The 57,076-nt window shown below is 67.7% G+C and carries 51 protein-coding genes, 1 other RNA gene and 1 pseudogene (1 of these 53 cut by a window edge); 16 read left to right on the plus strand and 37 right to left on the minus strand.

What is annotated here, in order from left to right:
* Positions 1-497 precede the first annotated feature (497 nt).
* The 9 genes from ACLQ2O_RS41100 to ACLQ2O_RS41140 all read right to left on the minus strand — a co-directional run bounded on the left by ACLQ2O_RS41100 (position 498) and on the right by ACLQ2O_RS41140 (position 14,461).
* On the minus strand, positions 498-920 hold the full coding sequence (locus ACLQ2O_RS41100) for a hypothetical protein (protein ID WP_425843173.1): 423 nt from the start codon (positions 918-920) through the stop codon (positions 498-500).
* 10 nt (positions 921-930) lie between these two features.
* Entirely contained in the window at positions 931-7,599 is a 6,669-nt protein-coding gene (locus ACLQ2O_RS41105; protein ID WP_425843175.1) for a polymorphic toxin-type HINT domain-containing protein, read from the minus strand.
* 56 nt (positions 7,600-7,655) lie between these two features.
* Positions 7,656-10,442, minus strand: a complete 2,787-nt coding sequence (locus ACLQ2O_RS41110) for a hypothetical protein (RefSeq protein ID WP_425843177.1) — start codon at positions 10,440-10,442, stop codon at positions 7,656-7,658.
* A 165-nt stretch (positions 10,443-10,607) separates the two neighbouring features.
* A complete protein-coding gene (locus ACLQ2O_RS41115; protein ID WP_425843179.1) occupies positions 10,608-11,108 on the minus strand; it encodes a barstar family protein in 501 nt (166 codons plus the stop codon).
* A 27-nt stretch (positions 11,109-11,135) separates the two neighbouring features.
* On the minus strand, positions 11,136-11,405 hold the full coding sequence (locus ACLQ2O_RS41120; RefSeq protein WP_425843181.1) for a hypothetical protein: 270 nt from the start codon (positions 11,403-11,405) through the stop codon (positions 11,136-11,138).
* A 185-nt stretch (positions 11,406-11,590) separates the two neighbouring features.
* The gene (locus tag ACLQ2O_RS41125) at positions 11,591-12,034 is read right to left on the minus strand and encodes a hypothetical protein (protein ID WP_425843183.1); all 444 of its coding nucleotides are present in this window, start codon (positions 12,032-12,034) and stop codon (positions 11,591-11,593) included.
* Positions 12,035-12,103: 69 nt separating this feature from the next.
* Positions 12,104-13,591 carry a multicopper oxidase family protein gene (locus ACLQ2O_RS41130; RefSeq protein WP_425843185.1) on the minus strand — a complete coding sequence of 496 codons (1,488 nt, stop codon included), beginning with the start codon at positions 13,589-13,591 and terminating at the stop codon, positions 12,104-12,106.
* Entirely contained in the window at positions 13,584-13,991 is a 408-nt protein-coding gene (locus ACLQ2O_RS41135; RefSeq protein ID WP_425843187.1) for a hypothetical protein, read from the minus strand. The genes ACLQ2O_RS41130 and ACLQ2O_RS41135 overlap by 8 nt, the downstream gene beginning before the upstream one ends.
* Positions 13,988-14,461 carry a DUF1707 SHOCT-like domain-containing protein gene (locus ACLQ2O_RS41140; RefSeq protein ID WP_425843189.1) on the minus strand — a complete coding sequence of 158 codons (474 nt, stop codon included), beginning with the start codon at positions 14,459-14,461 and terminating at the stop codon, positions 13,988-13,990. The genes ACLQ2O_RS41135 and ACLQ2O_RS41140 overlap by 4 nt, the downstream gene beginning before the upstream one ends.
* A 321-nt stretch (positions 14,462-14,782) precedes the next feature.
* Here ACLQ2O_RS41140 and ACLQ2O_RS41145 point away from each other — a divergent pair, with 321 nt between their 5' ends.
* Genes ACLQ2O_RS41145 through ACLQ2O_RS41155 form a run of 3 tightly spaced genes read left to right on the plus strand, consistent with a single transcriptional unit; the run spans position 14,783 to position 17,144 of the window.
* Positions 14,783-15,589: an ABC transporter ATP-binding protein gene (locus ACLQ2O_RS41145; protein ID WP_425843191.1), complete on the plus strand. Its 807-nt coding sequence runs from the start codon at positions 14,783-14,785 to the stop codon at positions 15,587-15,589.
* Entirely contained in the window at positions 15,586-16,377 is a 792-nt protein-coding gene (locus tag ACLQ2O_RS41150; protein WP_425843193.1) for an ABC transporter permease, read from the plus strand. Before ACLQ2O_RS41145 ends, ACLQ2O_RS41150 begins: the two co-directional genes overlap by 4 nt.
* Positions 16,374-17,144 (plus strand): ABC transporter permease, encoded by a 771-nt coding sequence (locus tag ACLQ2O_RS41155; protein ID WP_425843195.1) that lies wholly within the window; start codon positions 16,374-16,376, stop codon positions 17,142-17,144. The genes ACLQ2O_RS41150 and ACLQ2O_RS41155 overlap by 4 nt, the downstream gene beginning before the upstream one ends.
* Before the next feature lie 29 nt (positions 17,145-17,173).
* On the opposite strand, the gene ACLQ2O_RS41160 is transcribed toward ACLQ2O_RS41155, so the two are convergent.
* From ACLQ2O_RS41160 to ACLQ2O_RS41180, 5 genes are all read right to left on the minus strand, one after another.
* A complete protein-coding gene (locus ACLQ2O_RS41160; protein ID WP_425843197.1) occupies positions 17,174-18,529 on the minus strand; it encodes an ABC transporter substrate-binding protein in 1,356 nt (451 codons plus the stop codon).
* Between the two features lie 7 nt (positions 18,530-18,536).
* Positions 18,537-19,418 carry a carbohydrate ABC transporter permease gene (locus tag ACLQ2O_RS41165; protein ID WP_425843199.1) on the minus strand — a complete coding sequence of 294 codons (882 nt, stop codon included), beginning with the start codon at positions 19,416-19,418 and terminating at the stop codon, positions 18,537-18,539.
* Complete coding sequence (locus tag ACLQ2O_RS41170; RefSeq protein WP_425843201.1) at positions 19,415-20,323, minus strand: carbohydrate ABC transporter permease; 909 nt, start codon at positions 20,321-20,323, stop codon at positions 19,415-19,417. The genes ACLQ2O_RS41165 and ACLQ2O_RS41170 overlap by 4 nt, the downstream gene beginning before the upstream one ends.
* A 14-nt stretch (positions 20,324-20,337) precedes the next feature.
* Complete coding sequence (locus ACLQ2O_RS41175; protein ID WP_425843203.1) at positions 20,338-22,458, minus strand: alpha-galactosidase; 2,121 nt, start codon at positions 22,456-22,458, stop codon at positions 20,338-20,340.
* A gap of 177 nt (positions 22,459-22,635) precedes the next feature.
* A complete protein-coding gene (locus ACLQ2O_RS41180) occupies positions 22,636-23,553 on the minus strand; it encodes a nucleotidyltransferase domain-containing protein (RefSeq protein WP_425843205.1) in 918 nt (305 codons plus the stop codon).
* A 29-nt stretch (positions 23,554-23,582) separates the two neighbouring features.
* Here ACLQ2O_RS41180 and ACLQ2O_RS41185 point away from each other — a divergent pair, with 29 nt between their 5' ends.
* The 4 genes from ACLQ2O_RS41185 to ACLQ2O_RS41200 all read left to right on the plus strand — a co-directional run bounded on the left by ACLQ2O_RS41185 (position 23,583) and on the right by ACLQ2O_RS41200 (position 25,915).
* Positions 23,583-23,840: a hypothetical protein gene (locus ACLQ2O_RS41185; RefSeq protein ID WP_425843207.1), complete on the plus strand. Its 258-nt coding sequence runs from the start codon at positions 23,583-23,585 to the stop codon at positions 23,838-23,840.
* Positions 23,837-24,304: a hypothetical protein gene (locus tag ACLQ2O_RS41190; protein ID WP_425843209.1), complete on the plus strand. Its 468-nt coding sequence runs from the start codon at positions 23,837-23,839 to the stop codon at positions 24,302-24,304. Before ACLQ2O_RS41185 ends, ACLQ2O_RS41190 begins: the two co-directional genes overlap by 4 nt.
* Before the next feature lie 77 nt (positions 24,305-24,381).
* Positions 24,382-25,575 (plus strand): hypothetical protein, encoded by a 1,194-nt coding sequence (locus ACLQ2O_RS41195; RefSeq protein ID WP_425843211.1) that lies wholly within the window; start codon positions 24,382-24,384, stop codon positions 25,573-25,575.
* 58 nt (positions 25,576-25,633) lie between these two features.
* A complete protein-coding gene (locus tag ACLQ2O_RS41200) occupies positions 25,634-25,915 on the plus strand; it encodes a hypothetical protein (protein ID WP_425843213.1) in 282 nt (93 codons plus the stop codon).
* Between the two features lie 48 nt (positions 25,916-25,963).
* Here the strand turns inward: ACLQ2O_RS41200 and ACLQ2O_RS41205 are convergent, their stop codons facing one another.
* The 10 genes from ACLQ2O_RS41205 to ACLQ2O_RS41250 all read right to left on the minus strand — a co-directional run bounded on the left by ACLQ2O_RS41205 (position 25,964) and on the right by ACLQ2O_RS41250 (position 35,205).
* On the minus strand, positions 25,964-26,779 hold the full coding sequence (locus ACLQ2O_RS41205) for an LLM class flavin-dependent oxidoreductase (RefSeq protein WP_425843215.1): 816 nt from the start codon (positions 26,777-26,779) through the stop codon (positions 25,964-25,966).
* Positions 26,780-26,829: 50 nt separating this feature from the next.
* Positions 26,830-29,355, minus strand: a complete 2,526-nt coding sequence (locus ACLQ2O_RS41210) for an AAA domain-containing protein (RefSeq protein ID WP_425843217.1) — start codon at positions 29,353-29,355, stop codon at positions 26,830-26,832.
* Between the two features lie 424 nt (positions 29,356-29,779).
* Positions 29,780-30,156, minus strand: a transfer-messenger RNA (tmRNA) gene (gene ssrA, locus ACLQ2O_RS41215).
* Between the two features lie 92 nt (positions 30,157-30,248).
* Positions 30,249-30,809: a DUF1707 and DUF4870 domain-containing protein gene (locus ACLQ2O_RS41220; RefSeq protein WP_425843219.1), complete on the minus strand. Its 561-nt coding sequence runs from the start codon at positions 30,807-30,809 to the stop codon at positions 30,249-30,251.
* 99 nt (positions 30,810-30,908) lie between these two features.
* Positions 30,909-31,379 carry an SsrA-binding protein SmpB gene (smpB, locus tag ACLQ2O_RS41225; RefSeq protein ID WP_425843221.1) on the minus strand — a complete coding sequence of 157 codons (471 nt, stop codon included), beginning with the start codon at positions 31,377-31,379 and terminating at the stop codon, positions 30,909-30,911.
* 21 nt (positions 31,380-31,400) lie between these two features.
* Positions 31,401-32,678: a peptidoglycan DD-metalloendopeptidase family protein gene (locus ACLQ2O_RS41230; protein ID WP_425843223.1), complete on the minus strand. Its 1,278-nt coding sequence runs from the start codon at positions 32,676-32,678 to the stop codon at positions 31,401-31,403.
* A 210-nt stretch (positions 32,679-32,888) separates the two neighbouring features.
* Entirely contained in the window at positions 32,889-33,800 is a 912-nt protein-coding gene (ftsX, locus tag ACLQ2O_RS41235; protein ID WP_425843225.1) for a permease-like cell division protein FtsX, read from the minus strand.
* Positions 33,801-33,832: 32 nt separating this feature from the next.
* The gene (gene ftsE, locus ACLQ2O_RS41240; protein ID WP_425843227.1) at positions 33,833-34,522 is read right to left on the minus strand and encodes a cell division ATP-binding protein FtsE; all 690 of its coding nucleotides are present in this window, start codon (positions 34,520-34,522) and stop codon (positions 33,833-33,835) included.
* Positions 34,523-34,663: 141 nt separating this feature from the next.
* A complete protein-coding gene (locus tag ACLQ2O_RS41245) occupies positions 34,664-34,828 on the minus strand; it encodes a hypothetical protein (RefSeq protein WP_344174524.1) in 165 nt (54 codons plus the stop codon).
* Entirely contained in the window at positions 34,807-35,205 is a 399-nt protein-coding gene (locus tag ACLQ2O_RS41250; protein ID WP_184804346.1) for a hypothetical protein, read from the minus strand. The genes ACLQ2O_RS41245 and ACLQ2O_RS41250 overlap by 22 nt, the downstream gene beginning before the upstream one ends.
* Positions 35,206-35,309: 104 nt before the next feature.
* Here ACLQ2O_RS41250 and ACLQ2O_RS41255 point away from each other — a divergent pair, with 104 nt between their 5' ends.
* Positions 35,310-36,356 (plus strand): carbohydrate kinase family protein, encoded by a 1,047-nt coding sequence (locus ACLQ2O_RS41255; protein WP_425843230.1) that lies wholly within the window; start codon positions 35,310-35,312, stop codon positions 36,354-36,356.
* A gap of 24 nt (positions 36,357-36,380) precedes the next feature.
* Here the strand turns inward: ACLQ2O_RS41255 and ACLQ2O_RS41260 are convergent, their stop codons facing one another.
* Positions 36,381-37,550, minus strand: a complete 1,170-nt coding sequence (locus tag ACLQ2O_RS41260) for an MFS transporter (RefSeq protein ID WP_425843232.1) — start codon at positions 37,548-37,550, stop codon at positions 36,381-36,383.
* A gap of 238 nt (positions 37,551-37,788) precedes the next feature.
* Between ACLQ2O_RS41260 and ACLQ2O_RS41265 the strand changes: the two genes are divergently transcribed.
* From ACLQ2O_RS41265 to ACLQ2O_RS41280, 4 genes are read left to right on the plus strand one after another with little or no spacing between them, the layout of a single operon-like run.
* Complete coding sequence (locus ACLQ2O_RS41265) at positions 37,789-39,075, plus strand: ABC transporter substrate-binding protein (protein WP_425843234.1); 1,287 nt, start codon at positions 37,789-37,791, stop codon at positions 39,073-39,075.
* Positions 39,075-39,995, plus strand: coding sequence for a carbohydrate ABC transporter permease (locus ACLQ2O_RS41270; protein ID WP_425843236.1), 921 nt, complete (start codon positions 39,075-39,077; stop codon positions 39,993-39,995). The genes ACLQ2O_RS41265 and ACLQ2O_RS41270 overlap by 1 nt, the downstream gene beginning before the upstream one ends.
* A 1-nt stretch (position 39,996) precedes the next feature.
* The gene (locus tag ACLQ2O_RS41275; protein WP_425843238.1) at positions 39,997-40,845 is read left to right on the plus strand and encodes a carbohydrate ABC transporter permease; all 849 of its coding nucleotides are present in this window, start codon (positions 39,997-39,999) and stop codon (positions 40,843-40,845) included.
* A 27-nt stretch (positions 40,846-40,872) separates the two neighbouring features.
* Positions 40,873-42,234 carry an FAD-binding oxidoreductase gene (locus ACLQ2O_RS41280; RefSeq protein WP_425843240.1) on the plus strand — a complete coding sequence of 454 codons (1,362 nt, stop codon included), beginning with the start codon at positions 40,873-40,875 and terminating at the stop codon, positions 42,232-42,234.
* Here the strand turns inward: ACLQ2O_RS41280 and ACLQ2O_RS41285 are convergent.
* The 10 genes from ACLQ2O_RS41285 to ACLQ2O_RS41330 all read right to left on the minus strand — a co-directional run bounded on the left by ACLQ2O_RS41285 (position 42,218) and on the right by ACLQ2O_RS41330 (position 53,300).
* Complete coding sequence (locus tag ACLQ2O_RS41285) at positions 42,218-43,210, minus strand: TIGR03842 family LLM class F420-dependent oxidoreductase (RefSeq protein WP_425843242.1); 993 nt, start codon at positions 43,208-43,210, stop codon at positions 42,218-42,220. The two genes, ACLQ2O_RS41280 and ACLQ2O_RS41285, sit on opposite strands and share 17 nt — an antisense overlap.
* Before the next feature lie 12 nt (positions 43,211-43,222).
* Positions 43,223-44,629 (minus strand): dihydropyrimidinase, encoded by a 1,407-nt coding sequence (gene hydA / locus ACLQ2O_RS41290; protein ID WP_425843244.1) that lies wholly within the window; start codon positions 44,627-44,629, stop codon positions 43,223-43,225.
* A gap of 16 nt (positions 44,630-44,645) precedes the next feature.
* Complete coding sequence (locus ACLQ2O_RS41295; protein ID WP_425843245.1) at positions 44,646-45,485, minus strand: nitrilase-related carbon-nitrogen hydrolase; 840 nt, start codon at positions 45,483-45,485, stop codon at positions 44,646-44,648.
* Between the two features lie 140 nt (positions 45,486-45,625).
* Positions 45,626-48,001, minus strand: coding sequence for a TIM-barrel domain-containing protein (locus tag ACLQ2O_RS41300; RefSeq protein WP_425843247.1), 2,376 nt, complete (start codon positions 47,999-48,001; stop codon positions 45,626-45,628).
* Between the two features lie 8 nt (positions 48,002-48,009).
* Positions 48,010-48,897, minus strand: coding sequence for a carbohydrate ABC transporter permease (locus tag ACLQ2O_RS41305; RefSeq protein WP_425843249.1), 888 nt, complete (start codon positions 48,895-48,897; stop codon positions 48,010-48,012).
* Positions 48,894-49,796 (minus strand): carbohydrate ABC transporter permease, encoded by a 903-nt coding sequence (locus ACLQ2O_RS41310; protein ID WP_425843251.1) that lies wholly within the window; start codon positions 49,794-49,796, stop codon positions 48,894-48,896. Before ACLQ2O_RS41310 ends, ACLQ2O_RS41305 begins: the two co-directional genes overlap by 4 nt.
* Before the next feature lie 35 nt (positions 49,797-49,831).
* On the minus strand, positions 49,832-51,055 hold the full coding sequence (locus tag ACLQ2O_RS41315; protein ID WP_425843253.1) for an ABC transporter substrate-binding protein: 1,224 nt from the start codon (positions 51,053-51,055) through the stop codon (positions 49,832-49,834).
* 914 nt (positions 51,056-51,969) lie between these two features.
* Complete coding sequence (locus ACLQ2O_RS41320; RefSeq protein ID WP_425843255.1) at positions 51,970-52,305, minus strand: S16 family serine protease; 336 nt, start codon at positions 52,303-52,305, stop codon at positions 51,970-51,972.
* Positions 52,306-52,372: 67 nt separating this feature from the next.
* Positions 52,373-53,050 carry a PhzF family phenazine biosynthesis protein gene (locus ACLQ2O_RS41325; protein WP_425843257.1) on the minus strand — a complete coding sequence of 226 codons (678 nt, stop codon included), beginning with the start codon at positions 53,048-53,050 and terminating at the stop codon, positions 52,373-52,375.
* Positions 53,051-53,102: 52 nt separating this feature from the next.
* Positions 53,103-53,300 (minus strand): hypothetical protein, encoded by a 198-nt coding sequence (locus ACLQ2O_RS41330; protein WP_425843259.1) that lies wholly within the window; start codon positions 53,298-53,300, stop codon positions 53,103-53,105.
* A 136-nt stretch (positions 53,301-53,436) separates the two neighbouring features.
* On the opposite strand from ACLQ2O_RS41330, the gene ACLQ2O_RS41335 reads away from it, so the two are divergent.
* Positions 53,437-53,853, plus strand: coding sequence for an SRPBCC family protein (locus tag ACLQ2O_RS41335; protein ID WP_425843261.1), 417 nt, complete (start codon positions 53,437-53,439; stop codon positions 53,851-53,853).
* 127 nt (positions 53,854-53,980) lie between these two features.
* Complete coding sequence (locus tag ACLQ2O_RS41340) at positions 53,981-54,517, plus strand: TetR/AcrR family transcriptional regulator (RefSeq protein ID WP_425843262.1); 537 nt, start codon at positions 53,981-53,983, stop codon at positions 54,515-54,517.
* A 383-nt stretch (positions 54,518-54,900) separates the two neighbouring features.
* On the opposite strand, the gene ACLQ2O_RS41345 is transcribed toward ACLQ2O_RS41340, so the two are convergent.
* Complete coding sequence (locus ACLQ2O_RS41345) at positions 54,901-55,437, minus strand: putative immunity protein (protein WP_425843264.1); 537 nt, start codon at positions 55,435-55,437, stop codon at positions 54,901-54,903.
* A 257-nt stretch (positions 55,438-55,694) separates the two neighbouring features.
* Between ACLQ2O_RS41345 and ACLQ2O_RS41350 the strand changes: the two genes are divergently transcribed.
* The gene (locus ACLQ2O_RS41350) at positions 55,695-56,075 is read left to right on the plus strand and encodes a hypothetical protein (protein WP_425843266.1); all 381 of its coding nucleotides are present in this window, start codon (positions 55,695-55,697) and stop codon (positions 56,073-56,075) included.
* Here the strand turns inward: ACLQ2O_RS41350 and ACLQ2O_RS41355 are convergent.
* Positions 55,973-56,356: pseudogene (locus ACLQ2O_RS41355) on the minus strand (TniB family NTP-binding protein); the annotation flags it as partial. The gene ACLQ2O_RS41350 and the pseudogene ACLQ2O_RS41355 overlap by 103 nt on opposite strands.
* Before the next feature lie 53 nt (positions 56,357-56,409).
* Between ACLQ2O_RS41355 and ACLQ2O_RS41360 the strand changes: the two are divergent.
* Positions 56,410-57,076: the 5' portion of a serine hydrolase domain-containing protein gene (locus ACLQ2O_RS41360; protein ID WP_425843268.1), read on the plus strand. 491 nt of this gene lie beyond the right edge of the window; the window shows 667 of its 1,158 coding nt (coding positions 1-667); it begins with the start codon at positions 56,410-56,412; its stop codon lies off the right edge, out of view.

Here is a 57,076-nt window from a genome sequence, read left to right on the forward strand (position 1 = left end):
GGTGTCGGTGTCGGTGTCGGTGTCGGTGTCGGTGTCGGTGTCGGTGTCGGTGTCGGTGTCGGTGTCGGTGTCGGTGTATCGCAGATCACCACACCGACATCCGGGTACCCCCACTCGGAGATCAAGTACGCACTGCCCGTTCCGCACGAACAACAGATCGATGTAACTCTGGGGCAGGTGAAACCCGAGATCATCTCTGCCCGACGAACCATCGCGGCATCGAGGACAGGACCCGTGTAATAGTCACTGTCGTCGAGCATCCGAATCATCCGAATTCTCCATCATGACCAGTGTCAGCATGAGTCTTCCGCACGGCACCACCCCATGGGGTCGCCGACATTGATAACGCCGGCGACCCTCCGGAAGGCGCGTACTGGTACCGCGCCTCTACGAGACCCAACGAGCGGCCACAGATGGCGCCTGTCCCCGTACCGCCGCCCTCCACCGAACCCAATGAACCGCCTCGGCCCCGGCGCCCTCTTCGCGTGACGCGGTCATCAGTCGTCGTAGTACCCCTTCACAAAAACAGAGGTGGACTCGACGACGTAGCCGGATGAGAACACGGCGAAGCCCGCCTCGAAGAAGATGCGAGACGCCCCGTCGTCGTCATCGGGCGTTAGCCCAGCACCATCGAGGTCAGCGAGGACTTCCCTCATGTCCCGACCGTTCAACGAGACCACCCCGAACCGGGGGACGCTCTCGCCGGCCGTTGCATAACTTTCGACGAAGTCCACCCGATCTGAATCGTCGTAGTACACGAAGACCCCCGCGGACTCGTACTCCTCGTCGCCGGACGCCGAGGCCGCTGCGGTCCGCGTAAAGCTCTTGGGCTCCTCACTCAACGCCGCTCGAACTCCAGCACGGTCCGCACCAAGCTTGATCGGCCCCAGACCGACGTACCCTTCAACTGTCCAAGTCATCGTCGCGCCTTCAGTCCAAACTGTCGATCATCTCAAGGATATGTGGATCATACTTCGATCCGAAGTTACCTTGGATGTCATCGATGTCCATCTGTATCGCATCATCGAACCTTCCTTCGTCGATCAGCTTCTTCTGAGAGTTTCGATAGTTCTTTGCCGACGTCCGGGAGCCCCAACTGGCCGTCTGACGATGGTCCAGCTTTTCCATCCGGATCGATGGGCCGTTACCGTGGGTCAACGGACTCACCGAGTTCGCCGGCATGTGGTGGAGTTCCATGTCGTCGCCGCTGGGCGTCAGTTCCTTGTACCGGCCACCGATTTTGCAGGCGTCGTTGTGCACGAGCACCGAGTTGCTCAGGCGGCCGACATAGTACGTGTGAGCTACAGCGACGGTGAGATTGTGAACCTTCGTCGCTTCGACACGGGAGCCGACTGCTTTGACGATCGCTCGCTGCCCCGGCCTCAGGCCGTGCAACTCGTCGCCGACCTTCAACTGGCCGGCAGTGACCCATCGTCCGCCGCCTTGGAGAGAAAAATGATGGCCGGAAGTCGTGACAATGCTTACTTCGGAGGACTCGCCGGACGGCATTGCGAAGTGGACGTCAAGATCGACCAGCTCCTTCTGCCCGTCGCCGATGATTGTCGCAACGACCTTTTGAGCCGCCGTTTTCCCGGTCGCCGGATCCGTCGCGACGATCGAATCGCCAACGTTGACGGTCTCGATCGCGGCACTTGCTCCACTGGCGAGAACCACAGGCGTCCCCGGCACGAAGGAGTTACAACTCCCGAGCTTGCGGATCGCCGCGATGGCCTCGCCGGCAAGTTCCTTGATCCGGCCGACCAACTCGGCCGCCTTCTTCCACTTCCATGGCGCGCCGTACTTGGACAGCATCTTGCCGGCGACTCCGCCTGCGAACGACGAGAGCACCGTGATTCCGGTCGAGACGCAAGAACTGATGTCTCCGTTCTTGAAGCAGTCAAGAGCATCAGTCACGCCAAGCTCGTCGGCGACGATCTTCACCAGGTCCCTGATGACACGCTTGACGGTCTCTTTGGCTTTGGCCTTCTGCGCGGTGTGGTACGAGATCTGGCGTTCGATCTCGTGGTGGACCTTCTCCTCGTACGATGTCGAGTTCCAACGTTCGACCGACTTCTTGTCGTCGTTGTAGACCTCGCTCTCGTTCTCGGACTTGGTGGCGACCTTGCCACCAGACGGAAGGTCAACCACCACCGCCAGACCGTCCGGGTCCGACATGGACACCGGGCTGTTGGTGGCGTAGGAGTACGCATTCATCTGCTGAGGATTGGTCCGGTCGACCACTGAGTCGACCGAGATGAAGCGGCCGAGGTCCGGGTCGTACTCGCGATCCCCGAGGTGGGTCAGGCGGGTTGATGGATCGAGTTGGCCGTCGACGAAGCCTCGGGACTTGGATTTCCAGGTGGAGGTCTCGCCGCGAGGTGTGCCGAAGGGATCCATCCAGCGCCGGGACAGGTCGCTGGTGGTTCGGTCGATGCTGACCGTTGCTGTTCCGTGGTGATCCGCGAACAGGTTCACCACGTTGTTTGCGTCGGTGCGCATCGCGACCGTGCTGCCGTTGAACTTGTAGTAGCGGGTCGACGAGACGGTGTCGGCCGCCTTGTCCAGGCGGACCTCGGTGTCGCCGAGGTAGAGGGTCGCGCCGGTCGGGTCGTGCTTGATCAGGCGGTCACCTTCGCCGTCGTAGACGAAGTCGGTGGTTCCGCTGGGGCCGGCGACCGATTTCAGGCTGCCGTCGACGTCCCAGGTGAAGGTGTCGGTGTCGCCGGACTCCGTGCGGGTCGCCATGTTGCCGGTGGCGTCGTACGTGTACGAATCAGCCGAGGTGCCACCTGGGCCGCTGCTCGTCACACCGGTCACTGCGTGTGGGCGCGGGAGCGAGCCGGCCGGGTACGCATAGTTGCGGACGGTGTTGCCCGCGGCGGCGTGCGAGGTTTCGACCGCGCGGTTGCCGGACTTCCAGTAGCCGTACGTCTTCCAGTACGGGTACGTCGAGCCTAGGTTCCCGGTGGTCGGTGCCGTGGTGCAGGACGCGTTCGACGTCGTCCGAGCCTCGGTGAGGCGGCGGAGGAAGTCGTAGGCGAAACACTGACGATCCATGCTCGCGCCCTGGGCCTGTGAGTGGGCGATCGCCAGGATGTTGCCGCCGGCATCGTAGGTGTAGTCGAAGGAGTCGTCGGTCTTCGCCTGCGTCTCGCGATCGACCTTCATCCACTCCAGCCGGTGCGTCCCCTCGTCGTACCCGAAGGTCTGGAAAGCCCCCTTTCCGTTGAGGACATCGCCCATCGTGTACAGCGTGGGCTCACCGAACGGCGTGTATTTAGCCCCGGTCAAGTACGACGACCAGCCGCCGATCGCCGTGAGGTTGCCACTCGGGCTGTAGATCGTTTCGACGGTCTCGTTCGGCAGGCCCGGCACCTGAGGCATCGTCACCTCGTCGACGCTGCCGTCCGGGTTGTACTTCGTCGACGACGTGTACTCGCCGGCCAGCTTGCCTTCTACAGCCGGGATGGTGACCTTCGTCCCCGTCGGCCGATTCAGTGCGTCGTAGCCCGTGATGGCCGAGACGTACTTGTTGCCTCCGACCGTGCGGGTCGACGACGTCAGCAGGCCCTTGCCCAAGGTGTCGTAGGCCCACGAGGACAGGACGGTGCCGGTCGCAGATCCACTACGGACAGCGGTTTTGCGGTCCAGGTTGTCGTACTCGAAGAAGAGCGACTGGTCCCGCGCGTCCCTGGTGGAGGTCAAGCGGTCCACATCGTCGTACGTCGAGGTCGTGGTCCCCTTGTCGGGATCGGTCGACGAAATCTGCCGGCCGCGGAGGTCGTAGGTGTAGCTCCAGGTGCTGCCGCCCGCGTTCTTGACGCTCGCCAACTCGTCGCGAGGTGTGTAGGTGTAGACGGTGTTGTCCGACGGGCCCTGGACCGCGCCACTGGGGTACTGGCGAAGCTCGACGGTGTTGCCACGTGTGTCGACAACACTCATCGTCGCGGTCTGGCCGACCGGCGGGTCCACGCCGACGAAGTTTCCGCCGTACGACGTGGTGGTACGCCACAGCTCGGAGTTCTTCGACTTCATCGTCTCGACGGTGACCCGGTTGGCGCCGTCGACGGTGTAGACGGTTTGGGTTGGGATCTGGACGTCGGTGACTTGGAAGATCTTGTTGGACGGCCCGCTGCTGTCGTCGAAGTACGGGCCGCCCTTCTTCTCCACGACGCCGCGGAAGCTGTACTTCGTGTCCGTGATGACGCGGCCGTTGCCGTTCGCGCTCGGCGCCTGGGTCTGACGCTCACGCAGCAGACCGTCGAAGAGCGTCCGGGTGTTGGAGTAGGTGCCGTTCGGCAGGAGCTCCTGGGACGAGACGATGTTGGGCTGGCCCGCTGTCTTGGACAGCAGGTAGGAGAAGACGGCGGAGGCCGATTTCCCGTCGGCCTTGGGGCGATCAGGCAACCAGACCGAGGTCAGACGACCCGATCCGTCGTAGGTCAGATCCGTACGCTTGCCGTTGGCATCGATCTCGACGGTCGGTGAGCCCCACGCGGGGTCAAGTGTCGACTCACTGGTGTTGTTCAGGGCGTCGGTCGTCTTGGTGCCGGTCACCGGGCCACCGGTCGCCGGGACGTACTCGACCGAACTCGTCCGCCGGTTGAGCCCGTCGTAGGTCTCAGTCGTCCGCCCGAGCTCGTCGTAAACCATCCGGGCGCGCTGCTCGTAGACCGGCGCTCCGCGGAAGGCCGACATCGTCTCCACCTTGGAGACAAGCCCTCTCAGCGGTTCGGTGTCGATCGACGTGTGCTGGTCGTAGTAGGTCCGCTCGTCAGCGACGATCTGGGACGGGATCGGATCGGCCAACGCGCAGCTGACCGAGGCCGTCTCCTTGCGCTTGACCGTGTCCATGACCCAGCCGCTCGGTCGCTGCGCGTACTCGTAGCGCACGCAGCGGTCGTCGTCACCCTTGCTGACATCTCCGAGATCGCTCACCGACGTCGGCAGGCCGAGCTGGTCGTCGAACTGGCTGTCGGTGCCCGACACCCGGTAGGTGCCGTTGGTCAGACGCGTGCGCAGACGGACGTAGCCGGTTCCGAGAAGCGTGGCAATGTCCCCCGGGCTCGCCCCGGTCTGCTTGAGCCACGGCGTGTTGACGGTCCCGGTGATCTCGGCGCCCCCGGCGCCGTTGTACGTGACCTGCTCGCGGACGTAACCGTTCAGACGATCGAAGTCGTCGTAACCGGTGGTCGACTGGGAGTCGGTGACCTTGACGGTCTTGGTCTGGGTGCCCTCCTTGTTCAGGCGATCGCCGTGCAGCCCGCGGAAGTACAGGTACTTCGTGGAAGTCTGCGATCCCGCAGGGCCTTCGAGCACCGTCACGTAGTTGTAGCCACGCCAGTCGCCCCACGTGCGGTACTTCAGTGCCGTCAGTTCGTTGTCGTCAAAGTGCCAGCCGGCGCTGCCCGCGTAGCTGTACGCCGTGTCCTTGGTCGGCGAATCGCCGACCAAGTCGGTCTCGACCGTCCGGGTCACGATGTACTTGTGGAACCAGTGCAGAGTCGGGTTCTCGCCGCCCTCTCTCGTCCAGTACACCGGGAAGCAGCGGCGGGTGTTCGTCGGCGCGGTAGCCTCGGCCGGGTTGGTCGTGCAGTCCTTTGCCGAGTAGTTCACCGAGATCAGCGCGCCGGACTCGGTGCGAATGCCGTTGACGCGCGGCTTGTTCATCGGGAACGCGCCACCGGTGAAGTCACCCACGCGGTTGGGCATCTGCGTGCCCTCGAAGGTGACCGGCGGATCGACGACCGCCGTGCCGTTGGCCATGCCGCTGTGCGTCACGCTGGCGAGCCAGAGGCCGGCCGACGTACCGTCACCCGGATCCTTGAACTCCTGGCCGAAGTCCCAACGGTCGACGGTCCGGTAGTTGCCTCCGCCGGTGTGAACTCCCGTGTACACCGCGTCCAACCGCTTGCGGCTGAAGAACGCGGGCGAGGTCTTGCCGGGGCAGGTCGTGGCGGACGCGCAGATCTGATCGAAAGGCACGTCCGGCCACTTCGAGGCGTTGGCAGCGGTGAGCTGCTCGGGCGCGCAGGTGACCGCCCCGCTCGGGAAGCAACGCTCGGCGACCTCGAAGACGACCCTGGCCGGCGCCGCGACGGACGCGTCGGTGCCGTTGCGCTCGCCGTACTCGATGCTGGTCAGGTAGCTGCCACGGTCGTAGCTCGACACCGCGGTGTTGTTGTTGCGGCCGTAGTAGTTCGTTTCCTTCGCGTACCGATACGTCATGACGTTACCGGACGTGTCGATCACCCGGTCGACGTTCCAGCGCCAGGGCAGCGCACACTGCGAGCCGGCGAAGTCGCCGGCCTTGTAGCAGGACTCGCCGGCGTTGTTCCCGTACACCGGAACCATGGAGACGGAGTTCGACCTGCTCGCCCCGTAAGCAGCCGGGTTCAGGCCGAAGAAGTACTGCGTTCCGTCGGTGGTCGTGAGGCGCCAGTGCTCACCGCTCACCGGACCGTTCACGACGTCGTTGTCCGCGCCGGACAGTCGCTCGATGCGGGATCCGTCGTCCTTCTGCAGCTTCCAGCCCTTGACCGGGTCGTAGAGCAGCTCACTGGAGTGACTTCCCAGCGAGAGCGTCGCGTTGTCCGAACGCCAGCACAGGTCGCCGGTCTTGGTCTTGTTGTTCGAGGCCGCGGTCATGTCGTCCGCGCACGAGACGTACTTGCGCTCGACGTACCCAGGTTCCAGCGTGTGGCCCTGGCCGAGCCACGACCCCTGGTTGTTGGTCGAGGCGGTCTGCCCGTCGAGAGAACCGGACGAGTAGCCGATGGAGAGCTCCGGCCGAGGGCCGGCCGTGCCCGGCGGTACGCGCAGCGGGTAGCTCCAGTTGAAGTCACCGGTCTGCTTGCCGATGCTCCAGGTCGATGCGGGCGACAAAGTGGTGGCGCTGTAGGCACCGTTCGGTCCGTCCGCGGCAGCTGCTACGGCGAACGCAGCCACGGCCGAGCCCGACTGGTTGGCCGGTACGTCGACGTCGGCGCTGACGGTCTCGCTCTTGGCGTCGAGGGTCGATCCGGGAACGATCGTCGCCTTCGAGCACGTCGTCGCGTTCGAGCAGTCGAGCCTGACCATCCGGAGCCTGGTCGCCCAGTCACCGCCGTACGCGTTCTTGAAGTCCGAGTACTTGACCTGCAGCCGCACCTTGCCCGCGGCAACAGTCTTCTGGGTGGCCCCCACCCTCAGGACGACCGCACTGACCCCGAGCTGCTCGGCACGGTCCTGGCCCAGCACGTCGACTCGTACGGCGTTGACGGCTGCACCGGTCTTGGCAGGGTTGGCCGCCGGGGCGACCGTGACCGGGGACGTGCCGACTCGCTGCGGCGTCGACACGGTCTTGGGCTGACCGGCAGCACCGATGACTGGGGCGAGGTTGACGACCCCGCTGGTGGCGGCCGGCCAGGTCGGCGCCTTGACGTCGGCCGGTGTGCCTGGCGACTTCTCGGCCCGCAGATCGTTCTTGCCGGCGAACTCCGCGCCCTTCACCGGGTCCGTCTGCTGCGGAGTCGGCGCCGGGCGGCTGTACGCCTTGGCCTCGGCCGCCGGGACGTAGGAGGCGACGCCTGCGATCAGGCTGACACCCAACACAGTCACCAGCGCCGCTCGACCTCTCCGTGCGGCGGGACGAGTTGCTGTCATGAACCGTCGCATCAGTTGCTCCCCAGGGAGTAGGCCTCGATGATCGAGTCGTCAATCACGTTCTTGTACAGGCGAATGTCGTCAACGGCGCCCCGGAAGAAGTGCGTGGTGCCGCCGTCAATCGCCAGGCCGGTGCGGAACGGGCCCGCACCGTCGGTGACGCTGCGGTCCTCAGGGATCCAGCCGCTGGACCTGCTGTGACCGTCGACGAAGAGTTCCATCCAGTGAGCTCCGGCTTCGTACACCGCGATCAAGGAGACCCACTTTCCTTCCGTGTACGGCAGCCAGTCGGTTTCGAGCTTGGCCGGACCGCCGGATCCGGTGGTGGCGATGGTGAACGAGTACTTCACGTGCCGGTCGCTCGGCACGTCGTCAGCCGGGTCGGGAGTGTCCTTACCTGTCCAGGTCATCTCAGTCGTCCCAAGAGTGAAACTGCTGAGTCCTGGCCGATCCTCGCTGAGAACGACCTGTCGGTTGCTCTTGATCCCCAACTGAACGCGGGCCATGACGCTGAAGTTGTTGCCTGTATCAACGACATTGGTCGCCGTCGTCGCTGTGGTCGCGCCACTGGTCTGGAGCCCCGGCAAGAAGACCGACCAGTCGGGAGGCGTCGCTCCCTCCTTGTCACCGCCTACCCACTCGGCCCCGGTCCCGAGGTACATGGTGCGGTTGTTTCCCGTGCTGTCGGCACTGGACGTCCCCGTACCCTCGTCGAGCAACCACTTGCCATCGGTGTCCGGGCCGGCGATCCGTAGAGTGACGTCGCCGTGGTCGTCACTGCGGTTGCCCGCGGCATCCACACTCCACGCACGCACCCACCAAGGACCGACGTGGGTCGGCGTCGCGGTGAGAGTTCCGTTCGCCTTCGGAATGACGGTGGCTCCTGGACTGAAGGTGTCGAAGGCGTAGCGGAACCCGGTGACGTCGGCCGACGGACTGGTGATCTTGAAGGTCACGGCCTTGCCCAAGGTGTACGGTCCGGCGGTCACCGCGGTGACGGTCGGCGCCGGCGGCTTCGTGAGGTCCACCTTGAAGTAGCACTCGGTCGACCAGGCGGAGTGTGAGTCGCCGTCCCACGCCCGGGCTCGCCAGGCGTAGACCACGTTCGAGTCCAGAGCCTGTATTTCACCGCTGGGCATGAAACGTACCGACGATCCTGTGTTCTGGTAGCCCGCAGTCTTGACCTTCCGGTACGGACCCTCGTCGATGTTCCGCCGAACCTCGAACTCGACCATGGCCTGGTCGCCGTCCCACGCGTCAGGGTCCGTTACCCCGACGACCATACGAGGCTGGCTGTCTCCCATGATGGGGGCGTTGGTGGAGGTCGTGACACAGCTGGTGACGGGGTCTTCCGTGCGCGGGCGGACCACGGTGGGAGCGAAGTTGTAGGTCACCGACAGCTCGGGGTTGTACCGGAATCTCTTCCAGGCGTTCTGATCGGATTCGTCGGCGGCGCGCATACCGAGGTAGACGGTCGAGGCATTGGCGGCGGCCTGTTGAGCCACCGCGGACTGCACGTTGAACGGGACCCAGGCTCCTCCCGGGTCACATCCTTCACGGCCGTGTGCCACGGTCGCGATCCCCAGTCGTTGCTGCCACACCGAGGAGCCGGAGCCGGCTGCCCAGTTCGTGTTCTCGGTGACCCGTGCGGTCTTCCAGACCTCGACGACCTTGGGTGTGCAGGACGCGGCCCAGGTCTCGTACGCGGTGAACGTCGCCGACAGGATCTTCGCCCGAGCGATCTTCGCGACGTCGAAACCGAAGAACAGACGCTTGCGGCTCCACGGTTCGAACGCCTGGTAACCGACGCCTTCGTCGCCGCCCCAACCCCACGTCGGCGTAGACGGGTAGTGCTCGTTGATCATCGAGCGCGCCACGCGAGTGCCCTTGACCACGGGATCGATGTGCAGTGGGTACACCGTGTCGGCGGCATCGACCAACGCACGGTCCGGCGTGATCGCGAGGCTGTCCTGCGCGACCGCGACCGGCATCGGTGCCACAGTGTCGCCCTCGAGCGGTTCCTCCGCCCGGTCGGAGGAGGGCGAGTCTGCCTTCTTGTCACCCGACGAGTCCCACATCACCGGCTTCGGTGCGCTGAAAATCGTCGTACCGAGCTCGTCGACAGCCTGGATGCCCCCGCCCGGAGAGTGCTGCACGGTGAGATTCGGAGCGTCGAGCCCGAGCTCGATCTGCTGTAACTGCGGCAGCTTGGCAGCCGCTTCCGTGTTGACGATCAGCACCTGGGAGAACGAGTCGTTGGTGACGTTCACCCGCAGGTCGACGTCGGGGTAGACCGACTTGTACGTCATGTTGTCGCCGTCGATCACTGGCTCAGGAAGCGGTTGCGGCCAGGTCAGCGAGAACTCGTGGCCGGCTTTGCTCAGTGTCACCAGATGGGTGTCGCCGCCGTCGGAGAACTCCATGTCCATCGCCGTCGCCGCCGGCTTGACGACCCCGTCCTCGCGGGACAGGGTCGGGTCGAGGTCGACCCACTGACCGTCGCGCTTCTTCCGGACGGGCTCCGCGGATTGCTGCAGCGTAAAGCTGCCGTCGGGGTTCGCGAAGCTCTTCGACGTCTCGGTCCGCTTCTCGACCACCTCGACCGGCTTACCGGACGCAGCCGCCCGCTGAGCCGCCGTCGCCTCCGGCTTCTTGGCCGGCGCCGACGGCGGCGGCGCCACCGCTGCTACGGGCCCGGCTTGAAGTCCGCCGACAGCCAGAAACCCGCCGATCACCAACCACCCGGCCGAACGCCGGCCACGCCGGCGCGAACGAGACGTACGAGTGCCCCAGGTCATTGCCCACCCCACAGATCGATCAAGACAGTCGAGGGGTAACTCTGGAGCTATGACGGAAGGTTGAACAGGTACAACCCATACAGTTCGTTTGCACGGGTCGGTGATCTAGGTCACATTTGACATGTCGCTTTGCTGATGCGCGCAGGGCCTATCTGGCCGTCGTACCTAACTGCTCGTGAGCCAGGTCGACGCGCCGTTCTCGCCGCGCCGGAGAGGACCGTTGGCCAAAGTCCCAGCAGCATCAACCACCAGGTGGAACGGCGTACTCGGTCGGTCCCAGTACTCTCCGGTCGCCACCGCCTCGCTCCACTCCGCGGCCACTGCCTCGATCAATCGCACGAACGCGGGCCGATCAAGCGGCTCGTCCTCCAGCAGGCACTCAGGGTTCTTGAGAACCACCACGTAGCAGGTAGCCGGCAGCCACTCGAGGTCGGCCAGGCACTCGTCGAGGGCGGGCCAGTTCCTCCCGAAGTAGTCCGGAAACCTGGCCGCCTCAGCGAACTGGTCGAACAGGGCGGCACTGGTGCGCGCGCGAGCGCCGTCGAGGGAGATCACCTCACCACCAGCAGCGCGAAGCTCGCTGAGCGCCGCCTCGAAAGACAAGGACCCGAAGGGCGCAGTCAGCAGCCAGGGCGGCGTTGCTGTCAGGAGTGGGTTGCCACCCATCCGCCGGCTCCCCTCTCGATCGCTAGCTCAGCTGAAGCGAAGGTACATGTCGCTGTCTCGCCAGGAGTTCGAGAAGCTGTCGAGCATGGCCTCGTGGAGGCGGCGGTCGCTGACGTTTCGGGTGGTGTTGTTCAGTTGTAGCTCGATCTCGTCCTTCACGATCGGCCAGCGGAGCTCATGCATGGTGAAGGAGATCAGCTCGGTCGCGCCGCCGATCGTCAGGTTCCGGACGATGGCGAGAAGAATCCGTTCGAAATCCTCCCGCGCTTCCGGGTGGTCAGGGCCGGCAGTGCCCACGCCACAGTCCGATCGCCGGAACACCGACTGATAGCTGAACTCGCCGAGTACGGCGGCGACCCTGCCTGCCTGCCCGGCCGTCCGGGGAGTGGAGCTTTCTACGCCCCAACCAAGATTCGAGCCACTGTGTACTTGCCGTCCGCGACGGGAATCAGCAACACGTCGTTCTGCCGCATCGGGCGGTGCTACTCCACCGGCTTGCGGCCGCGGGTGAGGACGCCGGAGAACAAGGCCGCCAGCGTCAGCGCAGGTAGGGCTGTGGCGGCGACCGTGGTGGTGTAGTCGAGCCAGGTGGGGGCCCAGTCTGCTGTGGTGATGAGGAGTTTGGATCGGTCGGACGGGTCGACGACGACGGGGACGTACGCACCCGGTTCAGGGAGGGCGACGAGTTTGTCGGCGCCTTCGAGGTTGGTGGGGGTGGCGTTGTCGGGGTGGCGGACGATGACGGTGGTGAGTTGGGTGTGGAGGGTCTGGGAGTAGACGGCGACGACCTCCACCTCGCGGGTCGGCTGGGTTTCCACGAGGTGCTGGTTGTCGTCGAGGTGGGACAGGGCGACGGGGGTGATGACCAGGCCGGCCAGGAGGACCGCGAGGGAGGCGGCGGTGCGGAGGGCGGTGGGGCAGGTCATCTTTCAGGGATACCGCAGGATGCGCGGTTTCGCCTGTCGGCGTGGTGGTTCGACACACAATCGTCGTGATTACTCGGGCTGGTTGACCGAGGAGATCCGGTACGGCGTACTGACGCCCTCGTACATCAGATGCGTCATCAGCCCCTGCGACGCGTGCGGCAGGTTGTGGCAGTGGTCCATCCAGACACCGGGGTTGTCGGCCAGGAAGGCGATCTCGTAGGTCTCGTCGTCGTCGACCTCCAACGTGTCGACCCACCACGGGGTGCCGGAGGCCGCAACGCCGTTGCGGGACAGGACGACGGCGTGGTGCCCGTGCAGGTGCATCGGGTGGGACTGCCCGCTGGTGTTGGAGATCGTCATCTTCACCACGTCGCCGGACGCGACCATGAACATCGGTACGTCGGGGTACTTGTGCCCGTTGATCGTCCACCACAGACCGGGTACGCCGTCCAGGAAGCCGGGGCGCCGGCCGATGCGGTACTCGAACACCCGGTCAGGATTCGCGACGTCGAGGCCCAACGGGGCGGGTGTTCCGTAGGTGAGCAGATCGATGGTTGCTGAAGACAAAGATCCGCCAGGCGGATCGACACCGGGTGGAGCAACTCCAAGACTCACGCCCCCGGCGTCCAGCAGTACGCCGCCTGCGGGGATCACCACCTCAAAATCGACCCGGGCTCCCGCGGCCAAAGGAAAGGTGTCCGTGGTGGCAGTCGGCCCGTGGAGCTCACGCCCGTCGACCGCGACGACCTTGAAGGGCGCGCCGACCAGACCGGTGCGAATCAAGGTGTTGTCGGTGTTGACGACCCGCACGCGCAACGTCGTACCGGCGGCAACCTCGACACGTGGTGCGCCGGTGCGACCGTTGATCGTCCGGCGGTCGTCGTACGTGTGGATCGCGGCGACGAGATCGCGCGACGGGGCGCCGATCACGATCGTGCCGAACAGGCCGTTGCGGACCTGCTCGCTGGAGACCTGGTGCGAGTGGTACCAGTACGTGCCCGCAACCTCAGCGCGGAAGCGGTAGACATGACGACCACCAACCGGTACGGCGTCCTGCGTGACCCCGGCAACACCGTCCTCGGCGTTGGGGACGTCGATCCCGTGCCAGTGCAACGTCGCGCCGTCGGGGACGGACTCGTTGACCAGCGTGACCTCGACCAGATCCCCAACCCGGGCACGGATCAGCGGACCGGGCGAGGAACCGTTGAGCGTGTAGCCGTCGACCGATTCGCCCGACGCCAACGTGAATCGACCCTTGCGGGCGGTCAGAGTCACCGCGACGTCAGCGACACCGGTCCGCGGCCCGGTGAGGTCGGCGACACTCTGACCACCGTGGTGCTGATGCCCCGACGCAGGCCCGCCGCCGTAGTCGGCATACCCCATGTCGTTGGCCGAGTACGACGACGGCACCAGGCTGGTCGCCCAGAGGTAGGCCAGCGGCAAGAGCACCGCCAGCGCCACCCCCAGCGCGATCAGCCGGTTCCGCAACCACCCCGTACGCCGCACGCCGGTCGCCGTCGGATCGGGCTGATCCGACGGCGCCTGGTCCTCAGGCACTCGCAGCCACCGGAGTGGAGGCCCGGCGGGACGCGATGCCCGCGACACCGGCGATCGCCAGCCCGTTGATCCCGTGCAGGATGCCCAGCGCCGGGATGCCGAACGACACCACCGCCAGCAGGAACTGCACGACGACCAGCCCGACGACGATTCCCGCCAGAAGACGCCCACCCGGTACGTCGGTGAGGAATGAGACGATCAGGAAGATCAGCGCGACCAGCCCGATCGCCGTACCGGCCATGCTGTGGTAGCTCTGCCCGAAGTTGCTGTAGTCGGCCCCGATCGTGACGCCGTCCTCCGCGTCGGCCGCGGTCGTGAACCCGGCCAGCGCGATCGCCGCCACCTGGAGCACCACCGCGAGCGCGATCAGCGAGGCCAGCACCCGGTACGCCGTTCTCATGCGTGCCGCCGCTTCTTCACGAGCACGACCGCCGCCACGATCAGCAGCAACGGCAGCACCGGCGGATGCCCGCCGCCCACCACGCACCCGATCGACGCGATCACCGCAAGGGCGGCCAACGCGATCAGCAAGGGCATCGGAATCCGGGAGAGCGGCCCCCGAGCCGCCCACGCCGGGCCACCAGGCCCCGAACCACCAGCCCCACCACCACCCGCCCCCGCCTCAGCACCAGTCCACGGCGGCCGCGTCCACCCGAACGGCCCCGCCCACTCACCGGCGCCGGCCTGCGAAGGCTCCCCCGGCAGGTCCGCGAACAACGCCGCCAGGTCCGCAGCGGTCTTCGCCTGCAGCGCCTGACTGATCCGTTCGCTGTGCTCCTCGGCAGTCAGCCGGCCGGCCTCGTAGTGCTCGCCCAGCCGTTTGACCGCTTCCTCACGTTCCTGGTCCCCGATCCGTACCTGCTCGTTCATGACACTCCTCGGTCGTCGCAGTTCTGATGCCACCGATCGTGTCGTCCGAGCACCCCTCACCGCGTCGCCTCGGCGGCGACACCTCAGCTACCCCCGACGGCGCACAACAGCCACCAGACGTAGTACGGCGTACTCCCCCTGGGGTACGCCCTCCCAGGGCCCCACCCAGGGCTGACCCCGAAAACCCCAGGCGCCCGCCAGCCCCCACGGTTAAACTCGTCGACGGCCACCCTCCGTCATGTGGGTCGGCTGCCGGCAGACTCCGGCTCTCTCCATCGACCCGGCTCCCCAGTCTGCGTGGGCCGGCCCTGGAGGCGCGGCATGCACGCGATCAACGCGACCGACCTGACCAAGGTCTACAAGTACTCCGAGCAGCAGCCCGGGATGAAGGGCGCCCTCAAAGGCCTCGTCAAGCCCGTACGCCGTGAGCGCACGGCGGTCGACGCACTCACCCTGACCGTGCCGAAGGGCCAGGTCATCGGCCTGCTCGGCCCGAACGGCGCCGGCAAGACCACCACGATCAAGATGCTCTGCGGCCTGCTCCGCCCGACCGCCGGCGAGCTGACAGTCCTCGGCCACGAGCCGCACAAGAGATCCTTCGACTTCCTCAGCCGGATCTCCGTCGTGTTCGGCCAGAAGTCGATGCTGTGGTGGGACGTCTCGACGTACGACTCGCTGCTGATCCACCGCGAGATGTACGCGATCCCGAAGCCCACCTTCGACAACAGCGTCGCCGAGCTGACCGAACGCCTCGGCGTCGCCGACCTGATCAACATCCCGGTCCGCAAACTCTCCCTCGGCCAGCGGATGCGCTGCGAGCTGGTGCTCGCTCTGCTGCACGGACCGGACCTGCTGTTCGCCGACGAACCGACCGTCGGCCTCGACGTCGTCGCGAAGCTTGCCCTGCGCAACTTCCTCGCCGAGATGAACCGCGACCACGGGACGACGATCGTGCTGACCAGTCACGACATGAGCGACGTCGCCGCCCTGTGCCAGCGGATCGCGCTGATCGACCACGGCGTGATCGGCTTCGACGGCGATCTCCAAGATCTCAGGCAGCAAAGCGGACAGCACGCCGATGCCGACCTGGACCAGGTCCTCGCCGCGATGTTCAAGAGCCGCTCATGACCCGGCAGTTGCGACTGCTCCGCATCCTGACCGTCCAAGAGGTCCGGATGATGATGAACCACCGCTGGTGGCTCTTCCTCCTCCAGATCGCCAACGTGCTGCCGCCGGCCGTCGCGCTCCTGGTCTGGCACGGCGCCATCGACCAAGGCGCGAACCCACCCGTCTCCACGACGTACCTGACCAGCTACCTGGTCCTCGTCAGCGTCGTCGCGATGATCACCTCGAGCTGGACGTCGAGCTTCCTGGCCGCCTCGATCCGCCTCGGCGGCCTCAACTCCTGGCTCGTCCGCCCCTGCTCGACCCACCTGTCGTACCTGGCCAACAACTCGGCCGAGAAGTTCCTCAAGCTCGGCCTCCTGATTCCCCCGGTCGCGGTCCTGGGCGTGATCTTCCGCCACGACCTCCGCCTGCCCGGCGAGCCGGGCCGCTGGCTCCTCTTCCTCCCGGCGCTGGTCGTGGCCGCGGCCATGACGTTCGCGCTCGACATCCTGATCGGATCGCTCGCCTTCTGGCTGGAGGACATCGCCGCGATCGACCGCCTGCGCTACCTCGTCGCGCGGCTCCTGTCGGGAGGACTCGTCCCGCTGGCGCTCTTCCCCGCGGTGTTCCAGCCGTACCTCGCCGCCCAGCCGTTCCGCTTCCTGATCTCCTTCCCGCTCGAGGTCCTGCTCGGTACGACGCGCGCGATCGACTACGCCTACCAGGCAGGCTGGTTCGTCGTCGTGGTCGGCGGCGCCGCCCTGGTCTGGCGACGCGGCCTGCGCGACTACCAGGGAGCGGGCGCATGACGCCCCGGCTGTTCTGGGCCTGCCTCAAGCAGGCGATCCGCCGGGACCTGCAGTTCCGCAGCCAGACGGCGATCAACGCGTTCTCGTCGATCGGCGACCTCGTGCTCGGCGTCGTACCGGTCCTGATCCTCACCGGCGCCGGCGGTACGGCGTGGAGCGGGCCGCTGGCCGTCGTCGTGGTCGGCATCTTCGGCATCTCGACCGGCCTGATGGACTGCTTCGTCCGGCCGAACCTGGCCAAGATGCACACCTACGTCCGCCAGGGCGACCTCGACCTCATCCTGATCCGCCCGGTCAACGCGCAGGTGTTCGCGTCGCTGCGCTGGATGGAGCCCGCCGAGCTCGGCCGTGTCCTGTCCGGTGCCGCGATGGTCGCGGTCGGTCTGCACCTGACCGACGTGAGCCCCGACGCCGGCCTGGTCCTCCAGGCGATCGCCTGGGCGCTGATCGGCTTCGTCGGGTTCAGCCTGCTCTGGGCCAACCTCGCCTACTCGGCGTTCTGGTTCGAGAGCGCGGAGCCGGTCAACGAGATCGCGTCTCAGCTCCGGGAGGCGGGCAAGTACCCGATCAGCTACTTCACCGGCGCGGCCCGGCTCGTGCTGATGACGCTCGCCCCGGCCGGCCTGGTGGCGGCGGTGCCGGTCGAGACGCTGACCGGCACCGCATCACCTCTGCTGCTCGCTCTGCCGGCGCTCGCCGCCGGAGTCCTGCTCACCAAACTCCACTGGCGCCTCGCCAGCCGCCGCTACAGCTCAGCCAGCAGCTGACACAGCGTTTCAGAGACTGGTACGCCGTTTCAGCTCGCCGCCGACAGGATCTGGTTCACGTCGTCGTTGGCCCCGGCCAGCGACGACGGATCCTTCTCGAACGCCATCACCGCGTCCATCGCCGGCACCATCACCGCGGTGACGTCGGCGGCGTTCGGGTTCGCCGGGTACGGGAACACGTCGCCCGCCGCCACCGGCTCGAGGAACGGCGTGACGTCCCACCCGTCGGCCTCGAACGCCGACCTCGCCAACGGCAAGGACGCGCTCACCGCCGGGAAGACCACGCCGGCCTTGGCGACGATGTCCTGCGCCGTCCGCGACCCGAGGAACTTCACCCACGCCCACGCCGCGTCCCGCCGGGTGGTGTCGGCCCAGATCGTGTCCGCCAGCCCGTTCATCATCGACATCCGCTTGCCGTTCGGCCCCTCCGGGAGCCGCGCGAGCTTGGTCTTCACCTGCTTCAGGCCGGCGTACGTCTCGAGCATCCAGGACCCGTTCGGCGTGATGCCGTACTTGCCGGCCCCGAACGACGTCGTCACGTCGACGCCGGACTTGGCCTGCGCGTACGTCGGCATGTAGCCCTTGGTGATCAGCCCGCGCCACCAGCCGATCGTCTCGGTGAACTTCGGGTCGCCGTAGAAGAACTTGGTCCCCCACGGCTCGCCCTCGGAGTACTTCCAGTCGTTGGTCGCGGCGTACCAGCTCCAGCTGGTCTGGCCGTCGGCGCCACCGGCGTCGCCGTACCCGAGTCCGTAGACCTTGATGTTGTTCTTGTCGAACCCGGGCTGGTCACCGCGCCGGCCCTTGGCGTCGACGGTCAGCCGGGCGACGACCTGCTCGAACGTGCCGCCGTCCTTCGGGTTCCAGGTCATCGCGTTCAGCTGGTCGGTGCTGATCCCGGCCGCCTCGGTGAGCGCGGAGTTGTAGAAGTACACCTCGGTGTCGAAGTCCTTCGGCAGCCCGTACCGGTGGCCGTCGGCACCGATCCAGCGGTCGGCCAGACCCTTCTGGTAGATCGACAGGTCGACCCCGTCGCGCTCGACGAACTCGTCCAGCGCCAGCACCTGGCCCTTGTCGGCGAACAGCGGGTACTTCGCCGAGTGCGACGTGAACACGTCGGGCGCCGTACCGGAGATGAAGCCGGTGACGAGCTTGTTCCAGTAGTCGTCCCAGCCGTACTGCTCGATCTTCACGCTGTACTGCGGGTTCTGCTGCTGGAACACCTTCGCGCACTCGGTGTACATCGGCAGCTGGGCGGAGTCCCACAGCCAGTAGATGACCTCGCCGGCCCCGCGGGAGGAGGCACCGTTGTTGCAGCCGGCCACCGCCGAGGCGGCCAGTCCGGCCAGCGTTCCCCTGAGCACCGTGCGTCGTGAAATGTTCATCCGACCCTCACTTGATCCCGGAGAAACCGATGGAGTTGGTGATCCGCTTGGCGAAGGCCAGGAACAGGATGATCATCGGCAGCGCCGCGATCAGCGTCGCCGCCATCAGCCCGGCCCAGTCCGGCCCGCCCTGCGGCGTCTGCGACCGGAACACGCCCAACGCGACGGTCAGTACCCGGACATTCTCCTGCTGACCGACCAGCAACGGCCAGAAGTAGTCGTTCCAGGAGTTGATGTAGGTCAGGATCGCCAGCGTCGCGATCGGTGCCGCGCTGATCGGGATCACGATGCCGAAGAAGATCCTGCGGTGCCCGGCCCCGTCGATCATCGCCGCTTCCTCCAGCTCCCGGTTGATGCTGAGGAAGAACTGGCGCAGGAAGAAGATCGCGAACGGCGTCATGAACGCGCCCGGCAGGATGATGCCGGCGAAGCTGTTCAGCAGCCCGAGGTTCTTGATCAGCACGAAGTTCGGCAGCGTGGTGAAGATCGGCGGCACCATCAGCGCGGCCAGGAACAGCGCGAACACCTTGTCCCGGCCGGGCCAGCGCAGCCGGGCGAACGCGTACGCCGCCATCGCGCTGAAGAACACCTGGCAGACCGTCGTCACCGTGGACACGATCAGCGAGTTGCGCAGGTACAGCCAGAAGTTGACCGCGGCGCCGGAGCCGCCCTGGGCCTGCGCCTCCTCGACCGTCGACAGCCCGAGCACCCGCTTGAAGGCGCCGAGCGTGGTCTCCACCGGGAGCAGCGAGCTCGGGTGCCCGGCGAGCTGGGTGTTGTCCGACAGCGCCGTACGGAGCATCCAGTAGAACGGGAACAGCGTCAGCAGCATCAGTACGACGAGCACGACCCACGCGACGGTCCGGCCCGGGGTGAGCGACTTCCTCATGCCAGATCACTCTCCTTGGCGCGGAGCAGCCGCAGCTGCAGCAGCGAGACGACCGCGAGGATGGCGAACAGCACCAGCGCCATCGCCGAGGCGTACCCGAAGTCGAACCGGGTGAACGCCCGCTCGTAGATGTAGTAGTAGATGACCCGGGTGGCGTTGATCGGACCGCCCTGCGTGGTCACCGCGATCGTGTCGAAGATCTGGAACGAGCCGATCATGGTGACCACCAGGACCATCACCAGGACCGGCCGCAGCAGCGGCAGCGTGATCCGCCAGAACGTCTGCATCTCGCTCGAGCCGTCCACCTCGGCGGCCTCGTACACGTACGACGGAATGGTCTGCAGACCGGCGAACACCAGCAGCGCCGTGTAGCCCATGTGCCGCCAGATGTTGATCCCGGCAACGGTCGGGATGGCCCAGTGCGAGTCGCCGAAGAAGGCGACCGGGTCGATCCCGATCCAGCTCAGGCCCTGGTTCACGATGCCGACCTGGAAGTCGAGCATCCAGTACCAGACCAGCGCGACCACGACGTTGGCGATCAGGTACGGCAGCAGGATCACCGCGCGGACCGTGATCGACTTGGTCAGCCGGTACATCAGCATCGCGATCAGCACCGCCAGCACGGTCTGCAGGCCGATGTTGATCACGACGTACTCGATCGTGACGACGAGCGCGTTCCAGAAGAAGCTGTCGTGGATCATCCGCTCGTAGTTCTGCAGCCCGTTGAACTCCGGCGCCTGCAGCAGGCTGTACTCGGTGAAGCTCAGGTAGGCGCCACGCAGGGTCGGCCAGATGTAGAACACCACGAACCCGACGGTGGCCGGGGCCAGGAAGATCATCGCGACCTTCAGGTCCCCGAACCTTCGTCGTTGTCGCTTCGGTGGGGCATTCGTCGTCACGGTCACAGCCGATCTCCTCCTCAGTCGATGGCCTGCACGTCCAGCAGGATCGCGTTCTCCGGCCACTGCGCGGGGACTTGGACCCCGACGTTGGCGAGTGCGGCGCCGTTCAGCTCGACGCCGTCGGCCCACCACGGAGCGGCGTTGCGCGGCTGGGCACCGGGGGTCTGCACCTTGCTGACCCGGTAGGTACGGGTCGCGTCGAGCCCTGGCAGCCGGACCCGGCCCAGGTCGGAGGTGATCGACTGGGTCAGCTGTACGGCGCTGAAGACCGCGCGGGATCCGTCCTGCGCGACAACGCCGTGCAGCAGGAAGTCCTCCGAGCCGCGGTCGGCCCGGACCACCCGGCCGGTGTGCAGCAACGGCCGGAGCTCCTTGTGCAGCGCGACCCAGCCTGCCAGCTCCTCGCGCTCCTCGGCCGACGCCGCGCTGATGTCCCACTCGATGCCAAAGTGGCCGAACAGCGCGGTGGTCGCCCGGAACGCCAGCGTCTGGGTCCGGCCGGTGGTGTGCGCCTTCGGCGGGCCGACGTGGCAGCCGATCAGCTCCGGCGGGAGCAGCAGCTGGGTGTAGCGCTGGATCTTCTGCCGCTCCAGCGCGTCGTTGCTGTCGCTGCCCCAGACCCGGTCGGTGCGCTCCAGCACGCCGAGGTCGACGCGCGCGCCACCGGACGAGCAGGACTCGATCTCCAGACCGGGGTGCCGGCGCTTGAGCTCGTCCAGCAGCCGGTACAGCGCCAGGGTCTGCTGGTGGATGCCCGCGGTCCCGGTCAACTGGTTGCCGCCGTCAACGAAGTCGCGGTTGTGGTCCCACTTCAGGTACGAGATGTCGTACTCGTTGAGGATCGAGTCGAGCCGCTCGAGGATGTACTCGTACGCCGCCGGGATGCCCAGGTTGAGGCCCTGCTGGTGCCGCGCGGTCGGGGGCATCCGGTTGCCGGTGGCAAGGATCCAGTCCGGGTGCTCACGGGCCAGGTCGGAGTCGGGGTTGACCATCTCGGGCTCGACCCAGAGGCCGAACTGCAGTCCGAGGCCGGTGACGTGGTCGACCAGCGGGTGCAGGCCCTTCGGCCAGATGCCTTCGTCGACGTACCAGTCACCGAGCCCGGCGTGGTCGTCGCGGCGGCCACGGAACCAGCCGTCGTCGAGCACGAACCGCTCCGCCCCGACCTCGGCGGCCGCGTCGGCGAGCGCCTTCAGCTTGTCCAGGTCGAGGTCGAAGTAGACCGCTTCCCAGGTGTTCAGCACGACCGGGCGGTCGGTGGTGGGGTGGGTCGGCCGGGCCCGCAGGTACTCGTGGAAGCGGGTCGACAGCTGGTCCAGGCCCACGCCGTACGAGCCGTAGATCCAGGGGGTGCTGTAGCTGCCCTGCGGCTCGAGGCGACCCTCGCCCGGCAGGAGCAGCTCGCCGCCGCCGATCACGGCGTACCCGCTCATCCCGCGCTCGGCGTACGAGCGGTGGTTGCCGCTCCAAGCGGTGTGCACTCCCCAGACCTCGCCGGTGCCGAAGGTGAAGTTCCGGGCGCCGGCGATCAGCAGAAGGGTCGCGTCGGCGCCGGTACGGCCGCGGCGGTTGTCTCGGATGTGCGCGCCCTGCGTGAACGCGTGCCGCTGCGGGTGCCGCTCACCGATGTGCCGGCCGGTCATGTCAAGCAACTCGGTGGCCTCGGTCGGCACCGGGAGTGCGAGGACCAGACCGTCCACCGTGTACGGCGAACCGCCGGTGTTGGTCAGGTCGGCCTTGGCCTTCACCAGACCGGAGTCGGTCAGCTCGATCGTCAACGCCAGCGTCAACTGCGCACCGGCGTCGGCGGCCTGGACGGTCACCGTGTTGCCGTCCTGGTCGACGCTCTGCAGCTGGAACGACGCGGAGAAGTCCTGCCCGTCACGGTGCCCGTTCAACCCCGGCAGCCCGAACCAGCCGGCCGAGTACTCCGGAACGATCGCGACCGGCAGGTTGTCGTCGAGCCCGTTGCCGGTCTGCACCGCGCCGGCCCCACGCCTGAGCTCAATCAGCGCAGACTCACTCAGCTCGCCCAGATCCGCACCCCAGTGCAGAACCGACGGAAGCGCCGGCCCGGAGCAGTCCAGCACCAGACTGACACCCGCCGAGCGGAGCTGCAGCACCTTGATGTTCGACACTGTTGATTCACTCTGCTTTCTGATTGATTTCAGGACGGAACTATTTACCCTGACACGCCGAATGTCAATGCTTCACGAAGTTAAGTAAGTACCCTAAGCCCCCGCACCGGGCTCTACAACGTCGGAACGCCCGATCACGTGGTGATCGGGCGTTCCGGAAGCGGACAGCAGGGCGGCTCAGGCGTCGCCGAGGCTTCTCCTCCGGACCGACTGGAGCCAGCTGTTGACCGTGGCGACGTCGGGCGTGGCCGGAAGAACGGTCCTCTGCAGCGCGCGGTCGAGCTCCTGGTGCAGGTCGAGGCGCCAGCGTTCGACCTCTTCCCACGGGAGGGCGCCGGCCTTTACGGCGAGCAGGCGCTCGCGGTCGTCGCCGACATCGACCACGAGCCTGCCCTCGGCGAGCAGCGTGCGGGCCGACAGCAGCAAGCGGATCAGGTGCATGACGTGCTTCCACTTCGGGGCGCCGTCCCGGCGGAAGTCCGCTTCCAGCTTCTTGAACTGGCTCAGGACGTAGCCCGAGTAGGTCTGGTAGGCGAGTTGGGAGAGGAAGGCCGCGCGCAGCTCGATCAATTCGTCGCCGAGCGGCGTACTGATCACCACCAGCGGCGAGTGGAGCACCTCGAGCAGGTTCGGGTTCGCCTTGAGAGCGAGCTCGCAGAAGCGTTCGACCTCCCACGAGAACCACTCCGGCTCCGGCCCGTCCACGTGCGTCGGCGGTTTCGCGAGCGACCAGAACGCCTCGGTCGGCGCGACGTACACCCCGCGCGTGTCGGTGTCCGAGGCATCCGTGTCCAGCCCGAACGCCCGCGACCCGACCACCGCCGCATAGATCGTCCGCTCCCGCACCAGCACGTCCCCGTCCGGCGCCTCCACGCCGATCGCCTCGCTCTGGTACGCCGTACGCAGACTCAGCTGGTCCCGCCGAGCCGTCGTCGACCGCCCGTCCACCAGCCGTACGTCGTACCGGCCGTCGGCCGTCACCCCACTGATCCGCCCGGTCGCCCCGCGCTGCGCGGTCCCCCCGACACCATCCGGCCCGGCGACCCGCAACACCACCTGAGTCCCCACCGGCAACTGCGGCCCCTCGATCGCCATGGGCTTCATCCTTCCAGCTCGGGCAGCGGGTGAGCTACCACCTGAAGGAGCTCGAGAAGGCCGGCCTCGTCGAGCTGGTCGAGGAGCGGCAGCGCCGCGGATTCGTCGAGCGGATCCTCCGGGCCTCCGCGACGATCGTCGTCGACCCGACCGTGATGGGCAGCGCCTTCACCGCGATCCACGACCAGTACGCCGCCGAGCACCTGGTGGAAGTTGCCGCAGGCACCGTTCGCGACGTCGCCGGCGGTCACCCCGCCGTACGTCGTACCGAAGGAGAAGACGCATGAGTGAGACCCCGCGGATCGTGGTCACCGTGGCCGCGCCGGTCGAGGCGGTGCGGGAGGCGCTGCGCGACAAGGAGAAGATCCGGCACTGGCACGGCTGGGAGTACGAGGGCGCCGAGGGCGGTCTGGACCAGGAGATCGACGTCATCTACTTCAACGACAGCACGCGCGACGACCCCGACTGGGACGCCTACTACTACGACGACGTCACCGAGGGCTGGACGACGTTCCTCCACCAACTGCGCTTCGCGCTCGATCGGCACCGGGACGAGCCGCGCCGTACGCTCTTCTACTCGGGCATCGGGACCGATTCCTTCAACCTCCCCGATCTGCCCGCCGGTAGGCGACGCGATCGACCAGCGCTGGAACGACTGGTGGACGAGTCACTACCCAGCACCGTCCGCCGGTTGAAATCTGACGCAACGGTGACAGCGCGCAAAGGTGTCAGCACTCTCGGTCTGTTCTGACCGGTTACCGGGAAGTACATTCTCGCTGCAACGGCGGCCGCGACGAGCCGCCCTCCGGCGAGAAAGGCCACCGCCCCATGAGCCTTCGGCTGTCCATCGCTCTGACCACCGCCCTGCTGACCACCGCGACCGTGATCACCACCGCTCCCGCCTACGCCGACGGACCGGGCACCGGTACGCCGTACGTCGTGACCGTCGGCGACTCCTACATCTCCGGCGAGGCCGGCCGCTGGGCCGGCAGCTCGAACAACTCCGAAGCACCCGCCGACGCGCTCGGCGCGCACGCCTACCACGACAACGCGGCCGGCACCGGCGAGCAGATCGCGAAGTGCCACCGCAGCAAGTCCGCCGAGGCCTTCATCGGCGGCGGCGTCGGCGGAGCCAACCTGGCCTGCTCCGGCGCCCGGACCGCGACCTCGAACGGCGACGACTTCAAGCCCGGCCTGGACTTCTTCGACGACGGCGCCGGCCGGCTCGGCCAGGCCAAGCTGCTGCAGCAGTTCGCGACCACGCACAACGTGAAGCAGGTGGTCGTGTCGATCGGCGGCAACGACTTCAACTTCGCGTCGATCGTGCAGTCCTGCGTGACCGACTTCCTGCTGTCGCCGTCGTGGTTCCCCGACTACTGCAAGGACGACTCGTCGGTGGTCGCGAACTTCACCGCCGCCAACGTCACCGCCGTACAGGGCAGGATCGCGACGTCGTTCCAGAACGTCCGGACGGCGATGCGCAACGCCGGGTACGCCGACGACGCGTGGACCCTGCTCGTCCAGACCTACCCGTCCCCGATGCCGGCCGGCAGCGGCTTCCGCTACGGCCAGACCGGCTACACCCGCCAGAACGTCGGCGGCTGCGGTTTCTGGAACACCGACGCCGACTGGGCCAACGCCACCGCGCTGACCACCATCAACAACAGCGTCCGCGCCGCGATCGGCCAGTCCGGCCTGACCAACACCCGCCTGCTCGAGCTCCAGTCGACCTTCAACGGCCGCCGCCTCTGCGAGAAGACAGTCGGCCTGTACGAGGAAGTAGGCCTCACCTCCTGGACCCAACCCACCGCCGTCGACAAGACCGAGTGGGTCAACCAGATCCGCACCGTCACCACGATCGGCTCGAACTACTTCATCCAGGAGTCCATCCACCCCAACTACTGGGGCCAGCTCGCCCTGCGCTCCTGCGTTCGCCAGTCGTACCTCCAGAACCGAGGCGGCACCTGCACCATCGCCGGCCCCGGCCTGGTCAACGGCGAACCCCAGATGACGCTGAACTGAGAACCACCAGCGTCCGCCGGGTCAGGAGCCTGGCCCGGCGGATCGGTAGTGTCCACGCATGGCGTACCAGGGCGGCCCGGTCCCGAACCCGGCGTACCGGGCACACGACGAGAAGTCCTCACGAAAGCGGCGGCTCAGCATGACGGCCCTCATCCTCGGAGGTGTGCTGCTGGCCTCGGCCGTCCTCATCCTGCTCACGCTGGCGGCGCTCTTCGTCCTCGGCGGCGGAGGAGACACCACGAGGTTCGCCCCGGTTGCTCGCGGATTCATCACGGCCAGCGCCACGGTCGGGGTCGTCGGACTGGTCAGCCTGGTGTTCGGACTCGTCACGAGGAAGTGAGCCGGCCGCGGGCGGCCTGCAGCAGCTCAGCCCGAGCGGGCCGGCAGCTCAGCTCTGAGCGACCGCGGCCTGCAGCTCGGCCGCCCAGGCGTAGTCGCGCTCCCACCCGTTCCCGGTCGGCGCCAGAATCAGCCGCTCGACACCTGCCTCCTCGTACGCCGCCACCTGCGCGACCGCCTTCGCCAGCTCAGCATCCAGCTGCGGCGCAACGATGCTCACCGTCGGCCGCGGCCGCTCGTACTTCTCCGCCAGCTCCCCCAGCGCCTTCAACCGAGCGCCGACGTCCGCACTCGCGAGCCCGATCGACACCCACCCGTCGCCGTACCGCGCCGCCCTGGCGACAGCCTTCTCCCCGTCCCCCGCCACCAGAACCGGCGGCACCACAGCCCCCGGCGCAATCGCCGCGTCGAACCCCTCGACCACCCGCGCCGAACGCCCGGCAATCAGATCCCGCAACACCTCGAGCGCCTCGTCCGTCCGCCGCCCCCGCTCCTTGTACGACGCCTCAGCCGCCCGCCACCCCACGTCCCCGTGCGCCGGATTCCCCGTCCCCACGCCCAGCAGCACCCGATCCCCCGACACGTGCTGCAACGAGCTCACCTGCTTGGCCGCCCAGGCCACCGGCCGCAACGCCAGCAGCATCACGCCGTACCCGATCTTCACCCGCTCGGTCACCGCAGCCGCCGTCGCCAGCACCACCGTGCTGTCCAGCATCGGCGCACTCGCGATCAGATGATCGGTAGACCACACCGACTCAACCCCAGCCTCCTCAGCCACCCGCGCGGCCGCCCCCACATCCCCCAGCACCGGCCGCGCCGGATCCGGCGTGGACGTCGGCAGAATCAACCCCAGCTTGATCGTCATACCTACCCGCAACCCGCCCCACCGCCGATACCTTCCCCGATCGATCGAGTTCACCGAGCGTTCGCAGCGTCCAAAGCCGCGCGGATCCTCGCCTCCTCGTCGCTGCCTGTTGTCGGTAGCCTGAGCAGCGGCAGGTCGTACACCTCGAAGATCTGGTTCTTCAGCGCATCACGGGCCAGCTGCACCGGGTTGTCCTCGTGGTACTTGAAGCCGTCGACCTCGATCGCGAGCAGCGGGCGGTTGCTCACTCGGTTGTAGACGACGAAGTCGACCGATGCCCTGTTGCCGACGTACCGGGCCTGGTCCTCGGTGAGCCCGCTTCGGTCCGGGAACAGGTTCGAGACCAGGACCTGTGGAGCGATGGTGAGGTGCTGGTACAGCGGCTCCTTCAGCAGCTCAGCGAGGACGGTCCAGATGATGTTCTCCGAGCGGTACTTCGAACCGCTCTGCAGCCGGCCCGCCAACGACCTCAGGCGGCGGGAGTACTCGCGGTAGAGCAGGTCGAAGACCGACACCACCGCACTGTCGACCACGCCCTGGTCCAGGCGCTGGTAGCCGATGTAGTCGATCAGGTCCCGGACGTGTCGGCTCTTGGAGAGCAGGTCGTGGTTCGTCACCAGAACGAACTTCCTCGCGGCGCGCGAGACCGCCACGTTGATCAGCTGTGGATCGTCGACGAATCCCAGGCCGGTCCGCCCGCGCCAGGTCTCGTCCAGCACCGTCGTCATGATCACGACGTCCTTCTGCCGTCCCTGGAACCTGTGGACGGTGTCCGCCTCGATCTGCTCGATCAACGCCTGGGCGACCTTGTCGGCCTGACGCCGGTACGGCGTGGTGATGCCGATGTCCTCGGGCCGGACGCCCGCGCACTCCCGCGGGATCACTTCCCTGTTGATGACGTCGATCTCGCGCTGGTTCGTCCGCCCGCCGCCGGTGTGCTGGCGCATGTGATTGCCTTCGACGGTACGCCGTACGACCATCGCGTGACCGCTGCCGCTCTGCGTGAACGGGACGAGATCCCCATCGTAGAAGGACTTGTTGCAGAAGCCGATGATCGCCGGGTCGCAACGGTAGTGCTCGCGGAGCAGCGTCTTCGGGAGCGCCTGGGCGTAGAGCACGCTCAGCGAGGCGAGCAGGCTGTGCGACTCGTAGTCGTAAGCCGGTTGTGGCGGGACGGTGCCCTTCGCGGCATTGTCGGCGATGTGCGGAAGCTGCTTGAGATCGCCGACCACGACCAGGTTGCGGCAGCTGGCGAGCGCGGCCCCAGCGGCCAGAAGACTGACCTGAGACGCCTCGTCGACGATGAGGTAGTCGAGCAGCTGCCCTGGCGGAAGATTGGCGCGCAGCGAGTGGCACGTGCTCAGCAGCACCGGGTGCTGAGCCGCGAACTCCGTGAACCTCGAGCGGTAGTCCGCCTGTCTGAACACCGTCGTCCCGGACGCCCGGTACCGATCACCCAGTACGGCGTGAAGCGCCTGCCTCGACAGCAGCCGGTGCTCTTCGGCGAGCGCGGTGAAGTTGCCTCGGCTCAGCTCGCTGTCGACCTCCGCGAGCTGGGCCGTCAGCTCGTCGATCCGCCGGTCGTAGAACGCCCGCTGCAGTCGCAGCACGACAGCGGTGTCGCTGGGATCGAGCCCTCTCAGGGATCCGAACTTCAAGTACTGCCGGATCCGCCGGACGAGACCGCCGGACCGGTTCTCCTCGCGCTCGGTCTCCACGAGGTAGTCGAGAATCCGGTCCGCCGAGCGCCGAAGCAGCGGAAGCCGGTCCAGCTGAGACAGGTCGCCCGGCTGAACGTGCTTTTCGAAGTGCTGGAGCTCCAAACGGTAGGCGTCGAGGTCGTACCGGAGCTGCGCGCGACGTCGTTCAGCCTCTTGCAACCGTCGCAGCCGGCCGTCCAGCTCGGTCAGTCTCCGCGCGTCGGGGGCGGCCGGCGTACCGGCGACGAACTGCTTGACCCGATGATTCCGGCCTTGCTGCCCGTCGAAGAACGCGGTCGCCATCTCCTTGTTGCCGAGCCGGGCGATCACGTGCCCGAAGCCGAGCTCGTCGAGCTTGTCCCGGACGTTGTCGACCGCCGAGTTGCCGAACGACACCACGCCGACGGTCTGCGTGCCGGAAGCGATGATGTTGGCGACGAGGTTCAGGATCGTCTCGGTCTTGCCGGTTCCCGGCGGTCCCTCGATCACCGAAACGGCGTTGGTCAGCGCGTTCTCCACCGCCTGCCGCTGGCTGAGGTTGCAGCGAAACGGGTAGATCGGGGCCGCGGCGAGCGGAGTCGACCCGATCGGCGCGCCCACGAGGTAGCGCGCCAGCGCGCTCTCGGGGTGAATGAAACCGAGGGAGTCGTAGACGGGCCGAAGCGGGTCGTCGACCGGCAGCCGCGACACGATGCTCTGCCAGTAGGTGAGGACGTCGGCGACCTCGGGGCGGCCGGCAGCATTCGGGACGACGCGGACCTTCGAGGCGGCCTGAAGGGAGTGCGACTCACCGTTGCGCGTCGTGTAGAAGATTCGCGCCCAAGCCTCGCCGTACCCCGTGAACGTGCAGACCTCGGTCGCGTTCGTCCAGATCACGCCGTCAACCTCGATCAGCTGATGCGAGTCGGCGACCATACGGTCCGAACGACCGAGAACCCGCACCCGCTCCGGACCGTAGGGATACGCTTTGGGGTTCGACGTGTAGACGATCTCGACTCGACCGTTGGGTAGCACCCGCCAACGGGCGACCTTCTCGGACTTGTCCTTCCAGCGCCCCGACCGGTCATCGTCCACAAGAACAAGTTCACGGCGAAGATCGACCACAACGGCCCCCTGACCCGTGGCTGAGTGGCCGGCAGGCGTACCGGCACAGACTGTCACCCTAGGACACTCAGAGTTGCGGCGCAGCGGCTCGCCGAGGGGCACGGGTCCCCTCAGTGCGCGGACCATCTCTGCGTCTTCACCCCGCAATGCCAGAAGGCCGGTCCCTGAGGACCGGCCTTCTGAAACTCGCAAGGGGTGGTGGAGGTGGCGGGAATCGAACCCGCGTCCTTCGGCGCCGACCCAAGACTTCTCCGGGCGCAGTCTGAATTGATGTTTTCTCAGTCCCAGCGCTCGTACAGACACGTCGCTGACAGACTCAGTCGCTGTAAATGTCCCGCGCCAACCCCGCGACCGGGTTGACGAAGCAAGCTTCCTAGCTGAGGCCAGGAACCGGGTCGGAAGCAACCCCGGGCTGACCGCTTCTTAAGTGCTCAGGCTGTCAGGCAGCGAGAGCGAAGCTCTGACGCGTATTAGCGGCAGTTATTGTTTTCCAGAGATCGTTAACGAGATAACCCTGGATCCTCGGCCCGCTTCTCTTGGAACGTACGTCCAAAGTCGAAACCGTTCACCCCCTGTTGAGTTGTCAAACTCCTACGGCCCCGAGGGGCCGCAGAAGACCAACACTACCAAGTCCAACGCCAGGACCGCACCAGGGATTCCCCGAGCTACTTGAGCAGGCGGAGCGTGAACGGGTACTTGAAGTCGGAGCCGAGCAGCGCGGCCAGCCCGCCGATGCCGGTCAGCACGAACCAGACCAGGCCGACGATCGGGAACAGGAAGCCGGTGAAGCCGTCGGTGATCCCGGTGACGATGCCGAGCAGCGTGAACACCGCGAGCGCGCTGATCTGGAAGTTCACCGCCTCGACGGCGTGCTTGCGGATCACCGGGTTCTCCTTGCCGGCCGTCGCCACGATCAGCGCCGGGCCGACGAAGAACGTCGGGTAGCCGAGCCAGTGCGAGATCGTGCCCATCCCGCGGCCCTTGTTGTCGTAGCGCTGCAGCGGCGCCGGGCGGGTGAACGCGGCGGGTGCGTAGGTGGGGACCGGGCGGGCCAGCAACCCGTCGAACGAGCCGTTCAGCTCGGCGCGGGTGCGGGCCTTCAGCGCCAGCTCGAGCCGGGAGTCGAACTCGAGGTGGGTCAGCCGGCCGTCGGCGTACATCTCTTGCAGGATCTCGACCGCACGGTCCCGTTGGGCCGGCGTCACCAGCAGCTCTGAAGTGGACATGCCTCCACTGTCCCGCCGAAACCCCGTCCGCCCCATCGGGTGCCGCCCGGAGCAACCCCTGAGCCGACCCCAGGGACTTCCGTACGACGAACGGCGGGGTCAGCGCCGGCTGCGGTCCGACAGCGCTCGCTGGGCCTCACGGTTGGCCTGGCGCTCGGCCAGTGCGTGCCGCTTGTCGTAGTCCTTCTTGCCCCGCGCCGTGGCCAGCTCGACCTTCGCGTACCCGTCCTTGAAGTACAGCGACAGCGGGACCAGCGTGACGCCCTGCTGCTCGACCGCGCGGACCAGCTTCTCCATCTCGTCGCGGTGCAGCAGCAGCTTGCGGGTCCGCCGCGGCTCGTGGTTGGTCCATGTGCCGTGCGTGTACTCCGGGATGTGCAGGTTCTGCAGCCAGAGCTCCTTGCCGCGCACGGAGCCGAACGCGTCGACGAGGGAGGCCCGGCCCAGCCGCAGGGACTTCACCTCGGTCCCCGTCAGTACAAGGCCGGCCTCCACCACGTCGTCGATGTGGTAGTCGTGTCGCGCCTTACGGTTCTGCGCGATCGGCTTCAGGCCGGTCTGTTTCACCATCCGGCCAGTATCCCACTTCGGCTAGAGATACTTCATCGGGTTTGTCACCTTGCCGTCGCGGTAGACCATGAAGTGCAGGTGGCAGCCGGTCGAGTAGCCGGTGGTGCCGACGTACCCGATCACCTGGCCCTTCTTCACGTGCTGGCCGACACGGGACTTGTAGCGCGACAGGTGGTTGTAGACGGTGGTGATCGAGTCACCACCGATGACGCCGTGCGAGATGAAGATCCGGTTCCCGTAGCCACCGTTGTAGTAACGGTCCGTGATCACTCCGCTGGCGGCGGCGTGGATCGGCGTCCCGCAGCCGGCGCCGAAGTCGGTGCCGTCGTGCAGCTTCCAGTAGTGCAGGATCGGGTGGAACCGCATCCCGTACGGCGAGGTGATGTAGGTGTTGATCGGGAAGCTCAGCCCACCGCCGTTGGACGGCGGATCCGGCACCTGCTTCGGCGGCCGGTGCTCCTTCTTCGCCTTGGCCTTCTCGGCCGCCTCCGCGGCGGCCTTACGGCGGGCGGCGGCGGCCTTCTCGGCCCGTGCCCGCGCGACCAGGACCTGCTCGACCCGGGACCGCTCGGCGACCAGCCCCTGGTAGTTCGCCAGCTCGGAGTTCTTGTCCTTCTCCGCCGCCTTCTGCGCCACCAGCCGGGTCGCGGTGACGGCCGCCGCGGCGGCCTTCTCGGTCGCGACCTGCTGGGTCAGTTTGGTGACCTCCTGGACCGTCCGCGCCGCCTCGGCCTTCTGCTCGGCGACGATCCGCTCGGCCTCGGCCAGCTTGACCTGCTTGTTCGCCAGCTGCGCCTGCGCGTTGTTCAGGCCGGTGATCGCGTTACCGGTGATCCCGAAGACGTTGCGCTGCACCTGCATCCCGCTGGCCAGGTCGGCCGGCGAGGCACCCCGCAGCACGATCGAGAGCCCGACCAGCGGGTTCTGCTGCTGGTACGCCGAGCGCACCGCGCGCCCGGCCAGCGCCTGCTTGGCGACGATCTCCTTCTGGCCCTCGGCAACGTTCGACCGCGCCGTGGTCAGCGCCTGCTCGGCGGCCTTGAGCTTGCTCGCGGCAACCACGTCGGCCGCCTTCGCCGACGCCAGCCGGCCTTGCGCGGCGGCGTACCGGGCCTGGACGGCCTGGTACTGCGACTCGGCCTGGTTGTAGGCGGCAACGGATTTCGACAGCTGGTCGTACGACTCGTGCAGATCGGCCTTGGACTTGTCGATCTGGCTGTCGAGCTGCTTCTTCTGCGCGTTCGGATCGGGTGGCTCCGCCTGGGCAGACGGGACCACCGCCAGCGCTCCGGCGGACATGGACAGGACAACGCAGCAAGCGGCGACAATCGTCTGCCGGGCGGCTGGTCGCGTGCGCGACCGTCCGCTCGATGTGGCGGTGGCGCCGATGCTGTCGTCTCGCTTGATGCGTCCCCGCTCACGCGGGTTCGCACCGGGGAAGTGCGGGACCACAGTCGACCCCTTGCTCTGGGTTGAGTTGTCGTGCTACTGCACGATAAGTCACCGAGCTCAGACTTTGAGGTATTTCCGCGTCGTCAGGAATGTCGGAACCACCGCGAGCACCAGTCCGACGACCACCATGATGAGCGTCGCCTGGAAGGTTTCGGCCGCGCCGACCCACTGCCAGACCCGGAACGTCTCCGCGGCGCGCTGCATGACCACGAAGTACACCCCGACCCACAAGGTGCCACAGGCAAGGACCGCGCCGATCAGGGCCGCCAGCACCGCTTCCAGCAGGAACGGTAGCTGGATGTAGAAGTTCGAGGCGCCCACCAGGCGCATGATGCCTATCTCTCGTCTTCGGGCGTACGCCGCGAGCCGGATCGTGTTGGAGATCTGCATCAGCGCGGCGACCAGCAGCAGGGCTGCGGCGACCAGGGCGCCGACTTGTAGGCCGTTCAGCGCCTTGAAGAGTGGATCGAGGTACTGTCTCAGGTCCTGCACGGTGTCGACGCCGGGCAGGCCGGCCACCGCGCTGACCAGGTTCTGGTAGCGCTGTGGATCCTTCAGCTTGACCCGGTACGACTCCTGCATCTGGTCCTCGGTGACCGTGGAGACGATCGGCGAGTCCTTGTAGAGCTTCTTGAACTGCTCGAACGCATCCTTCTTCGACTCACCGAAGACGCCCTCGGGCGCGGTGTCGGGGCTGGACTCGATCACCTGCTTGATCCGGTTCTTCTGCTCCGTGGTCACCTCGGCGCCCGAGCAGCCGCGGCCGCCGGAGTCCTTGGTGCAGAGGAAGATCGAGATCTGGATCTTGTCGTACCAGTTGCCCTTCATCAGGTCGACCTGCTCGCGGGCGAGCAGCGCGCTGCCGAACAACGACAGCGAGACCCAGATGGTGACGACGACCGCGATGGTCATCGAGAGGTTCCGCTTCAGACCGATGCCGAGGTCCGAGAGGATATAGTTCAATCGCATATGAAGTCAGTCCCTAGGAGTCAGCACAGCTCTCAGTGCTGGTAGCCGTAGACGCCGCGCGACTCGTCGCGGACGACATGGCCGTTCTCCAGCTCGATCACGCGCTTGCGCATCTGGTCGACGATCGAGACGTCGTGGGTGGCCATCACCACGGTCGTCCCGGTCCGGTTGATCCGGTCCAGCAGCTTCATGATGCCGACCGACGTCCCGGGGTCGAGGTTTCCGGTCGGCTCGTCGGCGATCAGGATCATCGGCCGGTTCACGAACGCGCGCGCGATCGCGACCCGCTGCTGCTCACCACCGGACAGCTCGTCCGGCAGCCGGTCCTCCTTGCCGTCCAGACCGACCAGCTCGAGCACCTCGGGCACCGTCTTGCGGATGTGCGAGCGCGGCTTGCCGATCACCTGCAGGGCGAACGCGACGTTCTCCGCGACCGTCTTGTTCGGCAGCAGCCGGAAGTCCTGGAAGACGGTGCCGATCTGCCGGCGCATCTGCGGGATCCGCCAGCTGGCCAGCCGGTTCAGGTCCTTGCCGGCCACCATGATGTGGCCCTTGGTGGTCCGGTGCTCACGCAGCACGAGACGAAGGAACGTCGACTTGCCGGACCCGGAGGTGCCGACCAGGAAGACGAACTCGCCCTTCTCGATCTCGACGTTCACGTTCAGCAGGGCAGCCTTGGACTGACCCTCGTACGTCTTGGAAACATTCTCGAAGCGGATCACGGGACATTCCGGCCGTGGTCGGGAACAGGGAGTGACGCGTCGGTAACCACCACAGCACCGTACGCCACCGGGAGCGGCCGTCGATCAGTGTAGGGGCTGCCGGCGGGTGTTCGAGGCAGGCGTGCCGCCGGACGACGACGCTCAGGCGGGAGCGGGCGCCGTACCGCTGCCGTTCTCCGGACGGGCGTCCGCAATCCGGGCGACTCCGGGCTCTGGTTTGCGCCCGGCGCGGCGGGCCGCCTCGACGTGCAACCGGGCCAGCTCCACGGCCTGGCGGGAGACCTTCACGGTCTTCTTCTCAGCCATCGGCGGGCTCCTTCTTCCTCGACCACCTCGATGTCGGCGTCGGCAAGTTCAGCGTACGTCGTCTCGCCGACCCGGTCGATCGCGACGGCGGCGGTCAGCGCGGCGACCAGCTCGTAGTCCTCGGGCTGCAACAGTTCCGAGCGCATCAGTGAACGCAGCGTGACCACACCGGCGTCCGTGCCGGTGTCGTCGTCGTTCAGGATCTGCTCGACCGCCCACCGGACCATCCGCATCGTCTCCTCGCGGTGCCGCCAGGTGTCCAGCTCGCGGTCGGACTTGCGGGTCAGGTAGGCGCCCAGCGCGACGCCGCCGAGCGCCAGCAACGGACTCAGCACGGTCATCGCGACACCGACGACCGAGATCCAGGTCGGGATCACGAACACACCCCCACAACCACCGATGTCCTCCCAAATCCCTGGTGATGACCGGTTGATGATGTTACGAAGGACAGCAAACCACTCACCACCGACAAGGACGTCACGTGGAAGATCCGGACTGCTACGACGTGTTCGTACAGGGCACTGTTTTCCTCGACATCGTGCTCACCGGACTGGAGTCTGCCCCGACCACCGGGACCGAGATCTTTGCCGAAGGGATGGGCTCGTGCCCCGGCGGTGTCGCGAACTTCGCGATCGCCGCGAGCCGGCTCGGGCTGCGCAGCGGCCTGGCCGCGGTCTTCGGCGACGACGTGTACGCCGACTTCTGCTGGCGCACGCTCGCCGACCAGGAGAAGGTCGACCTGTCGCACTCGCGCCGGATCGGCCACTGGCACTCCCCCGTCACGGTCTCGATGTCGATCGACCGGGACCGGGCGATGGTCACCCACGCGCACGAGGCGCCCGGCGACCCGAGCAAGCTGGTCGGCCCGGGTCTCAACACCCGCTCGGCGATCGTGCCGGTCGCGGAGGAGCTGCCGAGCTGGACGGCCGAGGCCCGGGAGTCCGGCGCGCTGCTGTTCGGCGACGTCGGCTGGGACCCGACCGACACCTGGTCACCGTCGGTGCTCGACGTGCTCGACGGCTTCCACGCCTTCACGCCGAACGCCGGCGAGGCGATGGCCTACACCCGGACCGACACCCCGAAGGCCGCGCTGCACAAGCTGGCCGAGCGGGTCCCGCTGGCCGTCGTGACGAACGGTTCGGACGGCGTACTGGCGATCGACTCGGCGACCGGGGAGGAGGAACACATCCCCGCGCTGCCGGTGCGGTCGTACGACCCGACCGGTGCCGGCGACGTGTTCCTGGCCTCCCTGGTGCTCGGCACGCTGCGTGGCTGGCCGCTGGCGCACAGGCTGGCGTTCGGCAACCTGTGCGCCGGACTGTCGGTGCAGCACTTCGGCGGCTCGCTCGCGGCGCCCGGGTGGGGCGACATCATCGACTGGGTCCGGGACCACAGCCGCACCCGCCCGGGCGGCGTCGACCCCGACATCCTGCGGCACTACACGTTCATCGGCGACGTCCTCCCCGAAGGCCCGGTCCCGATCGTCCGCCGGGCCGGCGCGACCATCGCCCGGCTCTCCGACGCCTGACCTCCAGTACGACGGCCGCCGGCATCACCTCCGCCGGCGGCTCAGCAGAGTGGCCGACACCAGGACCAGCAGCGCGCCTCCCGCCAGGAACCCGTACGACGGCCCGGCGCGATCGATCAACACCCCGGTCAGCGACGCCCCGGCGGAGCTGCCCAGGTTGTTGGCCGTGTTGATCCAGGTGCTGGCCTCGGTGCGCTGGTCGGGCGGCGTGAGCTCGTCAGCGGCCAGGTAGGACACGACGAACAGCGGCGCCACGGCAACACCCGCCAACCCCATCGCCAGGCCCAGCACGACCAGGTGCGAGGCCAGCGACGCCGCGAGCAGCCCCGCCGCCAGCAGGCCGATCAACCCGGCCAGGTGTGTCTCGTGCGACCGGGTGTGCTTCCGGCGACCCCACAGCAGGCCGCCGACCACGCTGCCGAGGCCGATCCCCGCCTCGACGAACCCGGCGGCTCCGGGCTTCCCCTCGGCCTGCGCGAACCCAGCGACGCACAGGTACGCCGTACCGACTCCGGCTGCAGTGACCAGGATGACCAGCAGGATCCGGCGCAGGCCGGCGTTGGTCAGCGGCCCGAGCGGGTGCCGCATTGGGCTTGGTGGAGTGGTCCGGCTGGTCAGTGGTGAGGTGACCATCAGGCAGGTGCCAACGGCCAGCAGCACCGCCGTACAGACGAGTGCTGCTGGTGCTGACCAGAGGCTGATCAGCAGGCCGGCCAGCATGGGACCGGCCAGGTAGAGGGACTCCTCGCAGATCGCGTCGAGGGCGTAGGCGCGTTCCTTGAGGTCGGTGCCGTCGGTGATGAGCCGCCAATTGGAGCGCATCGACGGGCCGAGTGGTGGGGCGAAGAGCCCGGTCACGGTGACCAGTACGACCAGCAGGCCCGGCGTACTCAGGAAGGTGGTTGCCACGAGCCCCAGCGCGCAGACGAGGGCTAGCGGTGGCAGGACTCGGCGCTGGCTGTAGCGGTCGACCAGCCGGGCCTTGTACGGCATCGACAGCGACGCCAGGCCGAAGCCCGCGGTCGCTGCTCCGGCGACGGCGAACGAGCCGGTCGCGTCGTGGACGGTGAACAGGGTGGACAGTGAGAGCAGACCGTAGGCCAGCCGGCCGGCCAGCGCGGGCACGAAGGTGCGCAGCGCGGACGGCAGCAGCAGGACAGCACGGTAGCTCCCAGCACGCAGGGTGCTGGACATGCGAAGGCGCTCCTAGAGAGCCCCGGCCTCGACGAGGCGGGGGACGGCAGATGGGCTCGGCAGCGAGCCCTCTCTAGTGCGGCATGCGGGACATGGCGCACACCCTACAGCGCAAAGACGAGCACGCCACTGCTTTTTCAGCAGCCGGAAAGCAGCGCCAGGAGACCCGCTCGGCCGTAGGGTCGGACCAGGGTGCGCGGGGCGTAGGACCGCGCCTGGAGTGTGGAGGTACGTCGAGATGCCGGGTGCTGACGGGTTCAACCGCAGGAGCTTCCTCGCCCTCGGAGGCGGGATCGCGGCGATGGCGGTGGCCGGCTGCGGGTCGAACACCGGCCGCTCGGACTCCGGCGGCGGTGGCGCCTCGGGTGACAAGCCGGCGCTCGCGCAGTGGTACCACCAGTACGGCGAGGCCGGCACCCAGCAGGCCGTCGAGAAGTACGCCAAGGAGTACCCGGACGCGACCGTGACGGTGCAGTGGTCCCCCGGCGACTACGACAAGAAGACCGCGGCCGCGCTGCTCACCGACGGCGGGCCGGACGTGTTCGAGTACGGCAACGGGCCGAGCATCGACATGATCAAGGGCGGCCAGGTCGCCGACCTCACCGACCTGCTCGGCGACGCGAAGAGCGACTTCACGCCGTCGCTGCTGGCCCGGGTCACCTACCAGGACAAGCTCTACGCGATCCCGCAGGCGACCGACATGCAACTGCTGGTCTACCGCAAGAGCCTGCTGCAGCAGGCCGGGGTCCAGCCGCCGACGACCGTCGACGAGCTGATCGCGGCCGCGAAGAAGCTGACCACCGACAAGGTGAAGGGCCTGTTCGTCGGCAACGACGGCGGCGTCGGGGTTCTCGGTGGTCCGGCGCTGTGGTCGGCCGGCGTCGACTACCTGACCGAGGACGGGCAGTTCGGGTTCGACGACCCGGCCGCGGTCGAGTCGCTGCGCAAGCTGCGCGAGCTGTTCACCTCCAAGGCGTTGTTGCTCGGGGCACCGACCGACTGGTCCGACCCGTCGGCGTTCACCCAGGGCCTGACCGCGATGCAGTTCACCGGCCTGTGGACGTTCCCGCAGCTCCAGAAGGCACTGCCGGACGACTTCGGCGTCCTGCCCTGGCCGAAGCTGAACGCCTCCACCGGCGCCCCGAGCGTCCCGGTCGGCGCGTACGGCGCCTCGGTCAGCACCAAGTCCAAGAACGTCGACGCGGCGAAGAAGTTCGTCAAGTGGCTGTGGGTCGACCAGACCGACAAGCAGCTCGACTGGGCGCAGAGCTACGGCTTCCACGTCCCGGCCCGCAAGAGCCTGGCCGAAAAGGCCGAGAAGCTGAAGTCCGGCCCGGCCGCCGAGGCGGTGAAGTTCGTCAACGAGAACGGGCACGCCCAGACGCCGCTGCTGTGGACCCCGAAGTCCGGTACGGCGTACTCGGACGCCCTCAGCCGGATCATCAAGAACGGCAGCGATCCGGCCACCGAGATCAAGGCGGTCAAAGCCGTCGTGGAGGCTGAGCTCAAGCGCATCGCCGGCTGATGCCCGCCCTCGCCGCGCGGCTGCGGGGCCGCTACGACCGCAACCTGTGGTTCGTGATCTTCGTCGGGCCGTTCGTGCTCGGGCTGCTGGTGTTCGTCTACGTGCCGATCGTGTGGTCGGTGGTGCTGAGCTTCTTCGACGCCCACAACACGGTCACCCCGACGAACTTCGTTGGCCTGGGCAACTACCTGGACATGCTCCGGGACTCCGCGTTCCGGTCCAGCCTGCTCACCTTCGTGCTGTTCGCGCTGTTCATCGTGCCGACCACGTTCGTCGCCTCGCTCGGCCTGGCCCTGCTGGTCAACCGGACCCGCTTCGCCCGGACCTTCTTCCGGTCGGTCTTCTTCCTGCCGACCGCCTGCTCGTACGTCGTCGCGTCGCTGATCTGGAAGCTGTCGATCTTCAACGGCGTCCGGTTCGGCCTGGCCAACACCGTGCTCGGCTGGTTCGGGGCGGAGCCGGTCGCCTGGCTCTCGGTCACGCAGCCGCCGTGGTACTGGCTGGTGATCGTGTCGGCGCGGATGTGGCTGCAGGCCGGGTTCTACATGATCCTGTTCCTCGCCGGGTTGCAGCGGATCGCGCCGTCGCTGTACGAGGCGGCCGCGATCGACGGCGCGACCGGCTGGAAGGTGCTGCGCTACATCACGCTGCCGCAGTTGCGGGCGACGTCGACCGCCGTCCTGCTGCTGCTCCTGATCAACGCGTTCCAGGCGTTCGACGAGTTCTACAACCTGCTGTCGAGCTCGGGCGGTTACCCGCCGTACGCGCGTCCGCCGTTGGTGTACCTGTACTACGCGGCGCTCGGCCAGGGACAGGACTTCGGCCACGGCAGCGCCGGCGCCGTACTGCTAACTCTGTTGATCGCGCTGGTGGCGCTCGTGCAAGGTAGGTTCCTCGGGCTCGGGAAGAGGGAGGACTGAGATGGCGAACATCCAGCGCTCCCGCGCGGACCAGGCCGGCTCGGTCGTCCGGTACGCCGTGCTGGTGGTCGGCGCGATCCTGTTCCTGCTGCCGTTCTACCTGCTCGTCCGTAACGGTCTGTCGACCGAGCAGGACATCACGTCACCGGACTGGAAGTTCTTCCCGTCGTCGCTGCAATGGGGCAACATCGTTGACCTCTTCAACGACCCGCTGGTGCCGATCGGGCGGTCGCTGCTCAACTCGCTGGTGATCTCGGTCGTGCAGACCGCCGGCGTGCTGGTGATCTCCGGCCTGGCCGGCTACGGGCTGGCGCGGATCCCGTTCCGGTACGCGAACGCGGTGTTCTACTTCATCGTCGCGACGCTGCTGATCCCGGCCGCGGTGACCTTCGTGCCGAGCTTCGTGCTCGTCTCCTCGCTCGGCTGGGTGAGCACGCTGCGCGGGCTGATCGTGCCCGGGCTGTTCCAGGCCTTCGCGACGTTCCTGTTCCGGCAGTACTTCCTGAACTTCCCGCGTGAGCTGGAAGAGGCCGCGCAGCTCGACGGTACGGCGTACTGGGGGACGTTCTGGCGGATCGTGGTGCCGAACTCGACCGGGTTCATCGCCGCGATCGGCACCATCACGTTCATCGGCTCCTGGAACGCGTTCCTCTGGCCGCTGGTGATCGCGCCGGACCAGAGCGCCTGGACGGTGCAGATCGCGCTGTCCACGTTCCTGACCGCGCAGACCATCAACCTGCCACAGCTTTTTGTCGCCGCCGGCATCGCGATCCTGCCGCTGGGGGTCATGTTCGTCTTCCTGCAGCGCTGGATCGTCGAGGGGGTCGAGCGCTCGGGGATCAGTGAGTAGATCCAGTATCGAGGGGGCACCATCATCATGATCGACCAGTTACGCGCCAAGGTCTCCGGACCGGTTCTCGCACCAGGGGACGACGGCTTCGCCGACGAGGTCGCCGCGCAGAACACCGCCACCGTGCACACGCCGGAGGTTGCCGTCGGCATCGCGTCCGAACAGGACGCGGCGGCCGTCGTACGGATCGCCGCTGCTACCGGCGTGCCGGTGCGAGTGCTTGCCACCGGCCACGGTTCGGCCGTGCCAGTTGCCGACGGCATCCTCGTCACCACACGTCGGCTCGGCGGGGTGACGATCGATTCCGAGCGCCGGATCGCGACGATCGGCGCCGGGGTGCGCTGGGCCGAGGTGATCACAGCGGCCGCCTCCCACGGTCTCGCCCCGGTCTGCGGCGCCTCCGACAACGTCGGCTGCATCGGCTACACCACCGGCGGTGGGCTCGGCCCGCTCGCGCGCACGTTCGGCTTCTCGTCGGACTGGGCCCGAGGCTTCCGCCTCGTCACCGCCGACGGCGTCGTACGGACTGCTTCGGCCGAGGAGAACCCGGACCTGTTCTGGGCCCTGCGCGGCGGCAAGGCCGGCTTCGGCATCGTCACGTCGATGGACTTCGAGCTCGTCGAGCTGAGCACCCTGTACGGCGGCTCGGTCTTCTTCGACGCCGACCAGATCGCGCCGGCGTTCTCCACCTGGGTCGAGTGGACCAAGACGCTGCCCGAGGCGGCTACCTCGTCGGCGGTCGTCCTTCGCCTCCCGCCGCTGGAGTTCATCCCCGAACCGCTGCGCGGCAAGACGGTGCTGAGCATCCGCTTCGCGTCCGTGGGTTCGTCTGCCGAAGGCGAGAAACTCTTCCAACCCATCCGTGACGCGGCACCGGTCCTGATCGACCTGCTCCAGGAGATGCCTGCCTCCCGGATCGCCGACATCCACAACGACCCCCGCGACCCCGGCCCCAGCTGGGATCGCGGCCAACTGCTGACCGAGCTCGACCAGGAGTTCGTCGAGGCCTTCCTCGGCGCGGCCGGTCCCGATCAGCAGATCCCCTTCATCGCCGCCGAGATCCGCCACCTCGGCGGCGCGGCCGCCCGCGACGTCCCCGAAGGCAGCTCGGTCGGCGGCCGCGGTGCGTCGTACACGCTGATCCTGATCGGCGCGCCCGACCCCAGCCTGTTCGCAACAGTCCTCCCCGGCGCCGCACAGGCCGTGCTGGCCCCGCTGGAACCGTGGAAGTCCCCCGAGCACAACGTCAACTACGCCGGAGGCCTCACCGTCCCCGGCTCTTACGAAGCCTGCTGGCCCACCGAGACGTTCCACCGCCTCGCCGACATCCGTACGACGTACGACCCGACCGGCATCTTCCCGTTCGGCCCGCCTACAGCGCCGGAATGATGTCCCGGCCGTAGGCCTCGAGGGTCTGCTGCTTGGCGTCGTGCTGGAGGTAGATGGCGAACTGGTCGACGCCCAGGTCCTGGAGCTCGCGGAGTCTGGTGAGGTGGTTCTCGACCGGGCCGAGGATGCAGAAGCGGTCGATCACCTCGTCGGGGACGAAGCTGGTGTGGGTGTTGCCGGCGCGGCCGTGCTCGGCGTAGTCGTAACCTTCGCGGCCCTTGATGTAGTCGGTCAGCGCGGGCGGGACGGACCCGCTCGCGCCGTACCGGGTGACGATGTCGGCGACGTGGTTGCCGACCATGCCGCCGAACCATCGCGTCTGGTCGCGCTGGTGTGCGAGGTCTTCGCCGACGTACGCCGGTGCCGCGACGCAGAACTTGATCGCCGCCGGATCTCGCCCGGCTTCCTCGGCCGCACCGCGCACGGCCGAGATCATCCACGCGGCGATGTCCGGATCGGCCAGCTGCAGGATGTACCCATCGCCGACCTGCCCGGTCGCCGCGAGCGCCTTCGGCCCGTACGCCGCGACCCAGACCTCGAGCGCACCGTTGTCGACCCACGCGAACTTCAGCTGCTGCCCGCGGTACTCGACCGTGCGCCCGCACGCCAGCTCACGCACGACCTCGACGCACTGCTTCAGCTCCGCGATCGTGCCCGGCTTCGACCCGAGCGTGCGCAGCGCCGAGTCGCCGCGCCCGATCCCGCAGACCGTGCGGTGCCCGAACATCTCGTTCAGCGTCGCGAACTGCGACGCGATCACGGTCCAGTCCCGCGTCCCCGGGTTGGTCACCATCGGCCCGACGACGACGTTCTTCGTCGCGGCGAGGATCTGCGGGTAGATCACGAACGGTTCCTGCCAGAGCAGGTGCGAGTCGAACGTCCAGACGTGACTGAAACCGGCCCGCTCGGCCTGGACCGCGAGCTCCACCACCGCCGAGGCCGGCGGGTCGCACTGGAACACCACTCCGAAGTCCACCGGTTTCCCCCTTCAGACCAGGTACGACGACAAGCCGCGCCGCAGGTACCGCCCGTGCCCCTTCCGGCCATGGTAGTTGCCGTCGGCCACGATCACCACGCCGCGCGAGATCACCGTGTCGACATGTCCCCTCACCTCGAACCCCTCGTACGCCGAGTGGTCCATGTTCATGTGGTGCGTCTCGGCGCTGATCCGGGTCGTCCCGTTCGGGTCGTAGACGACCACGTCCCCGTCCGAGCCCGGCTGGATCACGCCCTTGCGCGGGTACAGCCCGAACATCCGGGCCGGCGTCGTCGCGACCGTCTCGACCCACCGCTCCAGCGACAGCTGCCCGTCGACGACGCCCTGGTAGACCAGGTCGACCCGGTGCTCGACGCCGCCGATCCCGTTCGGGATCTTGGAGAAGTCGCCACGGCCGAGCTCCTTCTGGTCCTTCAGGCAGAACGGGCAGTGGTCGGTCGACACGATCGCGAGATCGTTGCTCCGCAACCCTTTCCACAGGTCCCTGGCGTGCGACTCGTGCTTGCTGCGCAGCGGCGTCGAGCAGACCCACTTCGCGCCCTCGAAGCCCGGCGCGCCGAGCTGGTCCTCGAGCGTCAGGTACAGGTACTGCGGGCAGGTCTCCGCGAACACGTTGCGACCGTTGTCCCGCGCGGCGGCGACAGCTTCGAGCGCACCGCTGGCCGACAGGTGGACGATGTAGAGCGGGCAGTCCTCCGCGACCTCGGCGAGCGCGATCGCGCGACTCGTTGCCTCGGTCTCCAACGCCGGCGGCCGGGTGATGCCGTGGTAGATCGGGTCGGTCTCGCCGCGGGCCAGCGCCTGCTGAACCAGGACGTCGATCGCGATCCCGTTCTCGGCGTGCATCATCACCATCGCGCCGTTCGCGCGGGCGCTCTGCATCGCGCGCAGGATCTGGCCGTCGTCGGAGTAGAACACCCCGGGGTAGGCCATGAACAGCTTGAAGCTGGTGATCCCCTCGTCGGCGACCAGTTGGTCCATCGCCTTCAGCGCGTCGTCGTCGACCCCGCCGAGGATCATGTGGAACGCGTAGTCGACGTGACAGTTGCCCTCGGCCTTGGTGTGCCAGGTCGCGAGCCCGTCCTGCACCACTTCCCCCGTGCGCTGCACGGCGAAGTCGATGATCGTGGTCGTGCCACCCCAGGCCGCCGCCCGGGTCCCGGTCTCGAAGGTGTCGCTGGCCGCCGTACCGCCGAACGGCAGCTCCATGTGCGTGTGAGCGTCGATCCCGCCCGGGATCACGTACTTGCCCGCGGCATCGATCACCTCGTCGGCGGTGACCAGCGCGCTGTGCTCGGGATCGAACAGCGCGACGATCTTCTCGCCCTCGATCAGTACGTCGGTCTGATGCACCCCGGTCGGCCCGACCACGGTCCCACCCTTGACCAGCAACGACATCTGTGGCGCTCCTTCGCTAGGGCTTGGTCAGGTCTCCGTAGGCATCCGGCCGGCGGTCCCGGTAGAACTGCCACCGGTCCCTGACCGTGTCCAGAAGGTTGAGATCCAGGTCCCGCACGATCAGCTCCGGGTTGTGGTCGTCCCCGACCTCCCCCACGAACTTCCCCTCCGGGTCCACGAAGTACGACGTACCGTAGAAGTCGTTGTCCCCGTACTCCTCGACACCGACCCGGTTGATCGCCCCGATGAAGTACTCGTTCGCCACCGCGGAGGCCGGCTGCTCGAGCTTCCACAGGTACGACGACAACCCTCTCGAGGTCGCCGACGGGTTGAACACGATCTTCGCCCCCGCCAGCCCCAACGCCCGCCATCCCTCCGGGAAATGCCGGTCGTAACAGATGTAAACCCCGATCCGCCCCACCGCGGTGTCGAACACCGGGTACCCGAGGTTCCCCGGCCGGAAGTAGAACTTCTCCCAGAACCCCTTCACCTGCGGAATATGAGTCTTCCGGTACTTTCCCAGGTACTTGCCATCAGCATCGATCACGGCCGCGGTGTTGTACAGCACCCCCGCCTGCTCCCGCTCGTACACCGGCAGCACCATCACCATCCCCAGCTCAGCCGCCAGCGCGCTGAACCTCTCGACAGTAGGCCCCGGAACAGTCTCGGCATACTCGTAGAACTCAGGATCCTGAACCTGACAAAAGTACGGCCCGTAGAACAGCTCCTGAAAGCAGATGACTTTCGCCCCCTGGGCGGCCGCCTCCCGCGCATACCCCTCATGCGCCTTGACCATCGACTCCTGGTCCCCGGTCCAGCTCGCCTGCACCAACGCCGCCCGCACGATCTCCGCCATCCGCGAACCTCCCGCTAGCCGAGCACCCATGCTCCGCCCGACAGCCACTCGGAGTCAACGAATCGCCGGTAAGGTCTTGCTGCGGGCGGCGTCGCGCCGCTGGGCGTTGTCGCGCGGCCGAACGCCCAGCCGGGGAGAGCTCAGCCGACGACGGCGCCGAGCAGCTCGATCAGGGCCGACCGGACCGCGTCCGGGAGATCGACGGCGGTGAGCTCGGCGATCTGTTCCGCGGTGGGACGGGTGGTCTGGACGATCTCCCACGCGGTGAGCTTCTCGGGGTTGCCGATCTGGGCGCGTTCGAGGAGCTCGCGGATGGCGTCGTGCTGATCTGTGCCTACGCGGAGGGGGTCGCCCTCGACGTGGACGACTGTCTTCTCGTCGGAGCGCGCACTGATCGTGACGCCCCAGCGGCCGTCGATGCCCGTGGGCTCGACAGGGTTGCCGTTGACGGTGACGGGGCCGGTGGGGAGCTTCGCCAGGAAGGTGACGGTCCACTCGCGTACGGCGGGGACCACCTCGGGGCGCCCGGTAACAGCGTCGATCTGGAAATCGCCGGTGCCGGGGTCCCAGCTGAGGACCGTACCGGCAGCGGGGCCTCCGTCGGGGCCGATGACCCGGTCGTCCTCGTCGTCCTCGGCCAGGGCGAACGAGCCCGCGGCCGCCGGCGCGACCAGCACGTCGAAGGACGCCGGATTCCGGGTCGCGTCGAGGTCGTTGGCCAGCGGCAGGATCCCGCCCGCGCGCAGCAGCACCGGGATGGACGCCGTCGAGCGGTGCAGCTCGACGGCGCGGTCGCCGGCGTAGACGGTGCCGGTGAAGATGTCGGTCCACGCCCCCGCCGGCAGCCACGCGCGCGCCCGTCCGCGCAGGGACTCCGGGCTGCGCGGCTCGGTGATCGGCGCGACGACCAGCTCAGACCCGAACTCGTACTGATTCGGTACGCCGTACGCCTCCGACAGCCGCGGCTCCAGGTGGTACATCGGCCGCACCAACGGCGTCCCGGCGGCCGCGCGGTGGTTCATCGTGTGCAGGTACGGCACCAGCCGGTGGCGGAACCGCAGCGCCTCGCCCATCGCGTCGCGGTGCTCGGCAGGGAACGCCCACGGTTCCTTGCGGATGAACGGGTTGTTCGCCGAGTGCAGCCGCGAGATCGGCGAGAACACCCCGAACTGCACCCAGCGCGTCGCGAGCTCGTCGTCGCGCACCCCCCGGGTGTGGCCGCCGATGTCGTGGCTCCACCAGCCGTACCCGACGTTGGCGGCCGTCGCGGTGAACTCCGGCTGGAACGCCAGCGACGCCCACGACACGACCGCGTCACCCGAGAACCCCACGGCGTACCGGTGGCTGCCGGGACCGGCGTACCGGGAGAACGTCATGCCGGGGCGCCCGTCGCGCGCCGCGTCGAGGTGGTGGAAGTGGTTCAGGACCCAGAGCGGGTCGACGCCGACCGCGTTCGAGCTGGAGCCCTGCTGCCAGTCGATCCACCAGAAGTCCACGCCGTCGGCCTCCAACGGGTGGTGCAGCTGCGCGAAGTACGCGCGCAGGAACTCCGGGTCGGTCGGATCGAACGGAATCGCCGCGCCACTGCCCGGATCCACCCCGACCGCCCGCGCGACCTCGGGATAGGCGTCCTCGAAAGCCCGTACGCCGTCCGCCGGGTGCAGGTTGAGCGTGGCCCGCAGCCCGCGCTCGTGCAACGCCTTCAGGAACGCCGTCGGATCCGGGAAGAGCGAACGCTCCCACGAGTACCCGGTCCAGCCGTTGCCGTACTCCGGCGGCACCGAGTCGACCCGGTGCCAGTCCATGTCGATCACCGCGACCGAGAACGGGAGCTGCTCGTCCCGGAACCGATCCATCAGCGCCAGGTAGGAGTCGGTCGTGTACGGGTGGTACCTGCTCCACCAGTTGCCGAGGGCCCATCGGGGCAGCCGCATCAGCGCGCCCGAGACCCCGTAGAACGCGTCGAGGGCCGCCGGGTAGTCCCGCCCGTACGCGAACAGGTACAGATCTCGTCGCCCCGCCTCGCGCGTACCGATCCAGCCGTCGTCCTCGAACAGGAACGACACGGAATCGTCCAGTACGGCGATGCCGCCCGGCGCCACGACCCCGGGTCCGAGCTCGGCCCGCCCGTCGACGTCGTCCAGCGTGCGCGTCGTACCGCCGAGGTCTCTGGCCGGTTCGCCGTAGCGCCAGCGCCCGCTGTCGCGCCCGAGGCACTCGACGAGCAGCCCGTGGGTCGAGAACTGCTCGCCGTCGTACCGCAGCCGCGCCCGCTCGGTGGTGATGACGACACCGCCACGGTCGTCGCGCTCGACGGTGAAGTCGACCGGCGCGAGATCACGCCGTACGGCGAACGTCGAGACGCGGTCCTCGAACGCGCCGTCGTCGGACCACTCGATCCGGAACAGGCCGGTGTCGAGCACCGTGACCCGCCAGTGGTCGCCGGTCACCTGACGGTCGGCCTGGGCTCGCGGCGATGCCTCGGGCAACGGCCTGACAACGGGAAGGTCGGTCACGGTTCTCCTCAGTTCTTGACGGCGCCCTGGGTGACGCCGCTGATCACCCAGCGCTGGGCGAACAGGTACACGATGATCGTCGGTGCCATGGTCATCAGGTAGGAGGCGAAGGCAACGTTGTAGTCGGTGCCGAAGTCGCTCTGGAAGATGTTCTGGACCACCGGCAGGGTCTGCAGCTTCGGGTCGGCGGTGATCAGCGACGGCAGCATGAAGTCGTTCCAGGAGGCGAGGAACGCGAAGATGCCGACCGTGGCGTTCATCGGCCCGAGCAGCGGCAGCACGATCCGCCGGAAGATCTGCCAGGTCGACGCGCCGTCCATCCGGGCGCTCTCCTCCAGTTCCGGCGGGACCGTGCGCAGGTACGCGGTGTAGAGCAGCACGCTGAACGACAGCTGGAACATGGCGTGCAGGATGCCGACCCCGACCGGGTTGTCGAGCCCGGTCAGCGCGGTGAGCTTGATCTGCGGCAGCGCGACCACCGGGAACGGCAGGAACATTGCCGCGAGCAAGTAGATGAACGACCAGCGGAAGAACCGGCGCGACCAGTTCTTGGAGATCGCGTACGCCGCCAGCGAGCTGAGCAGCAGCGTGAGCACGACCGTGATCGCCGCCACCGCGATCGAGACACCGAACGCCACCGGGAACTTGGTGAGCTTCCAGGCCTCGGCGAAGCTGTCGGGGTTGAACGGTTTCGGCCACGCGAACGCGTTGCCGTCGACCGACTGGCCGCTGGTCTTGAACGCCATCGACAGCGTCACGTAGAGCGGCGCGAGCACGGTCAGCGACGCCAGCGCGAGCACGATCGTGACCGGCCAGTTGGTACGGCGCCGCCGGCGCGTCGTGGATCGCCGGGGCGTCGTAGGTCGCCCGCTCGTCGTGGTCTGCAGGGTGCTCACAGCCGGACCATCCTTCCGCGCGTGGCGACGAGTTGAACGGCCGAGATGATCACGGTGAGGATGAAGAAGATCGTCGCGTTCGTCATCTGGTAGGCGTAGTCGCCGCCGGTGAAGCCGCCGAAGATCGTGATCGCGACGCTGCGGGTCGCCGTACCGGGACCACCACCGGTGAGGCCGACGATCACGTCGTACGCGCCGAGGTAGCCCTTCACGCCGAGAATCGTGTTGATCACGATGAAGCCGCTGATCAGCGGGACCGTGATGGAGCGGAACTGGCGCCACGCGCCGGCGCCGTCGATCGCGCCGGCCTCGTACAGGTCGCCCGGGATCGCGGTCAGACCGCCGATGTAGACCAGCATCGCGCCGGGGATCGTCTGCCAGGCCGAGACGATCACGATCGACAGCCAGGCCAGGTCGGGATCGCCGAGGATGCTCTGCTCGAGCGGCGCGAACCCGGCCGACGTGGCCAGGGCCGGGAGCGTGTTCGAGAACAGGAAGCTGAACACGTACGCCACGACGATGCCGGACAGGACCATCGGGAGCACGAACACGCTACGCAGCGTGGTCACGAACCGGATCTTGCTCGCCAGACCGACCGCGAGGGCGAGGGCGATCACCTGGGCGATCACCACGGTGACCGCGGCGAAGCCGAGCGTGAACGTGTACGACTCCAGGATCGCGGGGTCGTCGAACAGCGCCTGGTAGTTGCGCAGGCCGAGGAACGACCAGTCGCCGACACCGATGTAGTCGGTGAAGCTGTAGAAGATGCCGACCAGGGCCGGCCCGACGACGAACGCGGTGAACAGCAGCAGCGTCGGGACGAGAAACAGGTAGTAGATCGGTTCGACCCGTCTGCGCCGTGCCCGCTTCCTGGCAACGGTGTGCGCCTCGGTCGTCATCGTTCTGCCTTTCGGATCGACAGCAGTCGGCGCGGTCATGTGGTCGCACCCCGCGTGGCCAGCCGGCGCCAGTCGGCGTCGAGGTCCGTGAGCAGCTTGTCGAAGTTGCCGCTGCCGATCGCCGACTGCAGGTAGTTGCCGAGCGGGACCGAGGCGGGGATGAAGGTGCCGGCACCCTGGTAGAAGGCGCCCCGGTCGACGTACGTCTGCAGGCCGGCGAGCCGCTGATCGCGCTGAGGTGGTGCGTCCTTCGTGGTCGCGTACGCCAGGTTGTCCTGGTTGTAGGCGTTGATGACCTCGGGCCGCATCAGGAACTCGACGAGGTCACCGGCGGCCTTGACGTCGGCCGAGCGCTGCGGGACGTAGAGACCGAGGTCGACGTTCACCCGCGCCTTGCGGTCCTTGGCGTCCTCGCTGACCGGGAGCGCGAAGGTGCCGAGGTCGAGCTTGGGGTCGACCAGCGCGATCTGGCCGATCGCCCACGGGCCCTGCAGGTACATCGCCGCCTGCCCTTTGCCGAAGGCAAGGTTTCCGTCCTCGTACGAGCGGACGGCGTGGTCGGGGTTGAAGAAGGTCGAGATCGTCCTGGCCCGCTCCATCGGTACGGCGAACGTCTTCTGGAACGACACCTCGGAGTCGGGCCCGACGTCCGGGCCGATCGCGTTCATCTTCGCGAAGAAGTCCGCGGTGTCGACCAGGCTGCCGGCCGCGTAGTCGAACAGCCCCTGCCAGATGGTCCAGGTGGTCCGGCCGGTCGCGTAGACCGGGACGACCCCGGCGTGCTTCAGCTCGGTGCACACGGCAACGAACTCGCTCCAGGTCGTTGGCACCGGCAACTTGTGGTCGGCGAAGATCTTCCGGTTGTAGATGACACCGGCCGCGGCGAGCGAGTACGGCAGCACCGCCGTACGGCCTGGGTAGGTCGCGTACTGGTCGGTCAGCCCGCCGATGTCGGTCCGGATCCGCTGCGCCGACGGCAGGTGGGAAAGGTCGCTCAGCTGACCACGCTTGATGTAGCGCGCGAGCTCGAGGTTGTCGTTGAAGCAGCCGACGTCGGCCGGTTCGTTCCGCACGAACTGCGGAGCGATCGAGGAGGTCGTGTCGTGCACGACGGTCAGCCCCGGATGCTCGCCCTCGAAGGCCCGCAGCAACTTGTCGAAGTAGGCGATCACTTCCTGCTTCTGCTCGAAGAACCGCAGCGTCGCGCCCTCACCGGGCCGCGCCGAGCAGGAAACCCCGAACACCCCCGCGGCCGCCACGCCAGCAGCACGCAGAAGAAAGGACCGCCGGCCAAGTGTTGGTGCGTGCCGGACGTCAGCGTCCACGTGCCCGTCTCCCCAGAGTCAAGATGCATTGGCGCCTGAAGTTTACAACGTTGGAAAACCAGGTCAAGACAAACCCCCCGAGTGTCTCGGCCTGCGGTTGCCTGGGCGCAGGCGCTGGGGGCCGACGCGCGGCATGCCGCACCCGATGCCGTCCCCGCCGCCGCTCCCGTCCCCGTCCCCGTCCCCGCTCCCGTCCCCGTCCCCCGCTCCCGCTCCCGCTCCTATCCCACTCCCGCCCCGCTGCCGCTCCTGCCCCCGCTTCCACACCCGCCCCACTGCCGCGCTCACCGCAGCTCCCGCTACCCGGGCTGACCCTTCCGCTCGGCTTGCCCCACTGCACCCGCATTCGACGACTGCTTCCGTCTTCGACGACTGCCGCGTTGTACGGCGTCAGTCGTCAAACTACGAGCCAGTCAACCTGCGAGCGAGAGGAGCAGCCGGTCCAGCGGTCGATGCCGCGCCCGCCGCTGCCGCGCCCGCTCCTGCACCCGCACCCACCGCTCCCGCATCCGCTCCCGCGCCGCTGCCGCTCCTGCCCCCGCCCCACACCCACCCCGCTGCCGCTCCTGCCCCCGCCCCACACCCACCCCGCTGCCGCTCCCACCGCTGCCACACCCGCCCCGCTCCCGCTCCCGCTCCCGCACCCCCCCGCTGCCGCTCCCGCCCCCGCCCCCGCCCCACACCCACCCCGCTGCCGCTCCCACCGCTGCCACACCCGCCCCACTCCCGCACCCCTCTCTGCCGCTGCGGGCGTCCGCGAAGGCCTCTACCGCGCCGCGGCGACCAGAGGGCGATGCGGCCGGCGTCGTGCGGGCGCGCATCCCAGGCGAGGTCGTCGCAGTGGAGTTTCACCGACCGGCAGACCCCGCTTCCGCGCCATGCCAGCGCAGGCACGACAGCGCGATCTGCACCGACTCCTCCATCACGTCACCCAGCTGACCGGCTCGTTGTTCGCCAGCGACGCTTCGACAAGCACCAAACACCCGTCGGGCTGTTCGCACTCCCCGCCAGCCCGTTCGCGCGGCGCGCCGCCCGTTCGCGCGGCGTCCCAGCCTGTTCGCCTCACGGCCAGGCCTGTCGCCACTCTCGACAGCGCCGCCCAGGGCTGCGCGGCCGCGCACGCGGCGTACAGGATGAGCGGGCGCCGTCAGGTGGGCACAGTCGGCTGCGAGATCACGTTGCACCGAGGGCTACCAGGTCATGGAGGCAGTTCGTACTGACCTCCGGTCGTAAGCGGAGCTCTTCAGGTGCTCAGTAGGTGATCGTGCGGGTCGGCGCCGGAAGGACTCGGCCGCCTACTGTCGTCCACCCGCCGGAGAGGTTCGTGGTGTGGAGGTGTGAGCCGGCGCCTTGGACGATATGGAGAGAACGACCCAGGCGGGCGGTGAGTTGGGTGGCAGCTGAGCCGGTGGCCTCGTCTTCAGGGACACCCATGGCAGGGGCGAAGACCCGGGCACGGATACGACCTTGGGGCTCGTCTTCCCAGGCCCAGAGGTAGGTGTGACCGGCCGAGTAGAAGGCGGGCGATGCGGCGACGACCTCAGCCGGCGTGTCGAGCTGATGCCAATCGAAGGCGCTGCCCCACGCAGCGTTGGCACGAACCGCGGTGATGCCGTTGGACCGAACGACGGGGACCTCACCGGCCGGCACGCGCAGTACCGCGACCTGCTGCCCCTGGGCGTGCAACCACCACGCGACACCCACGGTCGGGTGCCCGGCGAACGGCATCTCGCCGGTGGCGGAGAAGATCTGGATCAGACCGCTCGCAGGCTCATCGACGAAGACGGTCTCGCTGTAGCCGAGCCGGGCGGCCAACCGCAGCCGCTCCTCGGCGGGGACCAGCGCGCCGTCGACGATCCCGAGCGGGTTGCCGAACGCTCCGGAGGGGTCGACGAAGGCCCGCACGACGTGAACGTCCACGGTGGTCATGGTGTTCAGAGTATTTGCCGCGCGAGCGTCCGTCGTACCAGCTGATGCTCGGTCAGAGGACGAGGATCGCGGCGACGACGGCGATCAGGACCACCACGGCGCCGACGACGGCCAGCATGCGGCCGTTCATCTTCGGCTCCTCGGCGGGCTGGACCTCGCCCTCGCTGACGAAGGCGCGGAACATCTGGGTGCTCGCGCCCGGGTCCTGCTCGTTCTCGGTTGCGTTGTTCGTGACGTTCGGGTCGGCCATGGCCCAGACCCTACCGGCGGCACCGGACCGTCAGCACACCGCAATCGCCGATCTGACCCGACTCTTACCGTCCGTGCACGCAGCGTCGACGCTCGGCTGATCGTCCACCACGGACCGCGCATGTACCATTTGGTACATGCGCTTCGATCACTCCACCACCGTCAACGCCCCCGCCGAACGCGTCTGGGCGGTCTTCAGCGACGTCACCCACTGGCCCGACTGGACTCCGACCGTCGAGTCGGTCGAGCGCCTCGACGAGGGCGCCCTGCGCGTCGGCGCCCGAACCCGCATCCGCCAGCCGAAGCTCCCGGTCGCCGTCTGGGAGGTGACCGAACTGAAGGACGGCGAGTACTTCGAGTGGGTCTCCCGCGCCCCCGGCATCAGAACCACCGGCGGCCACCGCGTCATCAGCACACCGGAAGGCACAGTCGCGACCGCGACGATCATCCAGGAAGGCCCCCTCGGCTGGCTGTTCGGCCGCCTCTACGCAAAGCTGACCAAGAGCTACATCCAACTCGAAACCGAAAACCTGAAGCGAGTCAGCGAAGCGTGACCAACCACCCCCGGCCCGCCCCACCCACCGTCCCCGCGAGCACGACGCGGCCCGGAGGGCTGGGTGCGGCGTGGGGTGGAGGTCCTGGTGCTGTGCGGACCGGGGGCCGGCGTGGGGTTCGGCTGCGGTGAGTCGGGAGTCGTTGCTGTCTGATGCTGTTGAGCATTTTGCGAAGAGTGGGATCGGGGACGCGAGTCTGCGGAGTATTGCGTCGTCGATCAATACCAGTCATCGGATGCTGATCTACCACTTCGGTTCGCGCGAGGGGTTGCTGGCTGAGGTCGTTCGGACGATTGAGCAGCAGCAACGTGATCTGCTGGCGGAGCTCGAGGATCTTCCGTTGGAGCAGCAGGCGGAGCAGTTCTGGCGGCGCGTGACCGAGGCGGCACTGGTCTACGGGCCGCTGTTCTTCGAACTGTCCGCGCACGCGATGCAGGATCTGCCCCACACGGAAGCCCTGAAGGCTGACCTGATCAACGTCTGGCTCCCGCCCCTGGTGAGGCTCTGCGCGAAAGCAGGGATCCCCGAGGACCAGGCGCCGGCGTACGCGCGTCTCGGCCTCGCCGCTTCCCGGGGGCTGCTGTTCGACCTGCTGCTCACCGGCGACCGCGCGGGCGTCGACGAGGCGTCCGACCTGCTCAACCGGCTCTTCACGTTGCCCTAGGCAACTGACAAGGCGCTAGGAGCACCCTCACCCTCGCCGTCGAGTGAGCGCGGCGTCGGGAGAGCCGGCTGGTTGGCCGAGGGCGGGTTGGCCGAGGGCGACTGGATGGCCGAGGAGGTGTGCTGGAACGAGCGGCAGCGTGTGGGTGGGTGGCGAGACCCAGACGATGCAGGGTGCTGCACAGGGGTGAGCGATATCCGGTGGGCGGCGGTGCTTATGAGGTTCAGGGAACGGTGCCGTCAGTGTCGGTCGCCTTGATGGGTGGCCGGGGTGCATGTTCCAGTTGGGGGCTGGTGGTGTCGATGTTCGAAGTCGCCTGCACAGATGTTCGTACTCGTCTGCATTAGCGTCGAGACGACGACACAACTCATCTTCTTCCCTGGCTACCGCTCGGCCGTCTCGCGCAGGATGTGGTCCAACTTGCTCATCAATCGGGCAACTCGATTGCGGGCACTCGGCGCGGACGGGTAGCGGCGGAGTACGTCGATGAGCGCCGATGGCGCCCGCTGCCGGGACCGTTCCAGGGAGGCATCCCCGATCGCAGGGTCACCGCCTGCCAGCAGTTCCTCGATCCGCGCGACGCTCGCGGAGGCGCGCAGGATGTGGCCAACCTGGCTGGCCTTGGCGATGGGATGCAGGTAGGCGGCCGATGCGGCGTCTCCGGCCGATCGTGCGGCCAGCCGGGCGACTTCGGAGGGTGCGGACCGGGCGGCTCGGTGAGCGTCGAGAGACGTGATCCGCTGTAGTTTTGTCCGGTTGGCGCCGTTGATGAACTCTCGGGCCGCGTCGACCGCCGCCCGGGGACGTGGATCTTCGGAAACGGCCTGCTCGAAAATCGGCAGGACGTCCTCAGCATGGTGGACCACGTACAAGGCGACGACGCGCAGCTCGTCCATCGTCAGCTCGAAGTCACCGGACACCGTGTCTGTGCTCAGGGCCATGTCTTTGAATCATATCTTTGAACCAACCGATGAAGACTTTGTCGTCGATCCTGTCCGGCTCGAAGGTCTGAAACCCTCAATCGAGCCATCTTGAGGCGGCCGGGCAATCGCGTCTCCCGGATCGCGAACCGCCGAGCTCGCGACGCTAGTGCAGACAGCTCGGCCTGGAACTTCCGAAGCTGGCCCGAAGTGACAAGTAGGTGGCGCCACTCTTCCCGGCGGCCTGGGCCGGGTAGATGGTGTTGCAGCTGAAGAACTGGCCGATCACCGGTCACCGTTTCGGGTTCCGACAGATCATGTCGACGACGTCGATGGCCGGGTCGTTCAAGTCGATCTCGTCGCCTTGGATCCGTGGGCTGAACTCGTCGCACCAGCGGCACCGGCACTCCGGTGGCATCGGGGTCGGCACCGCGGGTGAGTTCGGCAAGCCGGCCAGTCAGGAGTGGGCCATCGCCGCAGGCCAGGCAGGCGATCGCGTGGACGGTGTGGGGCTGGCATCGGCCGCAGTGCCTGGTCACCTCGATCCGGACCAGGCCCGCCCGACTGGATCCCACCGCTTCGGCGATCGCCCGATCGACAACCCGCCGGCCTTGAGCCTGTGGGCGGTTCCGATCTGAGCGTCGGTGAGGGACCGGCCGAGGTGGTCGTGCGGCGTGCGTTGTTCTTGACCTGGTGCTGGCGGGCGACCCGGTACGCCGTCGCGCGCGAGACGCCGTACCGCGCGACCAGCTCGTCGACCGCTGTCCCGGAGGCGAACCACCCGGCAGTTGCGCCTTGGTGCGCCAAGCGCAGCCAGCACCGCGGCGTAGAAGCGGCCGATCGATGGCTCCGACGGCACCTGGACCACCAGCACCGGGATCTCCTCACGGCCGGCGTGAGACACGACCGGGTGGGTACGGCGGAACTGCGCAGACGACTTCGGACATCGACAGGTGGCGCTACTGTGCTGGGATGGCGCTGTTCACGGCGGTGGTGGAGTCGGTTGAGGAGCTCGTTCGGGGTGGGGAGGTTCCTGGGGCGGTCGTCGGGCTGACCGACGGCGAGCGGCAGTGGGTTCATGCTGCCGGGGTGGATCGTCCGGGTGGTGACGCGTTGCGGGCGGATGCTGTGTTTCGGATCAGCTCGATGACGAAACCGGTCACGGCGGCTCTCACGCTCGAGCTGGCGGGCGACGGTGTGCTCGCGCTCGATGAGCCCATCCATCGTTGGCTTCCTGAGCTGGCTGGGCAGCGGGTTCTCAGGCACGTCGACGGCCCGCTGAATGACACCGTTGTGGCTGAGAAGGTGCCGACCGTCGAGGACCTTTTGCTGATGCAGCTTGGGTTCGGGTTCGCGTTTGAGGTGGACAGTTGTCCTGTTGCGGACGCGGCGGTTGCGGCTGGGCTTGGGATGGGGCCGCCGATGCCGTCCGCGATTCCGCACGGACCGGACGAGTGGATCCGTCGGTTTGCCGAGCTGCCGTTGATGGAGCAGCCGGGTCGGCAGTGGCGGTACGAGTTTTCGTACGGCGTGCTCGGTGTGCTGCTCGCTCGGGCGGCCGGCATCGATCTGCCGACGTTGCTGAACGAACGCATCCTCAGTCCGCTCGGGATGAGCGACACCGGGTTCTCCGTCCCAG

The organism is Kribbella sp. DT2, assembly GCF_049844575.1.
Taxonomy (GTDB): domain Bacteria; phylum Actinomycetota; class Actinomycetes; order Propionibacteriales; family Kribbellaceae; genus Kribbella.

Bases quoted from the DNA above. Each gene is read 5' to 3' on its own strand.
- ACLQ2O_RS41100 (WP_425843173.1), bottom strand. From the start codon at position 920: ATGACTTGGACAGTTGAAGGGTACGTCGGTCTGGGGCCGATCAAGCTT.
- ACLQ2O_RS41110 (WP_425843177.1), bottom strand. From the start codon at position 10,442: ATGACCTGGGGCACTCGTACGTCTCGTTCGCGCCGGCGTGGCCGGCGT.
- ACLQ2O_RS41115 (WP_425843179.1), bottom strand. From the start codon at position 11,108: ATGGGTGGCAACCCACTCCTGACAGCAACGCCGCCCTGGCTGCTGACT.
- ACLQ2O_RS41125 (WP_425843183.1), bottom strand. From the start codon at position 12,034: ATGACCTGCCCCACCGCCCTCCGCACCGCCGCCTCCCTCGCGGTCCTC.
- ACLQ2O_RS41135 (WP_425843187.1), bottom strand. From the start codon at position 13,991: ATGAGAACGGCGTACCGGGTGCTGGCCTCGCTGATCGCGCTCGCGGTG.
- ACLQ2O_RS41140 (WP_425843189.1), bottom strand. From the start codon at position 14,461: ATGAACGAGCAGGTACGGATCGGGGACCAGGAACGTGAGGAAGCGGTC.
- ACLQ2O_RS41145 (WP_425843191.1), top strand. From the start codon at position 14,783: ATGCACGCGATCAACGCGACCGACCTGACCAAGGTCTACAAGTACTCC.
- ACLQ2O_RS41150 (WP_425843193.1), top strand. From the start codon at position 15,586: ATGACCCGGCAGTTGCGACTGCTCCGCATCCTGACCGTCCAAGAGGTC.
- ACLQ2O_RS41155 (WP_425843195.1), top strand. From the start codon at position 16,374: ATGACGCCCCGGCTGTTCTGGGCCTGCCTCAAGCAGGCGATCCGCCGG.
- ACLQ2O_RS41160 (WP_425843197.1), bottom strand. From the start codon at position 18,529: ATGAACATTTCACGACGCACGGTGCTCAGGGGAACGCTGGCCGGACTG.
- ACLQ2O_RS41165 (WP_425843199.1), bottom strand. From the start codon at position 19,418: ATGAGGAAGTCGCTCACCCCGGGCCGGACCGTCGCGTGGGTCGTGCTC.
- ACLQ2O_RS41180 (WP_425843205.1), bottom strand. From the start codon at position 23,553: ATGGCGATCGAGGGGCCGCAGTTGCCGGTGGGGACTCAGGTGGTGTTG.
- ACLQ2O_RS41190 (WP_425843209.1), top strand. From the start codon at position 23,837: ATGAGTGAGACCCCGCGGATCGTGGTCACCGTGGCCGCGCCGGTCGAG.
- ACLQ2O_RS41195 (WP_425843211.1), top strand. From the start codon at position 24,382: ATGAGCCTTCGGCTGTCCATCGCTCTGACCACCGCCCTGCTGACCACC.
- ACLQ2O_RS41200 (WP_425843213.1), top strand. From the start codon at position 25,634: ATGGCGTACCAGGGCGGCCCGGTCCCGAACCCGGCGTACCGGGCACAC.
- ACLQ2O_RS41205 (WP_425843215.1), bottom strand. From the start codon at position 26,779: ATGACGATCAAGCTGGGGTTGATTCTGCCGACGTCCACGCCGGATCCG.
- ACLQ2O_RS41220 (WP_425843219.1), bottom strand. From the start codon at position 30,809: ATGTCCACTTCAGAGCTGCTGGTGACGCCGGCCCAACGGGACCGTGCG.
- smpB (WP_425843221.1), bottom strand. From the start codon at position 31,379: ATGGTGAAACAGACCGGCCTGAAGCCGATCGCGCAGAACCGTAAGGCG.
- ACLQ2O_RS41230 (WP_425843223.1), bottom strand. From the start codon at position 32,678: ATGTCCGCCGGAGCGCTGGCGGTGGTCCCGTCTGCCCAGGCGGAGCCA.
- ftsX (WP_425843225.1), bottom strand. From the start codon at position 33,800: ATGCGATTGAACTATATCCTCTCGGACCTCGGCATCGGTCTGAAGCGG.
- ACLQ2O_RS41245 (WP_344174524.1), bottom strand. From the start codon at position 34,828: ATGGCTGAGAAGAAGACCGTGAAGGTCTCCCGCCAGGCCGTGGAGCTG.
- ACLQ2O_RS41260 (WP_425843232.1), bottom strand. From the start codon at position 37,550: ATGTCCAGCACCCTGCGTGCTGGGAGCTACCGTGCTGTCCTGCTGCTG.
- ACLQ2O_RS41265 (WP_425843234.1), top strand. From the start codon at position 37,789: ATGCCGGGTGCTGACGGGTTCAACCGCAGGAGCTTCCTCGCCCTCGGA.
- ACLQ2O_RS41270 (WP_425843236.1), top strand. From the start codon at position 39,075: ATGCCCGCCCTCGCCGCGCGGCTGCGGGGCCGCTACGACCGCAACCTG.
- ACLQ2O_RS41275 (WP_425843238.1), top strand. From the start codon at position 39,997: ATGGCGAACATCCAGCGCTCCCGCGCGGACCAGGCCGGCTCGGTCGTC.
- ACLQ2O_RS41280 (WP_425843240.1), top strand. From the start codon at position 40,873: ATGATCGACCAGTTACGCGCCAAGGTCTCCGGACCGGTTCTCGCACCA.
- hydA (WP_425843244.1), bottom strand. From the start codon at position 44,629: ATGTCGTTGCTGGTCAAGGGTGGGACCGTGGTCGGGCCGACCGGGGTG.
- ACLQ2O_RS41295 (WP_425843245.1), bottom strand. From the start codon at position 45,485: ATGGCGGAGATCGTGCGGGCGGCGTTGGTGCAGGCGAGCTGGACCGGG.
- ACLQ2O_RS41310 (WP_425843251.1), bottom strand. From the start codon at position 49,796: ATGACGACCGAGGCGCACACCGTTGCCAGGAAGCGGGCACGGCGCAGA.
- ACLQ2O_RS41325 (WP_425843257.1), bottom strand. From the start codon at position 53,050: ATGACCACCGTGGACGTTCACGTCGTGCGGGCCTTCGTCGACCCCTCC.
- ACLQ2O_RS41330 (WP_425843259.1), bottom strand. From the start codon at position 53,300: ATGGCCGACCCGAACGTCACGAACAACGCAACCGAGAACGAGCAGGAC.
- ACLQ2O_RS41335 (WP_425843261.1), top strand. From the start codon at position 53,437: ATGCGCTTCGATCACTCCACCACCGTCAACGCCCCCGCCGAACGCGTC.
- ACLQ2O_RS41350 (WP_425843266.1), top strand. From the start codon at position 55,695: ATGGTGTTGCAGCTGAAGAACTGGCCGATCACCGGTCACCGTTTCGGG.